The 41,540-nt window shown below is 70.3% G+C and carries 41 protein-coding genes, 1 rRNA gene and 1 pseudogene; 26 read left to right on the top strand and 17 right to left on the bottom strand.

What is annotated here, in order from left to right; all coding sequences use genetic code 11:
- The 3 genes and pseudogenes from BGO91_RS09535 to BGO91_RS09545 form a co-directional block, all read right to left on the bottom strand.
- Positions 1-677: pseudogene (locus BGO91_RS09535) on the bottom strand (glycine--tRNA ligase); the annotation flags it as partial.
- A gap of 94 nt (positions 678-771) precedes the next feature.
- A complete protein-coding gene (locus BGO91_RS09540) occupies positions 772-1,398 on the bottom strand; it encodes a GNAT family protein (RefSeq protein WP_290472526.1) in 627 nt (208 codons plus the stop codon).
- Positions 1,399-1,420: 22 nt separating this feature from the next.
- Positions 1,421-2,716, bottom strand: a complete 1,296-nt coding sequence (locus BGO91_RS09545) for a glutamyl-tRNA reductase (RefSeq protein ID WP_290472527.1) — start codon at positions 2,714-2,716, stop codon at positions 1,421-1,423.
- Between the two features lie 113 nt (positions 2,717-2,829).
- Here BGO91_RS09545 and hemE point away from each other — a divergent pair, with 113 nt between their 5' ends.
- The 11 genes from hemE (at position 2,830) to hemL (ending at position 12,742) form a co-directional block, all read left to right on the top strand.
- Positions 2,830-3,966 (top strand): uroporphyrinogen decarboxylase, encoded by a 1,137-nt coding sequence (gene hemE / locus BGO91_RS09550; protein WP_290472528.1) that lies wholly within the window; start codon positions 2,830-2,832, stop codon positions 3,964-3,966.
- Positions 3,963-5,543 carry a protoporphyrinogen oxidase gene (gene hemG, locus BGO91_RS09555; protein WP_290472529.1) on the top strand — a complete coding sequence of 527 codons (1,581 nt, stop codon included), beginning with the start codon at positions 3,963-3,965 and terminating at the stop codon, positions 5,541-5,543. Before hemE ends, hemG begins: the two co-directional genes overlap by 4 nt.
- Before the next feature lie 19 nt (positions 5,544-5,562).
- Entirely contained in the window at positions 5,563-5,868 is a 306-nt protein-coding gene (locus BGO91_RS09560) for a hypothetical protein (RefSeq protein ID WP_290472530.1), read from the top strand.
- 28 nt (positions 5,869-5,896) lie between these two features.
- Entirely contained in the window at positions 5,897-6,307 is a 411-nt protein-coding gene (locus BGO91_RS09565) for a phage holin family protein (protein ID WP_290472531.1), read from the top strand.
- Entirely contained in the window at positions 6,297-6,512 is a 216-nt protein-coding gene (locus BGO91_RS09570) for a DUF3618 domain-containing protein (RefSeq protein WP_290472532.1), read from the top strand. Before BGO91_RS09565 ends, BGO91_RS09570 begins: the two co-directional genes overlap by 11 nt.
- Positions 6,513-6,596: 84 nt before the next feature.
- A complete protein-coding gene (gene hemQ, locus BGO91_RS09575; protein WP_290472533.1) occupies positions 6,597-7,328 on the top strand; it encodes a hydrogen peroxide-dependent heme synthase in 732 nt (243 codons plus the stop codon).
- Positions 7,325-8,503 carry a ferrochelatase gene (locus BGO91_RS09580; protein ID WP_290472534.1) on the top strand — a complete coding sequence of 393 codons (1,179 nt, stop codon included), beginning with the start codon at positions 7,325-7,327 and terminating at the stop codon, positions 8,501-8,503. Before hemQ ends, BGO91_RS09580 begins: the two co-directional genes overlap by 4 nt.
- On the top strand, positions 8,500-9,501 hold the full coding sequence (gene hemC, locus BGO91_RS09585; RefSeq protein WP_290472535.1) for a hydroxymethylbilane synthase: 1,002 nt from the start codon (positions 8,500-8,502) through the stop codon (positions 9,499-9,501). Before BGO91_RS09580 ends, hemC begins: the two co-directional genes overlap by 4 nt.
- Entirely contained in the window at positions 9,498-10,283 is a 786-nt protein-coding gene (locus tag BGO91_RS09590; RefSeq protein WP_290472536.1) for a uroporphyrinogen-III synthase, read from the top strand. The genes hemC and BGO91_RS09590 overlap by 4 nt, the downstream gene beginning before the upstream one ends.
- 126 nt (positions 10,284-10,409) lie before the next feature.
- On the top strand, positions 10,410-11,381 hold the full coding sequence (gene hemB, locus BGO91_RS09595; protein ID WP_290472564.1) for a porphobilinogen synthase: 972 nt from the start codon (positions 10,410-10,412) through the stop codon (positions 11,379-11,381).
- On the top strand, positions 11,378-12,742 hold the full coding sequence (gene hemL, locus BGO91_RS09600; RefSeq protein ID WP_290472537.1) for a glutamate-1-semialdehyde 2,1-aminomutase: 1,365 nt from the start codon (positions 11,378-11,380) through the stop codon (positions 12,740-12,742). The genes hemB and hemL overlap by 4 nt, the downstream gene beginning before the upstream one ends.
- A gap of 27 nt (positions 12,743-12,769) precedes the next feature.
- Here hemL and BGO91_RS09605 read toward each other — a convergent pair whose 3' ends face one another.
- The 5 genes from BGO91_RS09605 to BGO91_RS09625 all read right to left on the bottom strand — a co-directional run bounded on the left by BGO91_RS09605 (position 12,770) and on the right by BGO91_RS09625 (position 17,673).
- On the bottom strand, positions 12,770-13,000 hold the full coding sequence (locus tag BGO91_RS09605) for a hypothetical protein (RefSeq protein ID WP_021763034.1): 231 nt from the start codon (positions 12,998-13,000) through the stop codon (positions 12,770-12,772).
- 29 nt (positions 13,001-13,029) lie between these two features.
- On the bottom strand, positions 13,030-14,286 hold the full coding sequence (locus BGO91_RS09610) for a sugar ABC transporter permease (protein ID WP_290472538.1): 1,257 nt from the start codon (positions 14,284-14,286) through the stop codon (positions 13,030-13,032).
- Positions 14,283-15,116 (bottom strand): ATP-binding cassette domain-containing protein, encoded by an 834-nt coding sequence (locus BGO91_RS09615; protein ID WP_290472565.1) that lies wholly within the window; start codon positions 15,114-15,116, stop codon positions 14,283-14,285. The genes BGO91_RS09610 and BGO91_RS09615 overlap by 4 nt, the downstream gene beginning before the upstream one ends.
- Before the next feature lie 115 nt (positions 15,117-15,231).
- A complete protein-coding gene (locus tag BGO91_RS09620; protein ID WP_290472539.1) occupies positions 15,232-16,344 on the bottom strand; it encodes a sugar ABC transporter substrate-binding protein in 1,113 nt (370 codons plus the stop codon).
- Positions 16,345-16,491: 147 nt separating this feature from the next.
- Positions 16,492-17,673, bottom strand: coding sequence for an ROK family transcriptional regulator (locus BGO91_RS09625; protein WP_290472540.1), 1,182 nt, complete (start codon positions 17,671-17,673; stop codon positions 16,492-16,494).
- A gap of 129 nt (positions 17,674-17,802) precedes the next feature.
- Between BGO91_RS09625 and BGO91_RS09630 the strand changes: the two genes are divergently transcribed.
- A complete protein-coding gene (locus BGO91_RS09630) occupies positions 17,803-18,189 on the top strand; it encodes a hypothetical protein (RefSeq protein WP_290472541.1) in 387 nt (128 codons plus the stop codon).
- A 48-nt stretch (positions 18,190-18,237) separates the two neighbouring features.
- Here BGO91_RS09630 and BGO91_RS09635 read toward each other — a convergent pair whose 3' ends face one another.
- A complete protein-coding gene (locus BGO91_RS09635; protein ID WP_290472542.1) occupies positions 18,238-18,627 on the bottom strand; it encodes a DUF1304 domain-containing protein in 390 nt (129 codons plus the stop codon).
- A 24-nt stretch (positions 18,628-18,651) separates the two neighbouring features.
- On the opposite strand from BGO91_RS09635, the gene BGO91_RS09640 reads away from it, so the two are divergent.
- The gene (locus tag BGO91_RS09640) at positions 18,652-19,872 is read left to right on the top strand and encodes an FAD-dependent oxidoreductase (protein WP_290472543.1); all 1,221 of its coding nucleotides are present in this window, start codon (positions 18,652-18,654) and stop codon (positions 19,870-19,872) included.
- A 51-nt stretch (positions 19,873-19,923) separates the two neighbouring features.
- Here the strand turns inward: BGO91_RS09640 and BGO91_RS09645 are convergent, their stop codons facing one another.
- Genes BGO91_RS09645 through BGO91_RS09655 form a run of 3 tightly spaced genes read right to left on the bottom strand, consistent with a single transcriptional unit; the run spans position 19,924 to position 22,195 of the window.
- Positions 19,924-20,304 (bottom strand): DUF1304 domain-containing protein, encoded by a 381-nt coding sequence (locus BGO91_RS09645; protein ID WP_290472544.1) that lies wholly within the window; start codon positions 20,302-20,304, stop codon positions 19,924-19,926.
- 37 nt (positions 20,305-20,341) lie between these two features.
- The gene (locus tag BGO91_RS09650; protein WP_290472545.1) at positions 20,342-21,364 is read right to left on the bottom strand and encodes an MDR family oxidoreductase; all 1,023 of its coding nucleotides are present in this window, start codon (positions 21,362-21,364) and stop codon (positions 20,342-20,344) included.
- Positions 21,365-21,418: 54 nt separating this feature from the next.
- Entirely contained in the window at positions 21,419-22,195 is a 777-nt protein-coding gene (locus BGO91_RS09655) for an isocitrate lyase/phosphoenolpyruvate mutase family protein (RefSeq protein WP_290472546.1), read from the bottom strand.
- Between the two features lie 45 nt (positions 22,196-22,240).
- Between BGO91_RS09655 and BGO91_RS09660 the strand changes: the two genes are divergently transcribed.
- The gene (locus BGO91_RS09660) at positions 22,241-23,686 is read left to right on the top strand and encodes an LssY C-terminal domain-containing protein (protein ID WP_290472547.1); all 1,446 of its coding nucleotides are present in this window, start codon (positions 22,241-22,243) and stop codon (positions 23,684-23,686) included.
- Between the two features lie 20 nt (positions 23,687-23,706).
- Here the strand turns inward: BGO91_RS09660 and BGO91_RS09665 are convergent, their stop codons facing one another.
- Complete coding sequence (locus tag BGO91_RS09665; protein ID WP_290472548.1) at positions 23,707-25,290, bottom strand: Na+/H+ antiporter; 1,584 nt, start codon at positions 25,288-25,290, stop codon at positions 23,707-23,709.
- A 72-nt stretch (positions 25,291-25,362) separates the two neighbouring features.
- Positions 25,363-26,277: a rhodanese-related sulfurtransferase gene (locus tag BGO91_RS09670; RefSeq protein ID WP_290472549.1), complete on the bottom strand. Its 915-nt coding sequence runs from the start codon at positions 26,275-26,277 to the stop codon at positions 25,363-25,365.
- Positions 26,278-26,437: 160 nt separating this feature from the next.
- Between BGO91_RS09670 and BGO91_RS09675 the strand changes: the two genes are divergently transcribed.
- Positions 26,438-27,217, top strand: coding sequence for a polyprenol monophosphomannose synthase (locus BGO91_RS09675; RefSeq protein ID WP_290472550.1), 780 nt, complete (start codon positions 26,438-26,440; stop codon positions 27,215-27,217).
- 42 nt (positions 27,218-27,259) lie between these two features.
- On the top strand, positions 27,260-27,793 hold the full coding sequence (locus tag BGO91_RS09680) for a YbhB/YbcL family Raf kinase inhibitor-like protein (protein WP_290472551.1): 534 nt from the start codon (positions 27,260-27,262) through the stop codon (positions 27,791-27,793).
- A 25-nt stretch (positions 27,794-27,818) separates the two neighbouring features.
- Here BGO91_RS09680 and BGO91_RS09685 read toward each other — a convergent pair whose 3' ends face one another.
- Positions 27,819-28,454 (bottom strand): LysE family translocator, encoded by a 636-nt coding sequence (locus tag BGO91_RS09685; protein WP_290472552.1) that lies wholly within the window; start codon positions 28,452-28,454, stop codon positions 27,819-27,821.
- 30 nt (positions 28,455-28,484) lie between these two features.
- On the opposite strand from BGO91_RS09685, the gene BGO91_RS09690 reads away from it, so the two are divergent.
- The 3 genes from BGO91_RS09690 to BGO91_RS09700 are packed head-to-tail and all read left to right on the top strand — an operon-like array spanning position 28,485 to position 32,113.
- Positions 28,485-30,056: an MmgE/PrpD family protein gene (locus BGO91_RS09690; protein WP_290472553.1), complete on the top strand. Its 1,572-nt coding sequence runs from the start codon at positions 28,485-28,487 to the stop codon at positions 30,054-30,056.
- Positions 30,056-30,955, top strand: a complete 900-nt coding sequence (gene prpB / locus BGO91_RS09695) for a methylisocitrate lyase (protein WP_290472554.1) — start codon at positions 30,056-30,058, stop codon at positions 30,953-30,955. Before BGO91_RS09690 ends, prpB begins: the two co-directional genes overlap by 1 nt.
- A gap of 30 nt (positions 30,956-30,985) precedes the next feature.
- On the top strand, positions 30,986-32,113 hold the full coding sequence (locus tag BGO91_RS09700; protein ID WP_290472555.1) for a bifunctional 2-methylcitrate synthase/citrate synthase: 1,128 nt from the start codon (positions 30,986-30,988) through the stop codon (positions 32,111-32,113).
- A 39-nt stretch (positions 32,114-32,152) separates the two neighbouring features.
- Here BGO91_RS09700 and BGO91_RS09705 read toward each other — a convergent pair whose 3' ends face one another.
- Complete coding sequence (locus BGO91_RS09705; protein WP_290472556.1) at positions 32,153-33,340, bottom strand: acetyl-CoA C-acetyltransferase; 1,188 nt, start codon at positions 33,338-33,340, stop codon at positions 32,153-32,155.
- Positions 33,341-33,548: 208 nt separating this feature from the next.
- Here BGO91_RS09705 and BGO91_RS09710 point away from each other — a divergent pair, with 208 nt between their 5' ends.
- Positions 33,549-34,313 (top strand): JAB domain-containing protein, encoded by a 765-nt coding sequence (locus tag BGO91_RS09710; protein ID WP_290472557.1) that lies wholly within the window; start codon positions 33,549-33,551, stop codon positions 34,311-34,313.
- Here the strand turns inward: BGO91_RS09710 and aspS are convergent.
- Positions 34,243-35,571, bottom strand: coding sequence for an aspartate--tRNA(Asn) ligase (aspS, locus tag BGO91_RS09715; protein ID WP_290472558.1), 1,329 nt, complete (start codon positions 35,569-35,571; stop codon positions 34,243-34,245). The genes BGO91_RS09710 and aspS overlap by 71 nt on opposite strands.
- 106 nt (positions 35,572-35,677) lie before the next feature.
- Here aspS and BGO91_RS09720 point away from each other — a divergent pair, with 106 nt between their 5' ends.
- The 6 genes from BGO91_RS09720 to BGO91_RS09745 form a co-directional block, all read left to right on the top strand.
- Entirely contained in the window at positions 35,678-36,400 is a 723-nt protein-coding gene (locus tag BGO91_RS09720) for a histidine phosphatase family protein (RefSeq protein ID WP_290472559.1), read from the top strand.
- Positions 36,400-37,017, top strand: a complete 618-nt coding sequence (locus BGO91_RS09725) for a TlpA disulfide reductase family protein (protein WP_290472560.1) — start codon at positions 36,400-36,402, stop codon at positions 37,015-37,017. The genes BGO91_RS09720 and BGO91_RS09725 overlap by 1 nt, the downstream gene beginning before the upstream one ends.
- A 1-nt stretch (position 37,018) precedes the next feature.
- Positions 37,019-37,759 carry a cytochrome c biogenesis protein CcdA gene (locus BGO91_RS09730; RefSeq protein ID WP_290472561.1) on the top strand — a complete coding sequence of 247 codons (741 nt, stop codon included), beginning with the start codon at positions 37,019-37,021 and terminating at the stop codon, positions 37,757-37,759.
- Positions 37,743-39,368: a cytochrome c biogenesis protein ResB gene (locus BGO91_RS09735; protein ID WP_290472562.1), complete on the top strand. Its 1,626-nt coding sequence runs from the start codon at positions 37,743-37,745 to the stop codon at positions 39,366-39,368. The genes BGO91_RS09730 and BGO91_RS09735 overlap by 17 nt, the downstream gene beginning before the upstream one ends.
- Before the next feature lie 9 nt (positions 39,369-39,377).
- Positions 39,378-40,448, top strand: coding sequence for a c-type cytochrome biogenesis protein CcsB (ccsB, locus tag BGO91_RS09740; RefSeq protein WP_290472563.1), 1,071 nt, complete (start codon positions 39,378-39,380; stop codon positions 40,446-40,448).
- A gap of 738 nt (positions 40,449-41,186) precedes the next feature.
- Positions 41,187-41,540 (top strand): 16S ribosomal RNA (locus tag BGO91_RS09745); the annotation flags it as partial.

Genomic DNA, 41,540 nt, shown 5'->3' on the forward strand with positions numbered 1-41,540 from the left:
TCGTCGGTGCCGGGCTCGACGAAGAACTCGATCTCCATCTGCTCGAACTCGCGGGTGCGGAAGATGAAGTTGCCCGGCGTGATCTCGTTGCGGAACGCCTTGCCGATCTGGCCGATGCCGAACGGCGGCTTCTTGCGCGAGGTCTGCAGCACCGACGCGAAGTCGGTGAAGATGCCCTGCGCCGTCTCCGGGCGCATGTAGTGGAGGCCGGACTCGTCGTCCACGACGCCGAGGTAGGTCTTCATCAGGCCCGAGAACTGGCGGATCGGCGTCCACTGGCCCACCTTGTCCGGGTGGTCGGGGTCGGCGATGTCGTCCAGGCCGTTCACCGGCGGGTGGCCGTGCTGGGCCTCGTACGCCTCGAAGAGGTGGTCGGCGCGGTAGCGCTTGTGGGTGATGAGCGACTCGGTGAGGGGGTCGCTGAAGACCTTGACGTGGCCGGAGGCCTCCCACACCGGCGTCGGCAGGATGATCGCCGAGTCGAGGCCGACCATGTCGCCGCGGCCGCGCACGAAACGGTTCCACCACTCGCGCTTGATGTTCTCCTTCAGCTCCACGCCGAGGGGGCCGTAGTCCCACGCCGAGCGGGTGCCGCCGTAGATCTCACCGGACGGGAAGACGAATCCGCGGTGCTGTGCCAGCGTGATGACGGAATCCAGCTTCGACGTGGCGGCCATGGTGCTCCCTGCTCGTGGGGTCGGTGCGGGTGGGTGGAGAAGTCCGCAACCATCCTAACGAGGATGCGCCGGTGCCCGCGCCGGGCGGTCCGGCTCAGCGCGAGCGCCACTCCTCTTCGAGCAGGGCGTAGACCGCTGTGTCGGACCATTCGCCCTTGAAGATCTCGGTCTCGCGCAGGAGCGCCTCCTGCTTCATCCCGATGCGCTCGCACAGCCGGGCCGAGGCCTCGTTGCGGGCGTCGAGCTGGGCGAAGACCCGGTGCGCGCCGAGGGTGTCGAAGCAGAGGCCGAGGATGGCGTCGGCCGCCTCGCTGGCGAAGCCGTTGCCGTGGAAGGCGGGGTGGAACACCCAGCCGATCTCGAACTTGCCCCACGCCGCCGACTTGAGGAACACGCTCATGTCGCCGATGACGCGGCCGTGGCCGCCCTCGGCGTCGGGCAGCTCGACGGCGTAGACGATGCCCTCGCCGTCCTTCTCGAGGCGGTTCATCGCGATGCGCTTGCGCAGGTGCTTGGCCGACTCCTCGTGGTCGTGCACCTCCCAGTAGAGGTAGCGCACCACGTCCTTGAGCTTCTGGTACGCGTGGACGTCGTCCAGGTCCCCGGTGTTCAGCGGGCGCAGCACGAGGCGCTCGGTGCGCAGCTCCTGCGCGGCGTAGGGGAGGCCGGTCGCGCCGTGCGGCTCGACGGTCTCGGTGGGGGCTGCGGCGTCGTTGCTCACGTGTCCTCCGGTCGGGGATGGGTCAGGCGGTCTGGTCGTCGATCGCGCTGAGGCGCGGCCGGACGGATTCGGGTTCGAGCTCGAGGCCGAAGAGGGCGGCGGCGCCGGCGACGAACGCGTCGGCCTCGCCGTTCCTGGCGAGCTCGCGGGCGCGCACCGACGGCGTGTGCAGGAGCACGCCGGCGAGGTGGCGCAGCGCGACCTCCGTCTGCTCGTCCGCTCCGCGGGAGCGGGCGCGTTCGATCTCCGCGTCGAGCACGTCGAACACGTGCTTGCGCAGGGCGACGAGGGCGGGGGTCACGGCCTGCTCGGCCTTCTGGGCCGCGAACTCGGCCGCGGCGGCGCCGACGATGCTGCGCGCGTCGTCCGCGGCGGTGAGCTCCTCCAGCGGCGCGTGGATGCTGATGGTCTCGAGGTCGAGCAGCTCGGCGCCCTCCAGCTCGGCGACGGCGGGGTCGACGTTGCGCGGCAGGCCGAGGTCGACGATCAGGCGGCGCTCCGCGGCACCCGGCTGCTCCATCGCCTCCGCGAGCAGGTCGCGGGTGAGCACGTAGTCGGTGACCGTGGTGCAGGTGACGACGAGGTCGGCGCGGGCGAGGGCCTCGAGCAGCCCGCCCTCCACGACCGGGCGCACGTCGTGCGAGAGGGCGAACTTCGCGGCGCGACCCGAAGCGGAGTAGACGCGCACGTCCTCCGCTCCCTTGTCGCGCAGGGCGGCGAGGCTGGCGCCGGCGTACTTGCCGGTGCCGACGAGCAGCACCCGGGTCTGCGCCCAGTCGCTGATGCGGCTCTCGGCCAGGTCGAGCGCGAGGCGGACCATCGAGCGGCCGGCGGTCATGATGCCCGTGCGGTTCTTCACGCCGCGGGAGGTGCGGGAGGCGACCTGGAACAGGCGCTCCAGGTCGCTGGTGACGGTGCCGGCGGCGCGGGCCGACTCGAGCGAGCGGCGCACCTGGCCGGCGATCTCGCCCTCGCCGACGACCACGGACTCGAGCCCGCTGGAGACGGCGAAGAGGTGCTCGGCGACCGAGTGGTCGCAGTAGACGGCGCTGGCCTCGCGCAGCTCCTCGGCGGGGATGCCGCTTGCCGCGCTGACCGCGTCGATCACGGTCTCGGACGACACCGCGCGGGCGGAGGGCAGCGGGTCGTCGATGTCGAGGTAGGCCTCGAAGCGGTTGCAGGTGGCGACGACCACCGATCCGGCGACGAGCTCACTGTGCTCCGCGAGCGCCGCGGTGACGGCCGGAGCGGATCGCTCGAGCCGTTCGAGGAGGTCGAAATCCGCCGTCCGGTGGCTCGACGAGAAGCAGAGAAGCACGAGCGGAAGCCTACGCTCGCATCGCGCGAACCTCGAATCCGCCGGGGCCCGGATGAGGGCCGCCGCACGGATTCCCTGGGGATTGGCAGATTCCGCCCTGGCAGAATCAGGGGGTGACCGCACTCGCCCCCGCCCACCCCCTCGCCTCCGGCCTCACCGCCGCCAGCCCGCTCGTCCGCGCCTACCGGGCCGATCGCCCCGAGACCACACCCGTCTGGTTCATGCGCCAGGCAGGCCGCTCGCTGCCGGAGTACCGCGAGCTGCGGGTCGGCACGCGCATGCTCGACGCGTGCCTCGACCCCGCGATGGCGAGCGAGATCACGCTGCAGCCGGTGCGCCGCCACGGCGTCGACGCGGGCATCTTCTTCAGCGATATCGTCGTCCCGCTCAAGCTCGCCGGCGTGGAGGTCGAGATCCAGCCCGGCAAGGGCCCGGTCTTCGCGCAGGCGGTGCGTACCGCGGACGACGTCGACCGGCTGACCGCGGTCGACCCCGTCTCCCTCGGCATCGACGCGTTCGCCCCGATCGCGGAGGCCGTGCGCCTCACGATCGCCGAGCTCGGCGAAACCCCCTTGATCGGTTTCGCTGGAGCGCCGTTCACCCTCGCCGCCTACCTGGTGGAGGGCGGCCCCTCCAAGGACCACATCCGCGCCCGCACCCTGATGCACGCGGACCCCGACGCCTGGGCCCGGCTCATGGCGTGGACGGCCGACATCACCGGCATGTTCCTGCGCGCGCAGGTGCTAGCGGGCACCAGCGCCGCCCAGCTCTTCGACTCCTGGGCCGGCTCGCTCTCGCTCCACGACTACGTGCAGCACGTCGCCCCCGCATCCGCGCGGGCGCTGTCGCACGTGCGCGACCTGACCTACGAGGTCCCGGCCGCCGAGGGCAGCACGACCGGCGAGGCCGAGGCGCGCAACGTGCCGATCGTTCACTTCGGCGTCGGCACCGGCGAGCTGCTCAAGGCGATGCACGACGTCGGGGCCGACACGGTCGGCGTCGACTACCGCATCCCGCTCGACGAGGCCAGCCGCCGCCTCGGCCACGTGGTGCCGCTGCAGGGCAACGTCGACCCGGCGATGCTGGACGCGCCGTGGGAGGTGCTGCAGGCCCATGTCGCCGACGTGCTCGAGCGCGGCCGCGACGCCCCGGCGCACATCCTGAACCTCGGCCACGGCGTCCCGCCCGAGACCGATCCGACCGTGCTGACCCGCCTGGTGGAGTTCGTGCACAGCTGGCGGCCAGAATGAGCGAGGACGCGCTCGCCGACGAGATCCGGCACGCCGTCGAGGCGCCGCCCACCCGCATCGTCGTCGTCGGCGGCGGAGTCGCCGGCCTGGTCGTCGCCCGCGAGTGCGCGCGCCCCGGTTTCGCGGTGACGCTGCTTGAGGCCTCCGGTCGCGTGGGCGGATCGGTCGCCCCGCTGGAGCTCGACGGCCTCACGCTCGACGCCGGCGCGGAGAGCTTCGCCACCCGCGGCGGCCACGTCGCCGCGCTGCTGGAGTCGCTCGGCCTCGCGGACGACGTGGTGCAGCCGAACGCGGCCGGCGCTTGGGTGCGCCATGGCAGCCGCTCCGTCCCGCTGCCCAAGGCCGGCCTGCTCGGCATCCCGAGCTCGCCGCTGGCGCGCGACGTGGTGGCGGCGATCGGCCGCCGCGGCGCCTTCCGCGCCTATCTCGACCGCCTGAAGCCCGTGCTCAAGATCGGCCAGGAGAAGCGGCTGGGCGCGCTCGTGCGCCAGCGGATGGGCGACAAGGTGCTCGACCTCCTGGTCGCCCCCGTCGTCACCGGCGTCTACTCCGCCAGCCCCGACGACCTCGACGTGGACGTGGTGGCGCCCGGGCTCAACGCCGCCCTGACCCGGCTCGGCTCCCTGTCGGGCGCGGTCGGCGAGCTGCGCGCGACGGCGAAGGCCGGCAGCGCGGTCGGCGGCATCCGCGGCGGGATGTGGCGGCTTCCTGCGGCGCTCGCCGACGACATCCGGGAGCGCGGCGGGACCATCCGGGTGGATGCGCCGGTCGCCGCGATCGACCCCGTGGCCGCGCCGACCGAGGAGGAGCTCGCCGCCGAGACGGTCGAGGCCGTGCTCGAGACGATCGTCGCCGGAGAGCTCGACGCCATCCCCTCGCTGGATGAGCCGGAGCGCCCGGCGCGCTGGACCGTGCGCCTCGCAGACGGCGAGGAGATCCCCGCCGACGTCGTCGTGGTCGCCGCGCCCGCCGACCCGGCTCTCGACCTGCTGGCGACCGCCGATCCTGCGCTCGCCGAGCTGGCGGAGCTGGAGTGGCCCGCCGCGTCCAGCGTCGAGCTCGTCACGCTCGTCCTCGCCGACGACCGCCTGGCGGCGGCACCGCAGGGCACGGGCGTGCTCGTCGCCGACACCGACGACGCCGACGTGACCGCGAAGGCCATGACGCACTCGAGCGCCAAGTGGGCGTGGGTGGCGGAGGCCGCCGGGCCCGGCCACCACGTGGTCCGGCTCTCGTACGGGCGCGCCGGCCGGCCGGCCGAATCGCGCGATCTGGACGACGCACGGCTGCGCGAACTGGCCATCGCCGACGCGAGCCGCCTGCTCAATATTCCGCTGCGGGCATCCGATCTCGTCGCATTCGCCCGCACCCCCTGGACGAACGCCCTGCCCTATGCAACAGTGGGGCAGCGGGACCGCATCCAGCGGGTCCGCGAGGGAGCCGACGCCATCGAAGGCCTCGAGGTGACCGGCTCCTGGTTGACCGGCACGGGCCTCGCCTCGGTCGTCCCGGATGCACGCCGGGTCGCCGAGAATGCACGGGGTCTACGCTGGAAGGCACTGACCGACAACCTGTAGGCCGAGCAAAGGGGACCACATGCGCGGAAAGCTTCTCTTCGTCACGGGCGCGGCGGTGGGCTACGTGCTCGGCACGCGTGCCGGGCGCAAGCGTTACGACCAGATGAAGGCGGCCGCGACCAAGGTCTGGGAGTCGCAGGGCGTGCAGAAGCAGGTCCACGCGGTCGAGGACTTCGTGGCCGAGAAGGTCGGCGAGCTGCCGGAGACGGTGTTCGTGACCGTCAAGAAGTTCGTCGTCCGGGCCAACGAGCGCCGTCGCGAATCGCGCCAGACGTATCCGTCGCCGGCCGCCGAGGCCGCACTGCGAGCCGAACGGGACGCCTGAGCGCGTCCGCCCGAAGGGAGTGAGCGGAATGACAGATCGTGAACGTGCGGGGGCGAAGTCCCTCGTCGAACTGATCTCCGACCTGCCGCGCCTGCTGATCGAGCTGGTGAAGGCCGAGTTCGCCCACCTCAAGGCCGAGTTCGCCGCGAAGGCGAAGTATGCCGGCGTGGGCATAGGCCTGTTCGTGGTGGCCGCCGTCTTCGGCTTCTTCGCCCTGGGCGTGCTCGTCGCCGCAGCCGTCCTGGGGCTGGCCGTCGTGCTGCCGGGCTGGGCCGCCGCGCTCATCGTGTTCGGCGCCCTCCTGGTCCTGGCCGCGGTGCTGGTGCTGATCGGGGTGTCGTCCCTGAAGAAGATCCAGGGCGTCGCACCGCAGAAGACCATCGACAGCATCAAGGAAGACGCCGACGCTCTGAAGGGACTGGGCAAGTATGACCACTGACCGCAGCGACGTCGACCGCGCCCGCGCCGAGCTGGCCGCGACCCTCGACGCCATCGAGTACAAGCTGAACGCCCCGAAGCGCGCCACCCAGCGCGTGAAGACGCTCGCGACCCGGAACCCCCTCGCCTTCACGGGCGTCGTGGTGGGTGTCGCGGCCGCCGTCGGCGGGGTCGTCTGGGGCGTCGTCCGCCTCACCCGGCGCTGACGCGCCTCCTGCTCCGCCGGTGTCGGGCCGGCTGTTCCGTCGCGTGGTTTTGGCCTTCACAGGATTGAGAGGGAGACTGTGGGTATGAGTACCCCGGCTGCCGCACCGGCAGAGTCGACCGCCCCCGAAGAAACCAGCGACACTCCGACCGGCTTCGCCCTCTGGGCGGTGCTCCGGCGAGACCCCGCCCGTCCCGACGACCTCGACGGGACCGACGTGCCCCAGGCCGTCGCCGAGCTCGAGGGCGTCATCGCCGACATCACGCTGCAGGGTGTCACCACCCGCGGCCTCTACGACGTCTCCGGCCTGCGCGCCGACGCCGACCTGATGGTCTGGCTGCACGGCCCGGACGCGGAGGGCCTGCAGTGGGCGCTCCGCCAGCTCCGCCGCACCCAGCTGCTGAAGGCGCTGCTGCCGACCTGGAACGCGATGGGCGTGCACCGCGACGCCGAATTCAACAAGGCGCACGTGCCCGGCTTCCTCCGCGGCAAGGAGCCGAAGGCCTGGCTCTGCGTGTACCCGTTCGTGCGCAGCTACGAGTGGTACCTGCTCCCCGACGAGGAGCGCGGCCGGATGCTCGCCGAGCACGGCCGCAAGGGCGCCGCGTTCCGCAGCGTCCTCGCCAACACCGTCGCCTCGTTCGCGCTCGGCGACTACGAGTGGATCCTCCCGCTGGAGTCGGACGAGCTCGTCGACCTGGTCGACCTGATGCGCGACCTGCGCCAGACCGACGCCCGCCTGCACGTGCGCGAAGAGGTCCCGTTCTTCACCGGCCGCCGCGTCGAGCCGGCCGAGGTCGTGGAGGTGCTCCAGTGAGCGCCGAGACCACCGCGCGCGTCCTCGGCGCGACGCCCGCCGCCGCCGACGGCCCCGAGCACGTCACCGAGCCGGTCGCGTACGACGCGATCCTGCTCGCCGGCTTCGGCGGACCAGAGGGCCAGGACGACGTCATCCCGTTCCTCCGCAACGTCACCCGTGGCCGCGGCATCCCCGAGGAGCGCCTGGAGGAGGTCGCGCACCACTACCGCCACTTCGGCGGCGTGAGCCCGATCAACGACCAGAACCGCGAGCTCAAGGCGGCGCTGGAGGCCGAGCTGGCCTCCCGCGGCATCGACCTGCCCGTGCTGTGGGGCAACCGCAACTGGGACCCGTACCTCGAGGACGCGCTGAAGGAGGCGCAGGAGCAGGGCTTCACGAAGCTCATCGCCATCGCGACGAGCGCGTACTCCTCGTACTCCAGCTGCCGGCAGTACCGCGAGGACTTCGCGCGCGTCCTGGAGGAGACGGGCCTCGAGGGCACCATCCAGATCGACAAGGTGCGCCAGTTCTTCGACCACCCCGGCTTCGTCGAGCCCTTCATCGAGGGCGTGAAGAACGCGGTGACCGAGCTGCAGGAGAAGATCCCCGGCATCGATCCGGCGACCGAGATCCGCATCCTCTACTCCACCCACTCCATCCCCTCGACCGACGCCGCGAAGTCCGGCCCGGCCGAGCGCGGCTTCGGCGAGGGCGGCGCCTACGCGGCCCAGCACCTCGCGGTCGCGGAGGTCGTGTCGCAGGCGGCGACCGGCGGCGTCATCGGCTGGGATCTGGTCTACCAGTCCCGTTCCGGCCCGCCGTCGATGCCGTGGCTCGAGCCCGACATCAACGACCGGATCGCCGAGCTGCCCGCCACCGGCGTCAAGGCTGTGATCATCGTGCCGCTGGGCTTCGTGAGCGACCACATGGAGGTCCTCTGGGACCTCGACAACGAGGCGATGGAGAGCAGCGAGGAGAACGGCCTCGTCGCCGTCCGCGTCCCCACCCCCGGCACGCACGCGAAGTACGTGAAGGGCCTCGTCGACCTCGTGCTGGAGCGCCGCGACGGCGTCCCGGTCGACCAGCGCCCCGCGCTGACGACGCTCGGGCCCTGGTACGACGTCTGCCGCCCCGGCTGCTGCGAGAACGTCCGCCTCGGCTTCAAGCCCGCCGCGGCCGGGCTGGCGCCGTGAGCGGCGCCGTGCGCCGTGCCGAGGGGCCGGCCGAGCGTCGCGAGGGCGTGCTGCGCGTGGGGACACGCGGCAGCGCGCTCGCGGTCGCGCAGACGACGGCGGTCGCCGAGGCGATCGCCCGCGCGACCGGCCTGGACGTCGAGCTGGTCACGATCACGACGCACGGCGACACCTCCCGCGAGTCGCTCTCCGAGCTGGGCGGGACCGGCGTCTTCGCCACCGCGCTGCGGGAGGCTCTGCTCGCCGACGAGTGCGACCTCCTGGTGCACTCCCTCAAAGACCTGCCGACGGCCCCGGCCCCCGGCCTCGTGATCGGTGCAGTGCCCAAGCGCGCCGACGCCCGCGACACCCTGTGCGCACGCGACGGCCTCACCTTCGACGCGCTCCCCGGGGGGGCGCGCATCGGCACCGGCTCGCCGCGCCGCATCGCGCAGCTGAAGTCCGCGCGTCCCGACCTCGAGATCGTCGACATCCGCGGCAACGTGGACACGCGGCTCGGCCGGGTCGCCGAGGGCGACCTCGACGCCGTCGTGCTCGCCGCCGCCGGCCTCGGCCGTCTCGGCCGCCTCGACGCGGTCACCGACTACTTCGCCCTCTCGCAGATGCCGACCGCACCGGGACAGGGGGCGCTGGCACTGGAGGTCCGTGCCGGCGACGAGAAGGGTCGCGGGCCGATCGCCCGGGCCCTGCACGCCGTCGATCACGTGACCACTCACGCCGTCGTCACCGCGGAGCGCGCGGTGCTCGCCGGACTGCAGGCGGGGTGCGCAGCCCCGATCGGCGCGACCGCCCTCGTCGACGACGGCCTGCTGTTCCTGACCGCCTCGGTCTACCGTCCCGACGGTTCCGAGCGGATCACCGCATCCCACGCCGCGACTCCCGACTCGCTCAGCGCCGGCCCTCTCGACGAGGCCGCACGCGACGTGGGGGAGCGGGTGGTCTCCGAACTGCTCGGCGCGGGGGCCGCCGGCCTGGCCCCCCTGGGGAGTACCCGATGACCCAGCCGTCCGCTGCATCCAAACCCCTCGCCGGTTGGCGCGTCCTCGTGCCGCGCGGCGGCCCTTGGGGAGACTCGGTCGCGGCGGACCTGCGCTCGAAGGGCGCATCCCCGCTGGTCGCGGCCATGATCAACTTCGCCCCGACGGCCGACGCGCCCGCCCTGGAGCGCGCGCTGGAGCGGCTGGCCGCCGGCGAGTTCGACTGGATGACCGTCACCAGCGCGACCACGGTCGACGTGCTGAGCTCGCAGCGGGTCGTCGTGCCGTCCACGACGCGGATCGCCGCGGTGGGCGAGACCACGGCGGCGGCGCTCGCGGCCGCCGGCTACAAGGTCGACCTCGTCCCGTCGGAGGACAACTCCGCCCGTGGCCTCCTGGAGGAGTGGGAGGCGGCGACGCAGGGCGTCGTGCCGCTGCGCATCCTGACGCTCCGCTCCGAGATCGCGAAGCCCCTGCTCACCGAGGGCCTGCGCCGGATCGGCCACGACGTCGAGTCGGTCGTCGCCTACCGCACCGTCGGCGTCTCCGTGCCCGAGAACGTCGTGACCGACGTGCACGACGGGCTCGTGCAGGCCATCCTCGTCACCAGCGGCTCGGTGGCGGAGCAGGTGCAGCTCCAGCTCGGCCCCGTGCCCGAGTCGACGCTCGTCGCCGCCATCGGTCCGCAGACCGCCCGCGACGCCCGTTCCTTCGGCCTCCGCGTCGACGTCATCGCCGAGGAGCGCACCGCCGCCTCCCTCATCGACGCCGTCGCCGACGTCGCCCGCTCCCGCGCCTCCTGACCACCCGACATTCGTGCCGAATCGCGGCTTTGACGTCGCGAAACCCGACATTCGTGCCGAATTTCGCGGGGCTCGCGCCGGGCTGGCGCACAGCCGCGCAGGCGTAGGGTGGTGAGAGTGAGTGAGCTGCATCCCGTCATCCGCCCGCGTCGCCTCCGGCAGAGTCCGGCTCTCCGCCGCCTGACCGCGGAGACGCGGCTCCACCCGGCGGAGCTGATCCTGCCGATGTTCGTGCGCGAGGGCACCTCCGAGCCTGTACCGATCGGCTCGATGCCCGGCGTGCAACAGCACTCCATCGACTCCCTGAAGCGCGCTGCCGTCGAGGCGGCCGAGGCCGGCGTCGGCGGCGTGATGCTGTTCGGTGTTCCGGAGACCCGGGATGCCGTCGGCAGCGCCGCGACCGACCCCGAGGGCATCCTCAACGTCGCCACCCGCGCCCTCGTGGCCGAGGTGGGCGACGCGCTCGTCGTGCAGACCGACCTGTGCCTCGACGAGTTCACCGACCATGGCCACTGCGGCGTGCTCGACGATGCCGGCCACGTCGACAACGACGCGACCCTCGAGCGCTACCGCGACATGGCGCTCGCCCAGGCCGAGGCGGGCTCGCAGCTGCTCGGCCTCTCCGGCATGATGGACGGCCAGGTCGGAGCGGTGCGCGACGCGCTCGATGCCGTCGGCCGGCACGACGTCGTCCTGCTCGCCTACGCGGCGAAGTACGCCTCCGCGTTCTACGGCCCGTTCCGCGAGGCCGTCGACTCCCAGCTCTCCGGCGACCGCCGCGCGTACCAGCAGGATCCGGCCAACCGCCGCGAGGGTCTGCGCGAGGCGCGCCTCGACCTCGACGAGGGCGCCGACATCCTCATGGTCAAGCCCGCGCTGAGCTACCTCGACGTGCTCAGCGATGTGGCCGCGATCAGCGACGTGCCGGTCTGGGCCTACCAGGTGTCCGGCGAGTACGCGATGGTGGAGGCTGCCGCTGCGCACGGCTGGATCGACCGCCGCCGCATCGTGGAGGAGACGCTGATCGGCGCCCGCCGGGCGGGGGCCGACGCCATCATGACCTACTGGGCGACCGAGGTCGCGGGGTGGCTGCGATGAGCGACGTGCAGGGCAGCGACCTCCAGGGGCTCGTCGACGGCGCCGCGCTCGGCGACGTGAACCTCGCGCAGTTCGAGCGCGCGCAGCGCGTGATCCCGGGCGGCGTGAACTCGCCCGTCCGCGCGTTCCGCTCCGTGGGTGGGACGCCGCGCTTCATGGTGTCGGCGCGGGGCCCGTACATCACCGACGCCCAGGGTCGCGAGTACGTCGACCTCGTCGCGTCGTGGGGTCCGGCCATCCTGGGCCACGCCCATCCCGCGGTCGTCGCCGCCGTGCAGGAGGCCGCCGCCAAGGGGCTCTCCTTCGGCGCGTCCACGCCCGCGGAGACCGAGCTCGCGGAGGCCGTGCTCGGCCGCGTGCCGTTCGTCGAGAAGCTGCGCCTCGTCTCCACCGGCACCGAGGCGACCATGACCGCCATCCGGCTCGCCCGCGGCTTCACCGGCCGCCCGCTGCTCATCAAGTTCGCCGGCCACTACCACGGCCACTCCGACGGGCTCCTCGCCGAGGCCGGCTCCGGTCTCGCGACGCTGTCGCTCCCCGGCTCGGCCGGCGTGACCGAGGCGACCGCCGCCCAGACCCTCGTCCTGCCCTACAACGACCTCGACGCGGTCCGCGCGGCCTTCGAGGCGAACGGGCCCGACATCGCCGCCGTCATCACGGAGGCCGCCGCCGCCAACATGGGCGTCGTCCCGCCGGACCCGGGCTTCAACGCGGCTCTCGCCGGTCTCGCGCACGAGTTCGGCGCGCTGCTCATCCTGGACGAGGTGCTCACCGGATTCCGGGTCAGCGAGTCCGGCTTCTGGGGCCTGGACCGCGGCTACACGCCCGATCTCGTCACCTTCGGCAAGGTCATCGGCGGCGGGATGCCGCTGGCGGCCCTCGGCGGTCGCGCCGAGCTGATGGACTTCCTCGCCCCGACGGGCCCCGTCTACCAGGCGGGAACGCTGTCCGGGAACCCGGTCGCCGTCGCGGCCGGCCTGGCGACGCTCGCCCACGCGGACGAAGCCGTCTACGACCGGCTCGACGTCGTGGCCGAGACCGTCTCGGCGGCCGTCTCCGACGCGCTCGCGGCCGAGGGCGTCGCGCACCGCGTGCAGCGCGCGGGCAGCCTGTTCAGCTTCGTCTTCGGCGACTTCGCCGCGGCGCCGCGCACGTACGCCGAGGTGCAGACGCAGCAGGCGTTCCGCTACCGGCCGTTCTTCCACGCCATGCTCGACGCGGGCGTCTCTCTCCCGCCGAGCGTGTTCGAGGCGTGGTTCGTCACCGCGGCGCACGACGACGCCGCGGTCGGCCGCATCCTGGACGCACTGCCCGCCGCAGCCCGCGCCGCTGCCGCAGCGACCGCCGACGACGACGCGTAGCGCGAGAACGCAGAGCGGCGGACCCGCCTAGTCGTCCGCCGCCGAGCGCGCCGGCGACAGCGTCTGCACGAAGCTGTAGGTGGCCGTCGCCGGCCAGCCCTCGGCGTCGAGCAGGGCGTAGATGTCGTAGATCCCGCTCCCGGAGGCGCTCCGGCGCAGGGTGCGCGGGGGAACGTCCGACGGTGCGCGCTCGGTCACCGTGCGCGGCGGCTCGCCCTCACGCAGAAGGCGGGCGCGGAAGGTGGTGGTGCGGGTCACCCGACCACCTTCTCACACCCGCCCGCTGCCTAGGCTTGGCCGTGCGACGCTCTCGACCGGCGCGACAGCGAGTCGATGATGACCGCGAGCAGCAGCACGGCGCCGGTGATCATGTAGCGGTACGACGAGTCGAGGTTCATCAGCGTCAGTCCGTTGGTGATGGACTGGATGACCAGGATGCCGAGCAGGGCCGACCAGGCGGAGCCGCGGCCGCCGAAGAGGCTGGTCCCGCCGATGACCGCCGCCGCGATCGCGTTCAGGTTGGTGTCCGTCCCGCCCGATCCGGCGCCCACCGAGGCGAGCCGGGCCGCCGCGAGCAGACCGCCGACGGCGGCGAACGTGGAGCAGAGGATGAACACGCTGATGAAGACGCGGTTCACCTTGATGCCGGCGCGGCGAGCCGCCTCGACCGAGCCGCCGACGGCGAAGACCGAACGGCCCCACTTGGTGCGGGTGAGGAGGTAGTTCATCACGATCACGAGCACGACGAAGAACAGGAACATCGCTCCCGTGCCGCGGTCGGTGGAGAGGTACCAGACGGCGATGCAGAGGCCGACGAGCAGCAGACCGGCCTTGAGCGCGACCGCCGCCGTCGATCCCTCGGACAGCCCGGCGTTGCGGCGGCGGACGTTGCGGCGCCAGTCGGAGAGGAACATCCCGCCGGCCGCGATCACGGCCAGACCGTAGGCGGCCCACGGCGGCAGGAAGGTCTGCTGCGCGAACGAGACGATCCACGAGTCGTAGGGGATGTTGATCGAGCTGTTCGGCCCGAGGATCCACAGCTGCAGACCGAGGAAGCCGAGGAGGCCGGCCAGGGTGATGACGAAGCTCGGCACTCCGAAACGGGTGAAGAGCAGGCCGTAGAGATAACCGATGACGGCGCCGGCGAGGATCGCGACGATCACGGTCGCCCACAGCGGCCAGTGGAGCTGCGTGAAGCCGACGCCGAGGATGGCCGCCGACACACCGCTCACCGAGCCGACCGAGAGGTCGATCTGGCCGAGCAGCAGCACCAGCACGATGCCGATCGAGATGGTGCCGATCGCCGCGCACTGCAGGGTGAGGTTCACCAGGTTGTTGGCGCTCAGGAAGTTGGGGTTGAGGATCTGGAAGACGACCCAGATGACGATGAGGCCGATGACGACGGGCAGCGAGCCGAGGTCGCCCCCGCGCACCCGGCGACCGAAGCCGCGCACCGCGCCCCCGATGCCCTCGTCGCGGATCAGGCGCTCGTCCTGCAGGTCGGCCGCGACCTCCGCGGGGGTCTCCGCTGTTGCCTTGCTCATGCGTCGGCCTTCCCTTCGCTGGTGCCGGTGATCGCGTCGGCGTCGCGGCCGGCGCGCCGGCTGACGACGTTGTCGGTGGCGCCGGTGATGGCGGAGATGATCTCCTCGTAGCTGACGTCGGGCACGTGGAAGTCGCCGTTGTTGCGGCCGAGGCGCAGCACGGCGACGCGGTCGGCGACGGCCTGCACGTCCGCCATGTTGTGGCTGATGAGCAGCACGCCGAGCCCGCGCTCGCGCAGGCGCTCGATCAGGTTGAGCACCTCGGCGGTCTGGGCGACGCCGAGGGCGGCGGTCGGCTCGTCGAGGATGACGACGCGCGGGTCGCCGATCAGCGAGCGGGCGATCGCGACCGTCTGCCGCTGGCCTCCGGAGAGGGAGGCGACGGCGATCCGGACGGACGGGATGCGCGCGGACAGCTGCCGGAGCAGGCTCCACGACCGCTTCTCCATCTCCTCCTCGTCCAGGGTGCCGTGGGTGATCTCGCGGCCGAGGAAGAGGTTCGAGACGACGTCGAGGTTGTCGCAGAGGGCGAGGTCCTGGAAGACCGTCGCGATGCCCAGCTCGCGCGAGGCGGCGGGCGACGGGATGGCGACCTCCTGGCCGTCGAACGTGATCGTCCCGGAGTCCTGCGGGTGCACGCCCGCGAGGATCTTGACGAGCGTGGACTTGCCGGCGCCGTTGTCGCCGACGAGGGCGACCACCTCGCCGGGGTAGACATCGAGGCTGATGTCGGTGAGCGCCTGCACGGCGCCGAAGCCTTTCGAGACGCCGCTCAGCGAGAGCACGGGCCGACGCTCGGTCCGCTCCTCCTCGGCGATCGCGGTTTCCATGGTCACGGCGTTCTCTCCTTCGAGGTGAGCTGGGTGGTTCGGGTCCATCGTAGGGCGGGTGCACACGGCCCTCCAGGTGCGTTGATCCGCAACTGGAGGGCCGTGCTGCCAGGTGTTACTTGATTCCGTACTTGTCGCACGCCGCCTTGTAGTCCGCCGTGCAGATCTTCGCGGCCGAGTCGGACCCGTAGAACTCGTCCTTGACGACGGTGCTCTCGATGTTGTCCGTGGTGACCGCGACCGGCTTCAGGAGGAAGGATGCGATGCTCGCTCCACCCGCGGTCGACACCTTGGTGTCACCGGCCGGCTTCTTGCCGTTGGCCAGGTCGATGGCCAGCTCGGCCGCCTTCTCCGCCTCCGGCTGGATCGCCTTGTAGACCGTCATGTACTGGTCGCCGGCGAGGATGCGCTGGATGCCCGCGAGCTCGGCGTCCTGTCCGGTGACCGGCGGGATCGGCGAGACGTTGGCCGCCTTGAGTGCGGCGATCGCGCCGCCGCCCGTGCCGTCGTTGGCCGCGTAGATGCCCTTGATCTGGCTGCCGAACTGCGTGATCTGGCCGGAGACCCAGTTCTGGGCCTGTGCCGGGTCCCATCCTGGTGTGTCGTACTCGGCGAGCACCTTGTAGCCGCTCGTGTCGATCACGCTGTGCGCGCCCTTCTTGAACAGGGTCGCGTTGTTGTCGGTGGGCGAGCCGTTGACCATGAGGATGCCGCTGCCGGAGGCGACGCCGTCCTTCTTGAGCTTGTCGACCAGGGCCGTGGCCTGCAGCTTGCCGACCTCCTCGTTGTCGAACGAGATGTAGTAGTCGACGTCCTTGCTGTTGATCAGGCGGTCGTAGGAGATCACGGGGACGTTCTTGGCCTTGGCCTCTCCGACGATGGAGGCCGCCGCCTCGCCGTCGAACGGGTCGAGGACGAGCACCTTGACGCCCTGGGTCAGCATGGATTCCGCCTGCTGCTGCTGCTTGCTCGCGTCGCCGTCGGCGTTCGCGTAGAGCACCTTGCAGCCGGAGCAGAGGTCCTTGATCTTGGCTTCGAAGAAGGGCTTGTCCGCCGCCTCGTAGCGGGCGGTGACCGAGTCGGGGAGGAGAAGGCCGATCTGGGCCTTGGAGGCGTCCGCGGTGGAGGTGCTTCCACTGCCGGAGCCATTCGAACAGGCTGTGAGACTGAGTGCGGCGAGGAGGACCGCGGATGCCGCGAACATTCCCCTCTTGGTGGCGATCTTCATTGAAAAACCTCCGGTTCGAGCCCGCCATCCTTGGCGGCTGGGTTGAGTGTGTCAGGTGCGCGTCTTGGCGTCAATACTTGAAGTCAACGCATTCGATAACGGTTGGTCACGTTTGGGGGGCGATGGGGGACAGCGGGATGCGGAGGGTCAGAGCGACGCGCTCTGCGGAGTCAGCGAGACCCGGTCGACCGCGTACGCGACCGCTCCGAGGGTCGCCGCGCGCGTGCCGAGCTGACCCTGCACGATGTCGGGCATCAGGTCCTCGCCGACGATGATGGAGCGCTCGACCGCGTGCCGCATCGGGCCGAGGAGGAGCTCGCCAGCGCGGGCCAGCTCACCGCCCACCACGACGCGCTCCGGATCGAGCAGGTTGCAGAGGTTCGCCGTTGCGACGCCGATGTGCTTGCCGGCGTCCGCGATCGCGCGGATGCAGCGCGCATCCCCCGCCATGGCCTGCAGCACCACGTCGCCGAGCTTGAGGCTGCCGAGGTGGTCGCGCAGTTCGTCGAGGATGGCCGGGCCGCCGGCGATGGCCTCCAGACAGCCGCGGTTGCCGCAGCGGCAGAGGGGTCCGTTCTCGCGGATGGTCGTGTGGCCGAACTCCCCGGCGACGCCGTTGTTGCCGCGGAACAGGCCGCCGTTCAGCAGCAGGCCGGCGCCGATCCCGTCCCCGATGTCCAGCGTGATCGAGTTGCGCTTGCCGCGCCCGGCGCCGAAGCGCGACTCCGCCAGGGCGGTCAGATTGGCGGCGTTGTCGACGAAGACGGGGCGCTTCACCCGGCGCTCCATGGCCTCGGCGACCACCACGCCGTCCCAGCCCCGCATGATGCCGCTGCGGGCGATGGTCCCGCTCGCGCGGTCGAGGGGCGCCGGGAGGGCGATGCCGACCGCGAGCACCTCGTCGCGGGTCGCCTCCACCGAGTCGAGCATGTCGCTCAGCAGCATCGACACCTTGTCGAGCTCGTTATCGGCGCGGTGATCGCGGGCGAGCGGCATGTGGTTCTCGGCGACGACCGTGTGCGCCACGTCGGCCAGCGCCACGCGCAGGTGCCTGGTGGAGAAATGGACGCCGACGACGAGGCCGAGGGCGTGCGCGAGGGTGACGTGCTGGGCGCGCCGGCCGCTGCGGATGCTCTGCGTCGTGTGCAGCACGCCGGAGGTCGAGAGCTCCTTCACGATGTTCGACACCGTGGCGGGGGAGAGGCCCGTCGCACCGGCCAGTTCGACCTGCGTCAGGCCGCCGTGCTTCTTGATGGCGTCGACGATTCGAGCTCGGTTGGCTTCACGAAGTGAAGTCTGCGAGCCCGGAGTCCGTCTCTGGGTTGCCACGACGAGAAGGATACATGCAGCGTCGACGCTCGGTCCCGTCGAGTGCCGCTCGACGAATATGGCCCAAGGGTTATGGCTTTGTGAGGTTCGGCACTGCCGCGCGCTCCGAGGGCTTGGCAGGATAGAGGCATGGCCGATCTGTACGTGCACCCCGACCGCCTGGAGATCCATCTCACGCGGGCCGAGAAGGTGCTCGCGCTCAAACGCGACGACCTGGTCATCCCGCGCGACAGCATCCGCTCGGTCGCCATCACGGAGGACCCGTGGATCTGGATCCGCGGCATCCGTGCCCCCGGAGCCGCCGTGCCGCTCACGCTCTCGGTCGGCACCTGGAAGTTCCACGGCGGGCAGGACTTCCTGCTCATCAAGGGCAAGCAGCGCGCCGCGGTCGTGATCGACCTCGACGGCGAGGACTACTCGCGCGTGATCGTCTCGACGCCGCACGCCGCGAAGCTGGTCGAGGCGCTCCGCGTCGACATCGGCGACATCCCCGCCGAGGGCGAGATCATCGAGTAGCGCCGGTCATCGGGTAGCGCCGGTCATCGGTAGCGTCCGACCCGGGCCTCACCCGGCCTGGGCGGCGGTGAAGAGCACCAGCCCGATGAGCGGCGGGAGGCCCTGCACCAGCGCCGCCACCGGCTTGCGACCTCCCACTGTCAGCTGCACCACGGCCGCGAGCACCATGCAGGTGCAGGTGAAGAACACCAGCCCGAACCCGACGTGCCGCAGGGTCGTCCAGTACAGGACCAGCCCCACCACCGCGCCGCCGGCGAGGAACAGGTTGTGGAATCCCTGCGTGTAGGCGAGCGATCGGGTGACGTCGGCATCCCGCTGCGAAGCCACTCCATACCGCCGCCAGACGGACGGCGACGACCAGGCGATCGTCTGCGACGCGAACACGGCGAGGTGCACCACCGCGGCGAGGGAGACGAAGACGGACGCGACGATGGCCATGGCGGGAGGATACGCTGCGGAAGCATGGATGTGCTTCAGGCGGACTGCGTGATCTCGGGAGGCGGCCCCGCGGGTGTCATGCTCGGCCTCCTCCTCGCCCGCAACGGGCTCGATGTCGTCGTGCTGGAGAAGCACGCGGACTTCTTCCGCGACTTCCGCGGCGACACGATCCACCCGTCCACCATCGGCGTGCTCGGCGAGCTGGGGCTGCGCGAGCGGTTCCTCGGCCTGCCGCACACCAGCGTGCGCACACTGGACGCGGTGGTCAGCGGCACCCGGCTGCATCCGGTCGACTTCGCTCGCCTCGGTCCGCCGGACGACTTCCTCGTGCTGGCGCCGCAGTGGGACTTCCTGTCCTTCCTGGCGGGCGAGGGCGCGCGGTACCCGGGCTTCCGGCTGCTGATGGAGACGACCGCGACGGGCCTGACGTGGGCGGACGGGGCGGTCACCGGTCTCACCGCCCGCGGCCCGGACGGCGACCTCGAGATCGCGGCCACGCTGACCGTCGCCGCCGACGGCCGGGACTCGGCGCTGAGGGAGGCCGCCGCCCTGCGACCCCGTCGGTTCGGGGTGCCGATCGACGTGCTCTGGTTCCGGGTGCCGAAGCCGGCCGAGGCGCCGCCGAGCACCCTCGCCTACCTGCGGCACGGCTCGATGGTCATCACGATCGACCGCGGCGACTACTACCAGACCGGTCTCGTCATCGCCAAGGGCGGCATCGACCAGCTGAAGGCCGACGGGCTGCCCGCGTTCCGGCAGGCGGTGGCGGCCGCCGCGCCGTTCCTCGCCGAGCCGCTCGCGACGATCGACGACTGGGAGCAGGTCAAGCTCCTGAGCGTGCAGATCGACCGCCTCGACCGCTGGTACCGCCGCGGGTTCCTCGCGATCGGCGATGCGGCGCACGCCATGTCACCGGCGTTCGGCGTCGGCGTGAACTACGCGGTGCAGGATGCCGTGGCAGCCGCGAACGCGCTCGTCGGCCCGCTGCGCACCGGCCAGGTCGACCTGCGGGTGCTCGACGGCATCCAGCGGCGCCGGCTGCCCCCGGTGGCGGCGATGCAGCGCATCCAGCTCGCCGCGCATCGAGGGATCGCGCGGCCCGGCGGTCCCGAGGGGCTGCCGGACCCGCTGCCCCCGGCGGTCAGGACGGCGCTCGCCGCAGCGACGCCGCTGCTGCAGCGGGCGACGGCGCGGCTCATCGGCCGCGGGCTGCGGCCCGAGTCGGTGGCGCCGGAGCTGCGCTGACGTGCTGACGCAGGCGTGCGCTGACGCCGCCGCGTGCGCTGACCCCGCCGCTCAGGAGAGCAGCATGAGGATGAAGCCGATGAGCGGGAGCGTGCCCTGGGTGATGGCCGGGCGCCAGTAGCCCTTGCCCGTCGTGACCAGCACGACCGAGGCGGCGAACATGCAGCCCATCGTGAACAGGATGAGCGCCAGCCCGGCCGGGTGCAGTCCGACGCCGTACAGGATGAGCCCCACCACCGCGCCGATCGCGAGGAACAGGTTGTAGAAGCCCTGGTTGTACGCCATCGGCTTCGTGGTGTCGGCGGCCTGCTGGTCGGCGACCCCGAACCGCTTCCACACGGTGGGGCGGGCCCAGGCGACGCTCTCCATGAAGAAGATCGCGACGTGCAGGGCGGCGGCGAGCGTGACCACGACGGTGGCGAGGACGATCATGCCGCCCAGCATACGGGGAGGGCCGCGTGGGCCGGGCTCAGGCGCGCACGTCCACGACCGTGCGACCGCGCAGGCGGCCTTCGAGGATGTCGTCCGCGGCGGGGATCGCGTCGGCGAGCGGGATGACGCCGGTCATCGCGGCGAGCTTCTCCTCGTCCAGGTCGAGGGCGAGGCGGCGCCAGGCCGTCTCGCGCAGTGCGGCCGGAGCCTCCACCGAGTTGATCCCGACCAGGGTCACGCCGCGCAGGATGAACGGGAGCACGGTGCCGGGAAGGTCAGGGCCCTGCGCCAGCCCGCACGCCGTCACCGTTCCGCCGTACCGGGTCTGGGCCAGGGCGTTGACGAGGGTGTGGCTGCCCACCGCATCCACGACGCCGGCCCAGCGCTGGCTCTGCAGCGGCCGTCCCGGGTCGCCGAGCTCGGCGCGGTCGATGATCGCGGACGCGCCGAGGTCGGTCAGGTAGCCCGCGAGCTCCTCCGGCCGGCCGGTGGACGCGGTCACGGGATAACCGAGCCCCGCCAGCACCGCGACCGCCACCGAGCCGACGCCGCCGGCCGCCCCCGTGACGAGGACGCTGCTCCCGCTCTCGCGGACCTCGTCCGGGTCCACGCCGTTTCGTTCGAGCGCCAGCACCGAGAGCATCGCGGTGAAACCGGCGGTGCCGATCGCCGCGGCCTGCGCCGAGGCGATCGCGTCCGGGATGCGCACGAGGGCGTCTCCGCGCACCCGCGCCCGCTCGGCGAGGCCGCCGTGGTGCGATTCGCCGATCCCGTCGCCGTTGAGCACGACCCGGTCGCCGGGGGACCAGCGCGGATCGTCGCTCGCCTCGACCGTCCCGACCAGGTCGATGCCGGGGATGAGCGGGGAGGTCCGAGCCACGCCGGGCCTGCCCGCGATCGCGAGGCCGTCCTTGTAGTTGAGGTCGGAGTACTCGACGGCGACGGTCACATCGCCCGGCATCAGGAACGCGTCGGTCACCCGCCGCACCTCCGCCGTGTGGGCGGTGATCTTGCCGCCCTCGATCTCCTGCTCGATCACGATCGCCCGGAAGTCGCTCATGGCTGCAGCCTACGCGGGGCGTGTCGGCGGTCGTCCCGGTGCCGCCCGGCCGCGTCAGTTGAGGACACGGGTGCCTTCCGGGAGGGCGCCGCCGGCGTAGATCGCCTGGGCCGCGTCCTGCAGCGCGGTGAGTGCCACCCGCTGCGTCCACGGGCCGTAGGAGACGCGGGCGACGCCGAGCTCCTGCAGCCGGGCGGGTGCGAGCGACCCAGGGACCGCGATCACGCTGAGGGTGCGCTCGCCGAGACCGGCGACCAGGGCGGACACGGTGGGCTCGTCGAGCAGGCCCGGCACGAAGACGCTCGTCGCCCCGACGTCGAGGAAGGCGCGCCCGCGGCGGATCGCCTCCTCGGTCTTCGCCTCCACGGTGGGCAGGCCGTCGCGGATGAACGCGTCGGTGCGGGCGTTCAGCGCGAACGGCACGCCTTCGGCCTCCGCGGCCTGGACAGCGTCGCGGGCGACGGCGACCGCCTCGTCGAACGGCCGCATCCGGTCCTCCAGGTTGGCGCCGACGACGCCGACGCCGATCGCCCGGCGGATCGTCTCGCCTGCACTGTCGTAGCCGCCCTCGAGGTCGGCGCTCACGGGAAGGTCGGTCGCGGCGACGATCCGGCCGACCATGTCGAGCATCAGGTCGAGCGGGATGTTCTCGCCGTCCTCGTAGCCGAGGGTCGCGGCGATGGAGTGGCTGGCGGTCGCGAGCGCCCTGGTCTCGGGCAGGGCGGCGATCGTGGTCGCGGTGACCGCGTCCCAGACGTTGACGACCTGCAGGAGCTCGGGGGCGTGGTGGAGGCGGCGCAGCTCGGTGCCGCGTTCGGTGATGGTGGCCATGCCGCCACCATACGACCGTGTGAGCGCGACCTCTAGGATGGCCCCATGACCCAGCCGGTGGCGCCCAGCGAGGCGCCCCACGACGCCCCGGGGGAGGGGCGCAAGACCCGGTCGGCGACCGCCCGCCGTCTGTCGGTCAACGCGGTCGTCGACTACGCGTTCTTCCTCTTCGGCGGCGCGTCCGCGGTCTGGCTCGCCTGGCTGGTGCTCACCGAGAGCTTCGGCTGGGGCTGGTTCCTCGTCCTGTTCTTCGTGCTGTTCTGGCTCGTGCTCGCGTATCTGGTGCTTCCCCGCCTGCACCGCATCCTGACCCAGATCTACGTCCCCGACTACTTCATCGGACGCGCGCGCACCAGCGACGGCCTGCTCGGCGACCCGGTGAACCTCGCCCTGCTCGGGTCGGAGGAGCAGCTCGACGACGCCATGCGCGCCGCGGGCTGGACGCGGGCCGACGACGTCACCCTCGCCTCCAGCCGCCGCATCGTCACGTCGACCCTGTTACGGCGCAGCTACGACGAGGCGCCCGTCAGCCCGCTGTTCCTGTTCGGCCACCAGCAGGACGTCGCGTATCAGCAGGAGGTCAAGGGCAACCCCGCCAAGCGTCACCACGTGCGGTTCTGGAAGTGCCCCGACGGCTGGTTGCTCCCCGGCGGCCACCAGGTCGACTGGCTCGCCGCCGGCACCTTCGACAAGTCGGTCGGCTTCTCGCTCTTCACCCTGCAGATCACCCACAAGATCGACGCCAACACCGACATCGAGCGCGACCACATCGTCAACACCCTCGTTTCCGCCGACGTCGGGGTGGAGGTGCAGGTCATCCGTGACTTCTCGAGCGGCTACCACTCCCGCAACGGCGGCGGGGACAGCATCGAGACCGACGGCGACCTCCCCGTCGTCGATCTGGCGCGCGTGCCCGTCGACGCCGAGGCGGAGCGTGTCGTGCAGCAGGCCGAGGCCCGTCGCGTCGCGCTCGCCGAGCGTCGTCCCGTGCCGATCGCGCTCGGGTTCCTGCTCATGCTGCTGCGCGTGGGCGCCGGTGCGCTGTTCATCGCGCTCACGATCCTGAGCTGGCGCGCCTGGGTGGGGTCGCTCTACGCCTCCGGCGATCTGGTCGGCGTCGACCGCCATCAGGCCGACGTCGTCTTCGGGGTGCTCCTCGGCATCTTCGGCGCCGGGCTGGTGTTCTACTTCCTGCTCGGGCTGCTCGTATTCTTCGGCAGCAACTGGGCCCGCATCGCCTCCATGTCGTTCAGCTCGATGCTGATCGTGTTCGCCGCCGTCGACTTCTTCAACGGCGGACCGCAGATCTCGCTGCGCAACAACCTCTTCGGCCTGCCGCTCGACATCCTGGTCGTGCTGGCGCTCTCCTCCCAGCGCGCTCGCCAGTGGGCGCGGCGCCCGCGTGCCTCCCGCCGTGTCGGGAGCGCCACCGCCGCCGCGCAGGCGCTCGCCGCGGCCCGGGCGCCCGCGGACGACACGACGACCGCGTAGCGCGTCAATGCTGTCCCGCCCTACATGAGCGACTTCTTGCCCGGACCGGACGACTTGAGCGCCGCCTCCTCCGCGTCGAGGAACGCCAGCACCGACCGCACCGCCGGCTCCTGGTAGCGCCCTTCCGCGCGGGCGGTCAGGACCGCCTGCCGTTCGGCGGTGATCATCGTGCGCCGCAGGTGCCGGTACTCCATCGGGGTGTCCTCCGTCTCGTCCGGCGACGGGTTCTCCAGCGCGTCGGAGAGGAACACGGCGTTGACCCGCAGCCGCTCGATCACCCTCTCGTCCTCGTTGCCCGTGATCTGTGTGTCGAGGTGCTCCAGCCCCGCGGTCTGCGCTTCCGCGAGCAGCCGCTGCATCTCGCTCGCCTCCTGTGCGAAGTCGGGCGACGGCAGATGGAGTCGCCGGATCACCCAGGGGAGGGCCAGCCCCTCCAGGAGCGTCGCCACCACGACCACGAACGCCAGGAACTGCAGGAACTCCCGGTGCGGCGTCTCGGTCGGCAGCAGGAACACCGCCGCGAGGGTGACCACCCCGCGGATCCCCGCGAACGACACCGCGATCCCGGTCGGCCACGACCACCCGCGCTCGCGCAGGCGCCGGGGCCCGTACTTGTACAGCGCCGTCGTGCCCACCATCCACAGGAACCGCGCCAGGAACAGCGCCACCAGCACGACCACGCTGATGATCACCGTCTCCCACACCGTGATGCCGGAGCGGAACGCCCCGCTGAGGATGCTCGACAGTTCCAGCCCGATGAACAGGAACACCGCGTTCTCCAGCAGGAACTGGATCGTGCGCCAGTTGATGGTCTCGGCGATGCGGGCCTCCGCCGTCTGGATGGTCGGCGACCGGTACCCGAGATAGAGGCCCGCCACCACGACGGAGAGGATGCCCGACCCGTGCAGGAACTGCGACGGGATGAACGCCAGGTAGGGGGTGATGAGCCCGAGCGACGTGTCCAGCACGGGGGAGCGGAGCTGCTTGCGGATCAGCGACAGGATCCAGCCGATCGCGAGCCCCACGCCGATCCCGACGACCACCGCCAGGCCGAACTCGCCCGCGATCGTCCACGGGTTGATCACACTGACGATGGCGGCGATGCTCGCGTTCAGGGCCACGAGGGCGGTCGCGTCGTTGAGCAGGCTCTCGCCCTCCAGCACTGTCACGAGCCGTCGGGGGAGGTGCCCGCGGCCGGCGATCGCCGTCACCGCCACCGTGTCCGTCGGCGCCACCACCGCACCGAACGCGAAGGCCGCCGCGAGCGTGATCGCGGGGACGACGAGCCAGGTCGCGAACCCGACCACGATCACGGTGAACGCCACGAGCCCCACCGACAGGAGGAGGATGCCGTCGCGCCTGGCGCGCACGTCGACGATCGAGGTCTGGATGGCGGCGGCGAACAGCAGCGGCGGAAGCAATCCGTAGAGCACGACCTCGGGTTCGAGCGCGATCTGCGGGACGCCGGGGATGAATGACGCGATGGCGCCGACAACCACCAGCACCACCGGGGCCGACCAGCCGACGCGGCGGGACAGCCCGGTGACGGTGACCGTGACGAGGACGAACGACACGATCCAGACGATGGCGGCTACCGGATCCATGGTGTTCATGATGGCCGCAACGCGGAGCGGCCAGCAATGGTTCCCGTGAGTCGGTGGAGAACTCGTTCTCCGTCAGCGATGGGGAGAGTCGGCTGCCTCCACCGCCGGGTGCGCCGCGCACCGGAGCACGTCGCACGCCTCGCAGACCACGAGCTGCTCGCGGCACGACGGGTCCGCGCAGTTGCGCATCCTGCTCGTCGGAGCGTCGCATCCCGCGCACCGGCCGATCACCGCCGGCTCGTCGCCGAACGTGACCGATCCGCGACCGTCGAAGACGTACAGCGAGCCCTCCCACAGGCCGGCATCGCCGAACGTCTCCCCGTACCGGACCACCCCGCCGTCGAGCTGGTACACCTCCTGGAACCCGCGCGACTTCATCAGCCCCGAGAGCACCTCGCAGCGGATCCCGCCGGTGCAGTAGGTGACGACCGGCTTGTCCTTGAGATGGTCGTACTTGCCGCTCTCGAGCTCCGCCACGAACTCGCGGGTGTTGGCCACCTCCGGCACGACCGCGTCGCGGAACCGCCCGATCTCCGCCTCGAAACGATTGCGCCCGTCGAAGAACACCACGTCGTCGCGCTCCTGGACCAGGGTGTGCAGCGCGCGCGGGTCGAGGCGCTCGCCGCCTCCCACGACGCCGTGCTCGTCGACCCGCAGCTCGTCGGGCGCGCCGAACGACACGATCTCCTCCCTGACCTTCACCGACAGCTTCGGGAAGTCGAGACTGCGCCCGTCGGCGTCGAGGCCCGAGCCGGCGCTCCACTTGGCGTCCAGCTCACGGAACCCCGGGTACTCCCGGGTGGAGCGCAGGTACCGCTTCACCGCGTCGAGCTCGCCGCCGACCGTCCCGTTGATGCCGTCCTTCGAGATCAGGATGCGCCCGCGCAGCCCGAGCGACGCGCAGAGGTCACGCTGCCACAGGCGCACCGCCTCCGGATCGGGGAGCGGGGTGAACGCGTAGAAGAGCAGGATCTTGGGGACGGGCACCTGACGATGGTAGGCGAACCCCGCCGGGAGGATCCCGTCCGCCAGCGGCCCACGCGGGCGAAACTGCGAGCGCCGGAAGTTTCGTTCGCCAAGTGTTCAGCCAGCTCGGGCAAGGTGGGAGTAGCCTGCACGGCGCGCACTTCGGCAGAAAGGCGGTTCCTTGCGAACCATCGTCATCATCCCCACCTACGACGAGCGGGAGAACGTGGGCCCGATCGTCGGTCGGGTGCGTGCGTCCGTCCCCTCGGCCGAGGTGCTCGTGGTGGACGACAACTCCCCGGACGGCACCGGGGAGATCGCGGACGCCCTCGCGGCGACCGACTCGAACGTCCACGTCCTGCACCGCGCCGGTAAGGACGGCCTCGGCGCCGCCTACCGCGAGGGGATGCAGTGGGCGCTCGACGCCGGCTACGACCGCATCGTCGAGATGGACGCGGACGGATCGCACCGCCCCGAAGAGCTCTCCCGGCTGCTCGACGCCCTGCGCGGGGACGAGCCGGGCGCCGGAGCCGACCTCGTGCTCGGCTCGCGCTGGGTCCCGGGTGGCGGCGTCGTCAACTGGCCCGCTCGCCGCCGGCTGCTCTCGCGCGGGGGGAGCGCCTACTCGCGCATCGCCCTCGGCGTCCCGGTCCGCGACGTGACCGGCGGCTACCGCGCCTTCACCGCCGACGCCCTCCGCCGCATCCACTTCGCGGATGTGGAGAGCCAGGGCTACTGCTTCCAGATCGACATGCTGCGCCGCGCCCACCAGGCCGGCCTGTCCATCGCCGAGGTGCCGATCACGTTCGTCGAGCGCGAGCACGGCGCGTCGAAGATGACCGGAGGGATCGTGGCCGAGGCGATGCTGCGCGTCACCGGGTGGGGGATCACCGGCCTGCCGTCCCGGTTCCGTCGCCGTCCCGAGCCCGCCGCGATCTCCGAATCCGCTCAGCGCGCCTGAGCCTCCGGCGCGCTGCCGGCCGGGCGAGCGTAGGTTACGGATATGACCTCGAACGATCCCCTGGAGCGCTTCGGCGCCGTCCCGCACTTCAGCCTGACCAGCGACGACATCGCCGATGACCGGCCGCTCTCCCGCGAGCAGTGGGGTGCGGGCGGCGGAGGCGGGGACATCTCGCCCCAGCTGTCGTGGAGCGGGTTCCCGGCCGAGACGAAGAGCTTCGCCGTCACCATCCACGACCCCGATGCCCCGACGGGCTCCGGATTCTGGCACTGGGCCGTGTTCAACATCCCGGCCGACGTCACCTCCCTTCCGGCCGGAGCCGGTGCGGAGGGAGGGGCGAGCCTGCCCCAGGGCGCCGCGATGCTCTCGAACGAGCTGGGCGCGAAGAGCTTCACCGGGGCCGGGCCCCCGCCGGGGACCGGCACCCACCACTACCACGTGATCGTGCACGCGCTGGATGTCGACCGCCTCGACCTCGATCCCGCGTCGACCCCGGCCGTGCTCGGTTTCAACGCGCACTTCCACACGCTCGCGCGCGCCGTGCTCACCCCGGTCGCCACCGCCGGCGACATCTGATCGGCGCGGCCGGCCGGGCCGCGTGTCAGTGCTTGGTGCCCGTGAGGGCCAGGACGCCGCCGAGGCCGATCATCATCACGCCTCCGGCGGCGCCCAGGCGCTCGACCCGCTTCGGCGAGCGCCCGAACCACTGCCGGGCGGTGCCGGCGGCCAGCGCCCAGACGCTGTCGAAGAGCAGGGCGAGCAGCAGGAATACGACGCCCAGCTCGAACATCTGCAGCGGGATGCCGCCCGCGCCGTAGTCGACGAACTGCGGCAGGACGGCCACGAAGAACACGAGCGACTTCGGATTCGTCAGCCCGACCAGGAAGCCCTCGGCCAGGATCCGCCACGGCGAGCGCGTCGGCTGCTCCTCGTGCGTCACCGAGGTGTGCCTCCGGTGCCGGATTGCCTGGACGCCCAGGTACACGAGGTAGGCCGCGCCCACGAGCTTGATCACCGTGAACACGACGACGGACTGCGCCACGAGCGCGCCGATCCCGAGCGCCACGGCGATCACGAGGGGCAGTATCCCGAGCGCGTTGCCCAGGACGCTGAGCAGTCCGCCCGCACGGCCCAGCGCCAGTGAGCGGCCGATCACGAAGAGCACGCTCGGGCCCGGGATGACGATGAGCGCCACGGAGGCGAGCGCGAACGCCAGCAGGGAGGGGCCGGGGACCATGAGCAGAGCGTAGCGAGGTAGGTTCGATACGTGAAGATCCACAACGTCCGTGTGCACCGCAGCGAGGAGAACCTCGCCCGTCAGGACCAGCTCGCCTGGAAGCTCGCCGAGGTCGCCGCCGACCCGGTGGAGGTCGACGCCGAGGTCACCGAGATGGTGATCAACCGCGTGATCGACAACGCCGCCGTGGCCGCTGCGTCCCTCACCCGCCGTCCCGTCGTCTCCGCGCGTTCGCAGGCGCTGGCCCATCCCCTCCCCGTGCGTCAGCTCGAGGAGCTCACCGGGTCCGCCGACCGCCCGCAGGACGGTGCGACCGTCTTCGGCGAGCAGGAGGCCGTGCGCGTCTCTCCGGAGTGGGCTGCGTGGGCCAACGGCGTCGCGGTGCGCGAGCTCGACTATCACGACACCTTCCTGGCCGCGGAGTACTCGCATCCCGGGGACAACATCCCGCCGATCACCGCGGTCGCCCAGCACGCGGCCCGCGCGTTCGGATTCACCGGTCGCGAACTCGTCCGCGGCATCGCGACCGGGTACGAGGTGCAGATCGATCTGGCGAAGGCGATCAGCCTGCACGCCCACAAGATCGACCACGTCGCGCATCTCGGCCCGTCGGCCGCCGCCGGCATCGGGACCCTGCTCGGCCTGCCGGTCGAGACGATCTTCCAGGCCATCGGCCAGGCGCTGCACACCACCACCGCCACCCGGCAGTCCCGCAAGGGCGAGATCTCGTCGTGGAAGGCGCACGCCCCGGCGTTCGCCGGCAAGATGGCGGTCGAGGCGATCGATCGTGCCATGCGTGGCGAGACGAGCCCGACGCCGATCTACGAGGGCGAGGACGGTGTGATCGCCTGGCTGCTGGATGGCCCGTCCGCCTCCTACGATGTGCCGTTGCCGGTGGCGGGGGAGGCCAAGCGGGCGATCCTGGATTCGTACACGAAGGAGCACTCGGCCGAGTACCAGGCCCAGGCGTGGATCGACCTCGCGCGGAAGCTGCATCGCGAGCACCCCGAGGTCGCGGATCCGTCCCGGGTGGAGTCGATCCTCATCCACACCTCGCATCACACGCACTATGTGATCGGCTCCGGCGCGAACGACCCGCAGAAGTACGACCCGACCGCGTCCCGGGAGACCCTGGACCACTCCATCCCGTACATTTTCACCGTCGCGCTGCAGGACGGCGGTTGGCACCACGTCGAGTCGTACCTGCCGTCGCGTGCCGCCCGCCCGGACACGGTGGAGCTCTGGGGCAAGGTGACCACCACGGAGGACCCGGAGTGGACCCGCCGCTACCACTCGATCGACCCCGCCGAGAAGGCGTTCGGCGGCCGAGTGGAGATCCGGCTCGCCGACGGCCGCGTGATCACCGACGAGATCGCCGTCGCCGACGCCCACCCGCTCGGGGCGCGTCCGTTCGCGCGAGCGGATTACGTCGCCAAGTTCCGCACCCTCGCGCAGGGCGTGCTCGAGGAGGCCGAGATCGAACGCTTCCTCGCTCTGGCCCAGCGCCTGCCCGAGCTGTCGGCCGCGGAGCTCGGTGGTCTCACCATCACCGCCGCCCCGGGGGTGCTCGCGTCCGTTCCGACTCCGATGGGACTGTTCTGATGCTGTACTCCTCTCTCCCCGCCCACGAGAAGCGGGCTGCGTTCCGTGCCCGACTGGCCTCCGGCGAATTGATCCGGATGCCCGGGGCGTTCAATCCCCTCTCCGCCAGGCTCATCGAGCGCAAAGGCTTCGAAGGCGTCTACATCTCCGGCGCCGTGCTCTCGGCCGACCTCGGTCTGCCCGACATCGGCCTGACCACCCTCACCGAGGTCGCCGGCCGGTCGGCGCAGATCGCCCGCATGACCGACCTGCCCGCCCTGGTCGACGCCGACACCGGCTTCGGCGAGCCCATGAATGTCGCCCGCACCGTCCAGTCCCTCGAGGATGCCGGCGTCGCGGGCCTGCACATCGAGGACCAGGTCAACCCCAAGCGCTGCGGCCACCTCGACGGCAAGCAGGTCGTCGACGAGAACACCGCCCTCAAGCGCATCCGCGCCGCCGCCGACGCCCGCCGTGACCCCAACCTGCTCATCATGGCCCGCACCGACATCCGGGCCGTCGACGGCCTGGACGCCGCCATCGACCGGGCCAAAGCCCTCGTCGACGCCGGTGCGGATGCCATCTTCCCGGAGGCGATGGCCGACCTCTCCGAGTTCGAGGCCGTCCGTCGGGCGATCGACGTGCCCATGCTCGCCAACATGACCGAGTTCGGAAAGAGCGACCTCTTCACCGTCGACCAGCTCCGCGACGTCGGGGTGAACATCGTCATCTGGCCGGTCTCCCTCCTCCGTCTCGCCATGGGCGCCGCCGAGCGCGGCCTCGATCAGCTGGTCGGCGAGGGAACGCTGAAGCCGATGCTCGGCGAGATGCAGCATCGCGCCGATCTGTACGACCTGATTGACTACGAGGGATACAACGCGTTCGACACTTCGGTGTTCAATTTCGACGTGCGCCGCTAGCGCGACGCAGGACGGAGCGAAGGAGCTCGCATGACCGATTCGCAGATCCACAAGGGCCTCGCCGGCGTCGTGGTGGACACCACGGCTGTTTCGTCCGTGAACCCGGAGACCAACTCCCTGCTCTATCGGGGGTATCCCGTGCAGGAGCTCGCGGCGCACTGCTCGTTCGAGGAGGTCGCCTTCCTCCTGTGGAACGGGGAACTGCCCACCCCCGAGCAGCGCGAGGCGTTCGAAGCCCAGGAGCGCTCCCTCCGCCGTCTCGATGAACGCACCCGCCGCGCCCTCGACGACATCCCGACCTCCGCCCACCCGATGGACGCTCTCCGCACCGCCGTCAGCCAGCTCGGCGGCCTGGACGACTCCCTCCAGCAGTCCGACGGCATCCTCGACCCCGACCTCAACGCGGGCCGAGCCCTCTATCTCTTCGCCCAGCTCCCGACGATCGTCGCGTACATCCAGCGCCGTCGTCGTGGTCTCGAGCCGGTCGAGCCCCGTGACGATCTGGACTACTCGCGCAACTTCCTGTGGCTCACCTTCGGGGAGGTCCCGGACGACGTGGTCGTCGACGCCTTCCGGGTCTCGCTGGTGCTCTACGCGGAGCACTCGTTCAACGCCTCCACCTTCACCGCACGCGTGATCGCCTCCACCCTCTCCGATGTCTACTCCGCCGTCACCGGGGCAATCGGTGCCCTCAAAGGTCCCCTCCACGGCGGCGCCAACGAGGCGGTCATGCACGCCTTCGACGAGATCGGCACCGCCGACAAGGCTGACGCCTGGCTCGACTCCGCCCTGGCCGAGAAGCGGAAGATCATGGGCTTCGGCCACCGCGTCTACAAGAACGGCGACTCCCGCGTGCCCACCATGAAGGCCGCCCTCGAGTCCCTGGTCGAGCACTACGACCGCCAGGAGGTGCTCGACCTCTACAACGCCCTCGAGTCCGCGATGGTCGAGCGCAAGAACATCAAGCCCAACCTCGACTACCCCTCAGGCCCGGCTTACAACCTCATGGGTTTCGACACCGACACCTTCACCCCCCTCTTCGCCGCTGCGCGCGTCACCGGCTGGACCGCCCACGTCTTCGAGCAGTACGCCGCCAACTCCCTTATCCGCCCCCTCTCTCAGTACACAGGCCCGGAGGAGCGCCACCTGGACCGCTGATCAGCCCGGGCGACGCACCCGCGGTGCTTCGGGGGTGCCTCACCGCCAGAGCAGCAGGGCCTCCCCCTGGCCGCCCCCGCCGCACAGCGCCACGGCCGCCCGCCCGGAACCCCGGCGAGCGAGTTCGTGCGCGGCGTGACCGGCCAGCCGCGCCCCCGACGCTCCGATGGGGTGGCCGAGTGCGATGGCTCCGCCGTGGATGTTCACGGAGTCGCTGTTCACCCCGAGATCGGCCATCGACTGCAGCGCCACGGCGGCGAACGCCTCGTTGATCTCGATCAGGTCGAGCTCGTCCACACCCCATCCCGCGCGGGACAGCGCCGCCTCGATCGCGTGCGACGGCTGCGAGTGGAGCGAGTTGTCGGGCCCCGCCACCTGCCCGCTCGCCCCCACGACGGCAAGCCAATCGAGCCCGAGGCGCTCGGCGTTCCCTCGGCTGGTCAGCACCAGTGCGGCCGCTCCGTCGCTCAGGGGGGAGGAGTTGCCGGCGGTCAACGTGCCGCCCTCCGCGAAGCTCGGCTTGAGCCGCGCCAGCGTCTCGGACGTCGAATCGGGACGCACGCCTTCGTCGCTGCTGACCACGAGCGGCTCGCCCTTGCGCTGCGGGATGCTGACCGGCGCGATCTCGTCGTCGAAGACACCGGCGGCCGCTGCCGCCCCCGCCCGCTGGTGCGATGCGGCGGAGAACGCGTCCTGCGCCTCCCGGGTGAGCCCGAGTTGTTCGGTGTAGCGCTCGGTCGACGCCCCCATCGAGATGCCGTCGAAGGCGTCGGTCAGCCCGTCGTGTGCGGCGGAGTCGAGCGCCTGGATGGATCCATAGGTCCACCCCATGCGTGAACCGGGCAGCACGTGCGGCGCATTGGTCATCGACTCCTGACCGCCGGCCACGACGACCGTCGCCTCGCCCGCACGGATCAGGCGCGCCGCATCGGTGACGGCGGCGAGGCCGGAGAGACACACCTTGTTGATGGTGGTCGCGGGGACGTTCCACCCGATCCCGGCCGCGATAGCGGTCTGTCGGGCGGGGTTCTGCCCGGCCCCTGCCTGGAGCACCTGGCCGAAGATCACCGTGTCGACGGCATCTGCATCAAGACCGGAACGCTTCAGCGCCTGCGTGAGGGCAGTGGCGCCGAGCTGCACGGCGCTCAGCGACGCGAGTGCTCCCTTGATCTTGCCGAACGGGGTTCGGGCGGCGGACAGGATGACGACGTCGTCCGGACTGGCCATGTGCTGCTCCTTACGTTGCTGGATGACTCCATTGTGGCTCCGTCGGTGCCGACCGTCCCGGAGTGATCGGAATCCGTGGACAGATCGTTGATCCACAGACCTGTGGAGAGATTTCGTCCCCTTATCCACAGCAAGGGCCCGGCGGGGACTTCTCCACAGATTCTGGCCACCGGCTTCGAGGAGGCGTCCTCATTCCTACCGTGGAGTCATGTCCCAGCAACCACCAGACGAGGAGGAATCCCTTGCGAGCGTCCCCGTGCACGACCGGCCCCGCGAGCGAATGCGGCGTCTCGGCGTCGGTTCACTCACCGACGACGAAGTGCTCGCTCTCGTGCTCGGCTCGGGTCAGAGCGGCAAGAGCGTCCGTGCCCTGGCCCGCTCGATCCTCCGTCGCACGGGCGGCTTCCCCGGACTCGCGACGATGGACTTCGCGCGTCTCGAGACCCTCCCCGGCGTCGGGCCCGCGACCGCGGGGCGCCTGGTCGCGATCATCGAGATCTGGCGGCGTGCCGGTGCATCGTCGGCCTGGACGCGTCTGGTCGACGACAAGGCGATCGCCGACATCGTCCGGCCCGAGCTCCTGCATCGCGACAGCGAGCGCTTCCTCGTGGTCGTCGCCGATCGCGCGGCCCGTCCGCTCGAGCTGGTCCTCCTCAGCGACGGAGGCGTGGACGATACGCGCATCCAGCCGGCGGATGTCCTGCAGCCGGTCATCACCCGCGGTGGCAGATCCTTCGCCGTCGCGCACAACCATCCGTCCGGGGTCATCGACGCATCCGTCGCCGACCTCGTGCTCACGCGCCGACTGGATCAGGCGGCGGCGACGATCGGGCTCCGCTTCCTCGGCCACATCCTCGTCGCAGGGGACCGATGGTCGTCGATCACCGCGAGCGGGTCGGGCTCTACGGGGTCAGGCGCGTCGGTCCGCGGAACAGGTAGGTCGTCTCACGCAGGTTCGAGAGGTGCAGCATGAGCATCAGCACGCGCGCCAGCCCCATTCCGAAGCCGCCGTGCGGCGGAACGCCGTAGCGGAAGAAGGCGAGCACGTCCTCGAGCTCCTCGACGGACAGGCCCTTCTCGCGCGCCTGCTTCTCGATGACGTCGACGCGGTGCTCGCGCTGGGCGCCCGTGGAGATCTCGACCCCGTTGAAGATGAGGTCATAGCTCTTGGTGATGGACTCATCGTCCTCGTGGCGCATGTGGTAGTACGGCCGGATGGTCGAGGCGTAGTCCGTCAGGAACACGAACTCGTGGCCGTAGGTCTCCTTCACATACGCGGAGATCTGACGCTCGCCCTCGGGGTCCATGTCGTCGTCGTCGCGCGGAACCTCGTAGCCGCGCTCGGCCACGATCCGCTTGGCCTCGGCGAGCGGGATCCGCGGGAACGGAGTCGCCGGGACGGTCACCTCGACGCCGAACAGCGCCTCGATCTCCTCGCCGTGCTTCTCCTTGACCGCGGTGAACCCCGCGACGAGGAGCTCCTCGTGCACCTTCATGACATCCTCGTGGCTGTCGATCCAGCTGAGCTCGGTGTCGATGCTCGTGAACTCCGTCGCGTGGCGGCTGGTGAAGCTGGGGTCGGCGCGGAACGCCGGGCCGATCTCGAACACGCGGCCGAAGCCGGCGGCCTGAGCCATCTGCTTGAAGATCTGCGGGCTCTGCGCCAGGTAGGCGGTGGTCTCGAAGTAGTCCAGCTCGAAGAGCTCGGCCCGCGACTCCGAGGCGGAGGCCATCAGCTTCGGGGTGTGGATCTCGACGAAGTCGTTCTCGACCCAGTACTGGCGCAGCGCGTGCTCGAAGGTTGTCTGCACGCGGAAGATGAGGTTGTTCTTCGGCTCGCGCAGGTCGAGGAAGCGCCAGTCCATGCGCTTGTCGATACCGCTGTCGGCGGCGATCGGCGTCTCCGGGATGGCAGCGGTCTCCACGGTGAGAGTGCTCAGCTTGATCTCGATGCCGCCGAGCTTGACGCGCTCGTCGTGCTTCAGCTCGCCGGTGGCGCGCACGAAGCTTCCCTGAGAAAGACCGGAGATGGTGGTGGCGGGCTCGTCGGCGACGACGGTGCCGTCCTCAGCGACGGTGCGCGGGTTGACCAGCTGCACCGCTCCCGACTCGTCGCGCAGCACGACGAACTGCACCTTCTTCTGGTCGCGGACGGTTTCGACCCATCCGGCGACGCTGACGGGGCCGTCGGGGTGGGCGGCGAGGTCTCTGATCAAAACGCGTGCGGTCACGATCAGCAAGCCTACCGCCCGGGCTTACCGCCCGGAGGGGGTCCAGCGGAGGCGCCCGTGCCCGCGCTCAGTGAATTCAAGGGAAAAGGCTCCGTAGACTGGGGCTGTGGTAGCAAGCCAGGTTCATCTCGTCCGCCATGGCGAGGTGTTCAATCCCGACGGCATCCTGTATGGCAGGCTGCCGGGCTTCGGCCTCTCCAAACTCGGGCACCGGATGGCTCAGAGCGCGGCCGACGAGATCATCTCGCGCGGCCGCCCGGTGGCCTCCGTCCGCGTCTCCCCGCTCCAGCGGACCCGCGAATCGGCGGCGCCCATCCTTGCCGCGGTCGGAGTCGAGCCCACGATCGACGACCGGATCATCGAGCCGACGAATCACTTCGAAGGCACCGTGATGCGGCGCGCGCTGAAGAAGCCGCAGAACTGGCCGTTCCTGATCAATCCGCTCCGGCCGAGCTGGGGCGAGGCCTATGCCAGCATCGCGAAGCGCATGCGGGCCGCCATCGACGACGCCTTCGAGTCCGTCGACGAGGGCGATGTCGTCCTGGTCAGCCACCAGCTCCCGATCTGGATCTCCCACCTGTCTGTCGCCGGCGAGCGGTTCTGGCACGATCCGCGATCGCGGCGCTGCGCGCTCTCGAGCATCACGACGTTCGAGCGCACCACGGAGCCGCTGGCCGCCGAGCCGTCGGCCGCCGCGTCGCCGTCCGCCGGGACCGCCGAGTCGCCGGCTGCCGAGCCTGGCCCACCCGTCCTCCGTCTCGTCGAGGTGGGGTACGTCGAGCCGGCCGCCGACCTCCAAGCCTCGGCGACCGATGTGGGAGCCGTGTGATGCGCACCCCGAAGACCCGAACCCGTCGCCTTGCCCTGATGCTGCCGGCCGCTGCTGCCGCGGCCGCGCTGCTGCTCAGCGGCTGCACGGCCAACGACAGCCTCGCGACGCAGTACCGCTCCGGCACCGGGCAGAACTACATCGCCGGGGACGGCACCGTCAGCGAGTTCGCCGCCGGCAGCCGTGGCGACGCGGTCAGTTTCCAGGGCACCCTGGCCGACGGATCACCGGTCTCGTCGAAGGACTACGCCGGCGACGTCCTGGTCGTGAACTTCTGGTACGCGGGATGCCCGCCGTGCCGCGTGGAGGCGCCCGACCTCGAGGCCCTCTACCAGAAGTACAAGGCGGAGGGCGTCGGCTTCCTCGGCGTCAACCTCTACGACTCGGCGAGCACGGCGGCGAGCTTCGAGAAGGACAAGGGCGTCACCTATCCGTCGGTCCTGGACCGCGACACGGGTTCCGTCCTCCTCGCGTTCAGCAAGACCGTTCCGCCGAAGGCGACACCGACCACGCTCGTGATCGACAAGAAGGGGCGCGTCTCCGCGCGCATCCTGGGTGCGATTCCCGACCGCAGCATCCTCGACTCCCTGATCTCCGACGCCGTGGCCGAGAACTGACGTGGGAGGAGTCGGAGAGATCGTCTTCAGCGGCCAGCTGGTGTTGGCGCTGCCGATCGCGCTGCTCGCCGGCCTCGTCTCGTTCGCGTCGCCCTGCGTCCTCCCGCTGGTGCCGGGCTACCTGGCCTACGTCGGCGGGATCAGCGACCCGGGAGGCAAGCGCGACCGGTCACGGGTGATCACGGGCGTCGCCCTCTTCATCCTCGGCTTCGCCATCGTCTTCATCGCCTACGGTGCCGCCTTCGGTGCCCTGGGACTCTGGCTGGTCCGCTGGCAGGAGATGGTCATCCGGATCCTCGGCGTTCTCGTGATCATCATGGGCCTGGTGTTCATCGGGCAGTTCTCCTTCCTCCAGCGCACGATCAAGCCGGGCTGGCGGCCGGCGACCGGCCTGATCGGCGCGCCGTTGCTCGGCATCGTGTTCGGCCTCGGCTGGACGCCGTGCATCGGCCCGACCCTCGCCGCCATCAGCGCGCTGAGCGTCGGCACGGGGTCGCCGTGGCGCGGGGCGCTCCTCGGGCTCTTCTACTGCATCGGCCTCGGCATCCCGTTCCTGCTCGTGGCGCTCGGCTTCGACTGGGTCGCGGGCTCCGTCGCCTTTATCAAGCGGCATATCCGCACCATCAACATCATCGGCGGCGTTCTGCTGGTGATCATCGGCATTCTCATGGCCTCGGGCCTCTGGAGCGCAATCATGTCCCAGTTCTTGGCGGTGATCCAAGGTTTTGAGCCGGCCCTCTGATCACATCGACTCCGCGCCTCCGCACGTCGACCCCGATGTCGTCCAGCCGAAGCTGGGCCCCCTGGGATGGGTGCGCTGGTTCTGGCGGCAGCTCACGAGCATGCGCACGGCGCTGTTCCTGCTCCTGCTGCTGGCGGTCGCAGCCGTACCCGGCTCGCTGGTTCCGCAGCGCACCGCCGACCCGAACGGCGTCATCCAGTACTTCACCGACAACCCGCAGCTCGCGCCCGTCCTGGACAAGCTGCAATTCTTCGACGTCTACACGTCGGCCTGGTTCTCGGCGATCTATCTGCTGCTCTTCGCGTCCCTCATCGGCTGCATCATCCCGCGCACGAAGCACCACTTCCAGGCGATGCGCGCCAAGCCGCCGAAGACGCCCGTCCGCCTGACGAGGATGGCCGGATTCCAGGCGCGGATCCTGCCGGCGGAGCTCCGCGCGAACGCCCCCGAACCGATCGCCGAAGCGCGGGAGATCCTCCGCAAGGCCCGCTATCGGACGGCGATCTACGAGGACGGCCGTTCGATCTCCGTCTCGGCGGAGCGCGGCTATCTGCGTGAGAGCGGCAACCTCGTCTTCCACATCGCCCTTCTCGGGGTCCTGGTCGCGATCGGCGTCGGTGGCGGCTTCGGCTACACGGGGCAGAAGGTGGTCGTCGAGGGACAGAGCTTCGTGAACAGTCTTCCCTCGTACAACTCGTTCAACCCGGGACGCTTCTTCAGCGATTCGGCGCTCGCGCCGTTCTCGATCCGCGTCGACAAGCTCGACGTGTCCTACGAGACCGAGAACAAGAACGCCGTCGGCGCTCCGCTGGACTACACCGCACACGTGACCACGACCGGCCCGGGGAGCGCGTCGAGTTCGACCACGATCAAGGTGAACGAGCCGCTGGCCATCGGGGGGACGAACGTATACCTCCTCGGCAACGGGTACGCGCCGACCGTCACCGTGCGTGATCCGGACGGCAAGGTGGTGTTCACCGACTCGGTGCCGTTCCTCGCGGAGGATGCGAGGCTCACCTCGCTCGGCTGGATCAAGATCCCGGACGGGCTGAAGACGCAGGTGGGGATGAGGGGCTTCTTCTATCCCACCGTCGGCGACAGTCAGACGGCGAGCGGCGCTCTGACCTCCACGTTCCCGGGTCTGAACGATCCGCTGCTGAGCCTGAACGTCTACGTCGGCGACCTGGGCGTCGACAGCGGGGTCCCGCAGTCGGTCTACAGCCTGAACACCGACAAGCTGGAGCAGGTGGCCGGTCCCCCGACCAAGACGAAGGCGCTCCAGATCAAACTCGGGCAGACCGTCGAGCTCCCGAACGGGCTCGGCACGATCTCGCTCGACAACGTGAAGCGCTACGTGTCGCTCGACGTGCATCACGATCCCGCGCAGGGATGGGTGCTCGCCTTCGCGGTGCTGATCTTCACCGGCCTCCTGGTCGCGCTCTTCGTGCCACGACGTCGTATCTGGGTGAAAGCCGTCGAGAACCGAGACGGCTCGCTCACCCTGGAGTACGCTGGCCTCGCCCGTGGTGAGGACCCCAATCTGATCGCAGCCGTCTCCGCCATCGCGGACGAACACGCGACATCCCTCTCCCGCCAACAGAAGAATTAGGTTTTCACCGTGACCGAGACCCTGTCCCAGCTCTCCACCGTGTTCATCTACGCGGCGATGGGGGTCTACGCCGCTGCATTCATCGCCTTCGCGCTGGATCTCGCCCGACGAGGAGCGCGGGTGACCGCGGTCGAAGCCGCATCGGTGCCCAGCGCCGTCGCCAGGCGCGCCGCCGTGCCGGCGAACGCGGGAGCGCGGACCACCATCACGGCGGACACCGGGGGAACCCCGCACGTCGAGGCGCCGCCGAGTTCGGCGCTCGGGCGGCTGTCGTCCCGGATCAGCACCCGTATCGAAGACGACGTCATGAACGGGTCGGTGTCGTCGACGTCGATCCGGTGGGCATTCACGCTCACGATCATCGGCTTCGCCTTCCACCTCGTGGCGACGGTGCTTCGCGGCATCGCTGCCGCGCGAGTGCCGTGGGCCAACATGTGGGAGTTCTCGATGACGGGGACCCTCGTCATCATCGGCGTCTTCCTGGTCGCGAACCTCAAGTGGGACATCAAGTACCTCGGGACGTTCATCGTGGGTCTGGTCCTGGTGCTCCAGGGCATCGCACTCCTGCGTTACTACGTGCCGGTGGTTCCGCTCCAGCCGGCGCTGCAGTCGTACTGGTTGGTGATCCACATCATCGTCGCCGTGCTGGGCACGGCGTTTTTCGCCCTCGGGTTCGCGCTCTCCGGTCTGCAGCTGCTGCAGTACCGGCGGGAGCGTCAGATCGCCGAGTCCCGTCCGCAGCAGTTCCGGTTCCTGGCAACGCTGCCGAGTTCGGTCGCACTCGAGAACCTCGCCTACCGGATCAACATCGTCGGCTTCATCGCCTGGACCTTCACCCTCATCGCCGGAGCGATCTGGGCTGAGAAGGCATGGGGCCGTTACTGGGGTTGGGACACGAAGGAGGTCTGGACCTTCGTGATCTGGGTCATCTATGCGGGGTACATCCACGCGCGCGCCACCCGCGGTTGGCGCGGATCGCGTTCGGCCTGGCTCGCGATCATCGGGTTCGCCGCCGTGATGTTCAACTTCGGGATCGTGAACGTGTTCTTCAAGGGGCTGCACACGTACTCGGGTCTGTAACCCGTCCCCATCCGTCGACTGGAAAGCGTCGGCCGGAATCCTGCACTGGATTCGGGCCGGCGCTTTCGGCATTCGAGGGAGACCCCGACCCGACCAAAGCGTGGGCTTCGCCGGGGTGATGTCAGGGGCGACGTTAGAAAAACCGCGTGATTCCGCGGAAGTCAAGCGCGACACGCCCGGGATGATCGCGAGATTTGCACGCTCTCGGGGACCTGCGTAAAGTACTTACTTGTCACCCCAAAGGTGCGGGAGAGCGGAAGAGCTTCCCGGCCTCAAGAGGGACCAAATCCTTAGCCTAGCGGCAAATCGGAACTTGTAAGAGTTCCTTTGTTGCGCTTAGGATTAACACCCCACTCACTGAGCAGGTCTAACCGGTTCGGTTCGTGCAAATCGGATGTATCCCACGATGGATGAACGAAAGAGCGCGAAACGGCCGACTTGACAAACTGACTGAGAGTGGTAAGGTAGAGAAGTTGCCTCACAGAGCAGCCCGAGAGGGTGAAAGGTGAGAGCGTCCGATCCTTGAGAACTCAACAGCGTGCACAATGTCAAATGCCAAATAACCTCGGTATTGACTTGAAAGACTTCGGTCTGATGGTCGATACGAGATTCCTTTGGATTAGAACAGAATGTCAGTAGATATTCGAAACTAGTCAAGACAAACTCGCAGTGCTTGGACACATTTCCTGTCCTGCCTGCACAATGTTTCCCAGTCGCTTGCGACTGTGGAGCTAAACATTTACGGAGAGTTTGATCCTGGCTCAGGACGAACGCTGGCGGCGTGCTTAACACATGCAAGTCGAACGATGAACCAGGAGCTTGCTCTTGGGGATTAGTGGCGAACGGGTGAGTAACACGTGAGTAACCTGCCCTTGACTCTGGGATAACCTCCGGAAACGGAAGCTAATACCGGATACGAACTGCGAAGGCATCTTCAGCAGTTGGAAAGAACTTCGGTCAAGGATGGACTCGCGGCCTATCAGGTAGTTGGTGAGGTAACGGCTCACCAAGCCTACGACGGGTAGCCGGCCTGAGAGGGTGACCGGCCACACTGGGACTGAGACACGGCCCAGACTCCTACGGGAGGCAGCA

The sequence above is a fragment of the Leifsonia sp. 71-9 genome (genome assembly GCF_001898805.1).
In the GTDB taxonomy this organism is placed as follows: Bacteria; Actinomycetota; Actinomycetes; order Actinomycetales; family Microbacteriaceae; genus Leifsonia.

Excerpts from the sequence above, each read along its gene's own strand:
- hemG (WP_290472529.1), top strand. The coding sequence starts at position 3,963 with ATGAGCGAGGACGCGCTCGCCGACGAGATCCGGCACGCCGTCGAGGCG.
- BGO91_RS09560 (WP_290472530.1), top strand. The coding sequence starts at position 5,563 with ATGCGCGGAAAGCTTCTCTTCGTCACGGGCGCGGCGGTGGGCTACGTG.
- BGO91_RS09565 (WP_290472531.1), top strand. The coding sequence starts at position 5,897 with ATGACAGATCGTGAACGTGCGGGGGCGAAGTCCCTCGTCGAACTGATC.
- BGO91_RS09570 (WP_290472532.1), top strand. The coding sequence starts at position 6,297 with ATGACCACTGACCGCAGCGACGTCGACCGCGCCCGCGCCGAGCTGGCC.
- hemQ (WP_290472533.1), top strand. The coding sequence starts at position 6,597 with ATGAGTACCCCGGCTGCCGCACCGGCAGAGTCGACCGCCCCCGAAGAA.
- BGO91_RS09590 (WP_290472536.1), top strand. The coding sequence starts at position 9,498 with ATGACCCAGCCGTCCGCTGCATCCAAACCCCTCGCCGGTTGGCGCGTC.
- hemL (WP_290472537.1), top strand. The coding sequence starts at position 11,378 with ATGAGCGACGTGCAGGGCAGCGACCTCCAGGGGCTCGTCGACGGCGCC.
- BGO91_RS09610 (WP_290472538.1), bottom strand. The coding sequence starts at position 14,286 with ATGAGCAAGGCAACAGCGGAGACCCCCGCGGAGGTCGCGGCCGACCTG.
- BGO91_RS09615 (WP_290472565.1), bottom strand. The coding sequence starts at position 15,116 with ATGGAAACCGCGATCGCCGAGGAGGAGCGGACCGAGCGTCGGCCCGTG.
- BGO91_RS09620 (WP_290472539.1), bottom strand. The coding sequence starts at position 16,344 with ATGAAGATCGCCACCAAGAGGGGAATGTTCGCGGCATCCGCGGTCCTC.
- BGO91_RS09630 (WP_290472541.1), top strand. The coding sequence starts at position 17,803 with ATGGCCGATCTGTACGTGCACCCCGACCGCCTGGAGATCCATCTCACG.
- BGO91_RS09635 (WP_290472542.1), bottom strand. The coding sequence starts at position 18,627 with ATGGCCATCGTCGCGTCCGTCTTCGTCTCCCTCGCCGCGGTGGTGCAC.
- BGO91_RS09640 (WP_290472543.1), top strand. The coding sequence starts at position 18,652 with ATGGATGTGCTTCAGGCGGACTGCGTGATCTCGGGAGGCGGCCCCGCG.
- BGO91_RS09645 (WP_290472544.1), bottom strand. The coding sequence starts at position 20,304 with ATGATCGTCCTCGCCACCGTCGTGGTCACGCTCGCCGCCGCCCTGCAC.
- BGO91_RS09650 (WP_290472545.1), bottom strand. The coding sequence starts at position 21,364 with ATGAGCGACTTCCGGGCGATCGTGATCGAGCAGGAGATCGAGGGCGGC.
- BGO91_RS09655 (WP_290472546.1), bottom strand. The coding sequence starts at position 22,195 with ATGGCCACCATCACCGAACGCGGCACCGAGCTGCGCCGCCTCCACCAC.
- BGO91_RS09660 (WP_290472547.1), top strand. The coding sequence starts at position 22,241 with ATGACCCAGCCGGTGGCGCCCAGCGAGGCGCCCCACGACGCCCCGGGG.
- BGO91_RS09665 (WP_290472548.1), bottom strand. The coding sequence starts at position 25,290 with ATGGATCCGGTAGCCGCCATCGTCTGGATCGTGTCGTTCGTCCTCGTC.
- BGO91_RS09680 (WP_290472551.1), top strand. The coding sequence starts at position 27,260 with ATGACCTCGAACGATCCCCTGGAGCGCTTCGGCGCCGTCCCGCACTTC.
- BGO91_RS09685 (WP_290472552.1), bottom strand. The coding sequence starts at position 28,454 with ATGGTCCCCGGCCCCTCCCTGCTGGCGTTCGCGCTCGCCTCCGTGGCG.
- prpB (WP_290472554.1), top strand. The coding sequence starts at position 30,056 with ATGCTGTACTCCTCTCTCCCCGCCCACGAGAAGCGGGCTGCGTTCCGT.
- BGO91_RS09700 (WP_290472555.1), top strand. The coding sequence starts at position 30,986 with ATGACCGATTCGCAGATCCACAAGGGCCTCGCCGGCGTCGTGGTGGAC.
- BGO91_RS09705 (WP_290472556.1), bottom strand. The coding sequence starts at position 33,340 with ATGGCCAGTCCGGACGACGTCGTCATCCTGTCCGCCGCCCGAACCCCG.
- BGO91_RS09710 (WP_290472557.1), top strand. The coding sequence starts at position 33,549 with ATGTCCCAGCAACCACCAGACGAGGAGGAATCCCTTGCGAGCGTCCCC.
- BGO91_RS09725 (WP_290472560.1), top strand. The coding sequence starts at position 36,400 with ATGCGCACCCCGAAGACCCGAACCCGTCGCCTTGCCCTGATGCTGCCG.